Source organism: Variovorax sp. OV700 (assembly GCF_900099805.1).
Taxonomy (GTDB): domain Bacteria; phylum Pseudomonadota; class Gammaproteobacteria; order Burkholderiales; family Burkholderiaceae_C; genus Variovorax.
This window is the reverse complement of record NZ_FNDR01000008.1, coordinates 279,222-331,478: the sequence shown is the minus strand read 5'-3', so window position 1 is coordinate 331,478 and position 52,257 is coordinate 279,222. Positions and strand designations below refer to the sequence as shown.

General features: G+C 65.4%; 50 protein-coding genes and 1 pseudogene (1 of these 51 cut by a window edge). 25 read left to right on the top strand and 26 right to left on the bottom strand.

The window, feature by feature from the left end; genetic code table 11:
• The 5 genes and pseudogenes from BLR24_RS30455 to BLR24_RS20275 form a co-directional block, all read right to left on the bottom strand.
• Window positions 1-94 (bottom strand): annotated as a pseudogene (locus BLR24_RS30455) (branched-chain amino acid ABC transporter permease); the annotation flags it as partial.
• Window positions 95-332: 238 nt separating this feature from the next.
• Entirely contained in the window at window positions 333-1,625 is a 1,293-nt protein-coding gene (locus BLR24_RS20290; protein ID WP_093020158.1) for a replication-associated recombination protein A, read from the bottom strand.
• Window positions 1,626-1,645: 20 nt separating this feature from the next.
• Complete coding sequence (gene lolA, locus BLR24_RS20285; protein WP_093020156.1) at window positions 1,646-2,278, bottom strand: outer membrane lipoprotein periplasmic chaperone LolA; 633 nt, start codon at window positions 2,276-2,278, stop codon at window positions 1,646-1,648.
• A 152-nt stretch (window positions 2,279-2,430) separates the two neighbouring features.
• Window positions 2,431-4,833: a DNA translocase FtsK gene (locus BLR24_RS20280; protein WP_093020154.1), complete on the bottom strand. Its 2,403-nt coding sequence runs from the start codon at window positions 4,831-4,833 to the stop codon at window positions 2,431-2,433.
• Between the two features lie 91 nt (window positions 4,834-4,924).
• A complete protein-coding gene (locus BLR24_RS20275) occupies window positions 4,925-5,599 on the bottom strand; it encodes a Crp/Fnr family transcriptional regulator (protein WP_093020152.1) in 675 nt (224 codons plus the stop codon).
• 185 nt (window positions 5,600-5,784) lie between these two features.
• Between BLR24_RS20275 and trxB the strand changes: the two genes are divergently transcribed.
• The 3 genes from trxB (at window position 5,785) to rpmG (ending at window position 7,333) form a co-directional block, all read left to right on the top strand.
• Window positions 5,785-6,744 (top strand): thioredoxin-disulfide reductase, encoded by a 960-nt coding sequence (gene trxB, locus BLR24_RS20270; RefSeq protein WP_093020150.1) that lies wholly within the window; start codon window positions 5,785-5,787, stop codon window positions 6,742-6,744.
• Window positions 6,745-6,914: 170 nt separating this feature from the next.
• Window positions 6,915-7,148: a 50S ribosomal protein L28 gene (gene rpmB / locus BLR24_RS20265; protein WP_007830293.1), complete on the top strand. Its 234-nt coding sequence runs from the start codon at window positions 6,915-6,917 to the stop codon at window positions 7,146-7,148.
• 11 nt (window positions 7,149-7,159) lie between these two features.
• Complete coding sequence (gene rpmG, locus BLR24_RS20260) at window positions 7,160-7,333, top strand: 50S ribosomal protein L33 (protein WP_007830291.1); 174 nt, start codon at window positions 7,160-7,162, stop codon at window positions 7,331-7,333.
• Between the two features lie 215 nt (window positions 7,334-7,548).
• On the opposite strand, the gene BLR24_RS20255 is transcribed toward rpmG, so the two are convergent.
• From BLR24_RS20255 to BLR24_RS20245, 3 genes are all read right to left on the bottom strand, one after another.
• Window positions 7,549-8,763, bottom strand: coding sequence for a DesA family fatty acid desaturase (locus tag BLR24_RS20255; protein ID WP_093020148.1), 1,215 nt, complete (start codon window positions 8,761-8,763; stop codon window positions 7,549-7,551).
• A gap of 133 nt (window positions 8,764-8,896) precedes the next feature.
• On the bottom strand, window positions 8,897-10,168 hold the full coding sequence (locus BLR24_RS20250) for an RsmB/NOP family class I SAM-dependent RNA methyltransferase (protein ID WP_093020146.1): 1,272 nt from the start codon (window positions 10,166-10,168) through the stop codon (window positions 8,897-8,899).
• Between the two features lie 28 nt (window positions 10,169-10,196).
• A complete protein-coding gene (locus tag BLR24_RS20245; protein ID WP_093020144.1) occupies window positions 10,197-12,050 on the bottom strand; it encodes a M48 family metalloprotease in 1,854 nt (617 codons plus the stop codon).
• Between the two features lie 46 nt (window positions 12,051-12,096).
• Between BLR24_RS20245 and BLR24_RS20240 the strand changes: the two genes are divergently transcribed.
• Window positions 12,097-12,342, top strand: coding sequence for a DUF1653 domain-containing protein (locus BLR24_RS20240; RefSeq protein WP_093020142.1), 246 nt, complete (start codon window positions 12,097-12,099; stop codon window positions 12,340-12,342).
• Between the two features lie 2 nt (window positions 12,343-12,344).
• Here the strand turns inward: BLR24_RS20240 and BLR24_RS20235 are convergent, their stop codons facing one another.
• Both BLR24_RS20235 and purN read right to left on the bottom strand, forming a co-directional pair.
• Entirely contained in the window at window positions 12,345-12,671 is a 327-nt protein-coding gene (locus BLR24_RS20235; RefSeq protein ID WP_093020140.1) for an I78 family peptidase inhibitor, read from the bottom strand.
• A 35-nt stretch (window positions 12,672-12,706) separates the two neighbouring features.
• Window positions 12,707-13,303, bottom strand: a complete 597-nt coding sequence (gene purN / locus BLR24_RS20230) for a phosphoribosylglycinamide formyltransferase (protein ID WP_093020138.1) — start codon at window positions 13,301-13,303, stop codon at window positions 12,707-12,709.
• A 170-nt stretch (window positions 13,304-13,473) separates the two neighbouring features.
• Here purN and BLR24_RS20225 point away from each other — a divergent pair, with 170 nt between their 5' ends.
• The 4 genes from BLR24_RS20225 (at window position 13,474) to BLR24_RS20210 (ending at window position 18,019) form a co-directional block, all read left to right on the top strand.
• Entirely contained in the window at window positions 13,474-14,655 is a 1,182-nt protein-coding gene (locus BLR24_RS20225) for an acyl-CoA dehydrogenase family protein (RefSeq protein WP_093020196.1), read from the top strand.
• A gap of 12 nt (window positions 14,656-14,667) precedes the next feature.
• Window positions 14,668-15,783 (top strand): acyl-CoA dehydrogenase family protein, encoded by a 1,116-nt coding sequence (locus BLR24_RS20220; RefSeq protein ID WP_093020136.1) that lies wholly within the window; start codon window positions 14,668-14,670, stop codon window positions 15,781-15,783.
• An 83-nt stretch (window positions 15,784-15,866) separates the two neighbouring features.
• Window positions 15,867-17,219, top strand: coding sequence for an alpha/beta fold hydrolase (locus tag BLR24_RS20215; RefSeq protein ID WP_093020134.1), 1,353 nt, complete (start codon window positions 15,867-15,869; stop codon window positions 17,217-17,219).
• 11 nt (window positions 17,220-17,230) lie between these two features.
• A complete protein-coding gene (locus tag BLR24_RS20210; protein ID WP_093020132.1) occupies window positions 17,231-18,019 on the top strand; it encodes an enoyl-CoA hydratase in 789 nt (262 codons plus the stop codon).
• A gap of 9 nt (window positions 18,020-18,028) precedes the next feature.
• Here BLR24_RS20210 and BLR24_RS20205 read toward each other — a convergent pair whose 3' ends face one another.
• Complete coding sequence (locus BLR24_RS20205) at window positions 18,029-18,589, bottom strand: HNH endonuclease (RefSeq protein WP_055804374.1); 561 nt, start codon at window positions 18,587-18,589, stop codon at window positions 18,029-18,031.
• Between the two features lie 166 nt (window positions 18,590-18,755).
• On the opposite strand from BLR24_RS20205, the gene BLR24_RS20200 reads away from it, so the two are divergent.
• The 10 genes from BLR24_RS20200 to BLR24_RS20155 all read left to right on the top strand — a co-directional run bounded on the left by BLR24_RS20200 (window position 18,756) and on the right by BLR24_RS20155 (window position 31,182).
• Window positions 18,756-19,793 carry a bifunctional riboflavin kinase/FAD synthetase gene (locus tag BLR24_RS20200; protein WP_093020130.1) on the top strand — a complete coding sequence of 346 codons (1,038 nt, stop codon included), beginning with the start codon at window positions 18,756-18,758 and terminating at the stop codon, window positions 19,791-19,793.
• Between the two features lie 121 nt (window positions 19,794-19,914).
• Window positions 19,915-22,854: an isoleucine--tRNA ligase gene (gene ileS, locus BLR24_RS20195; protein WP_093020128.1), complete on the top strand. Its 2,940-nt coding sequence runs from the start codon at window positions 19,915-19,917 to the stop codon at window positions 22,852-22,854.
• Window positions 22,854-23,366 (top strand): signal peptidase II, encoded by a 513-nt coding sequence (gene lspA, locus BLR24_RS20190; protein WP_093020126.1) that lies wholly within the window; start codon window positions 22,854-22,856, stop codon window positions 23,364-23,366. The genes ileS and lspA overlap by 1 nt, the downstream gene beginning before the upstream one ends.
• Before the next feature lie 173 nt (window positions 23,367-23,539).
• Entirely contained in the window at window positions 23,540-24,538 is a 999-nt protein-coding gene (locus BLR24_RS20185) for a LacI family DNA-binding transcriptional regulator (protein ID WP_093020124.1), read from the top strand.
• An 86-nt stretch (window positions 24,539-24,624) separates the two neighbouring features.
• A complete protein-coding gene (locus BLR24_RS20180; RefSeq protein WP_254787464.1) occupies window positions 24,625-25,617 on the top strand; it encodes an ABC transporter substrate-binding protein in 993 nt (330 codons plus the stop codon).
• Between the two features lie 294 nt (window positions 25,618-25,911).
• Entirely contained in the window at window positions 25,912-26,733 is an 822-nt protein-coding gene (locus tag BLR24_RS20175) for an ABC transporter permease (RefSeq protein ID WP_093020120.1), read from the top strand.
• Window positions 26,734-26,749: 16 nt separating this feature from the next.
• Entirely contained in the window at window positions 26,750-27,550 is an 801-nt protein-coding gene (locus BLR24_RS20170) for an ABC transporter permease (RefSeq protein WP_093020118.1), read from the top strand.
• On the top strand, window positions 27,540-28,601 hold the full coding sequence (locus tag BLR24_RS20165; protein ID WP_093020117.1) for an ABC transporter ATP-binding protein: 1,062 nt from the start codon (window positions 27,540-27,542) through the stop codon (window positions 28,599-28,601). Before BLR24_RS20170 ends, BLR24_RS20165 begins: the two co-directional genes overlap by 11 nt.
• On the top strand, window positions 28,598-29,455 hold the full coding sequence (locus BLR24_RS20160) for a phosphodiesterase (protein ID WP_093020115.1): 858 nt from the start codon (window positions 28,598-28,600) through the stop codon (window positions 29,453-29,455). Before BLR24_RS20165 ends, BLR24_RS20160 begins: the two co-directional genes overlap by 4 nt.
• Before the next feature lie 65 nt (window positions 29,456-29,520).
• Window positions 29,521-31,182 (top strand): Na/Pi cotransporter family protein, encoded by a 1,662-nt coding sequence (locus BLR24_RS20155; protein WP_093020113.1) that lies wholly within the window; start codon window positions 29,521-29,523, stop codon window positions 31,180-31,182.
• Window positions 31,183-31,224: 42 nt separating this feature from the next.
• On the opposite strand, the gene BLR24_RS20150 is transcribed toward BLR24_RS20155, so the two are convergent.
• On the bottom strand, window positions 31,225-31,632 hold the full coding sequence (locus BLR24_RS20150; RefSeq protein ID WP_093020111.1) for a response regulator: 408 nt from the start codon (window positions 31,630-31,632) through the stop codon (window positions 31,225-31,227).
• A 124-nt stretch (window positions 31,633-31,756) separates the two neighbouring features.
• Window positions 31,757-32,740, bottom strand: a complete 984-nt coding sequence (locus BLR24_RS20145) for a quinone oxidoreductase family protein (protein WP_093020194.1) — start codon at window positions 32,738-32,740, stop codon at window positions 31,757-31,759.
• 102 nt (window positions 32,741-32,842) lie between these two features.
• Between BLR24_RS20145 and BLR24_RS20140 the strand changes: the two genes are divergently transcribed.
• Complete coding sequence (locus BLR24_RS20140) at window positions 32,843-33,754, top strand: DMT family transporter (protein WP_093020109.1); 912 nt, start codon at window positions 32,843-32,845, stop codon at window positions 33,752-33,754.
• Between the two features lie 25 nt (window positions 33,755-33,779).
• Here BLR24_RS20140 and BLR24_RS20135 read toward each other — a convergent pair whose 3' ends face one another.
• Genes BLR24_RS20135 through BLR24_RS20120 form a run of 4 tightly spaced genes read right to left on the bottom strand, consistent with a single transcriptional unit; the run spans window position 33,780 to window position 38,173 of the window.
• Window positions 33,780-34,574 (bottom strand): SDR family oxidoreductase, encoded by a 795-nt coding sequence (locus BLR24_RS20135; RefSeq protein WP_093020107.1) that lies wholly within the window; start codon window positions 34,572-34,574, stop codon window positions 33,780-33,782.
• A 26-nt stretch (window positions 34,575-34,600) separates the two neighbouring features.
• Window positions 34,601-35,551, bottom strand: a complete 951-nt coding sequence (locus tag BLR24_RS20130) for a DMT family transporter (RefSeq protein WP_093020105.1) — start codon at window positions 35,549-35,551, stop codon at window positions 34,601-34,603.
• 21 nt (window positions 35,552-35,572) lie between these two features.
• The gene (locus tag BLR24_RS20125; RefSeq protein WP_093020103.1) at window positions 35,573-37,186 is read right to left on the bottom strand and encodes a gamma-glutamyltransferase family protein; all 1,614 of its coding nucleotides are present in this window, start codon (window positions 37,184-37,186) and stop codon (window positions 35,573-35,575) included.
• Window positions 37,187-37,198: 12 nt separating this feature from the next.
• Complete coding sequence (locus BLR24_RS20120; protein WP_093020101.1) at window positions 37,199-38,173, bottom strand: Bug family tripartite tricarboxylate transporter substrate binding protein; 975 nt, start codon at window positions 38,171-38,173, stop codon at window positions 37,199-37,201.
• A gap of 95 nt (window positions 38,174-38,268) precedes the next feature.
• On the opposite strand from BLR24_RS20120, the gene BLR24_RS20115 reads away from it, so the two are divergent.
• Complete coding sequence (locus BLR24_RS20115; protein ID WP_093020099.1) at window positions 38,269-39,195, top strand: LysR family transcriptional regulator; 927 nt, start codon at window positions 38,269-38,271, stop codon at window positions 39,193-39,195.
• A gap of 51 nt (window positions 39,196-39,246) precedes the next feature.
• Here BLR24_RS20115 and BLR24_RS20110 read toward each other — a convergent pair whose 3' ends face one another.
• From BLR24_RS20110 to BLR24_RS20080, 7 genes are all read right to left on the bottom strand, one after another.
• Window positions 39,247-40,761 (bottom strand): tripartite tricarboxylate transporter permease, encoded by a 1,515-nt coding sequence (locus BLR24_RS20110; protein WP_093020097.1) that lies wholly within the window; start codon window positions 40,759-40,761, stop codon window positions 39,247-39,249.
• A gap of 12 nt (window positions 40,762-40,773) precedes the next feature.
• Window positions 40,774-41,262: a tripartite tricarboxylate transporter TctB family protein gene (locus BLR24_RS20105; RefSeq protein ID WP_093020095.1), complete on the bottom strand. Its 489-nt coding sequence runs from the start codon at window positions 41,260-41,262 to the stop codon at window positions 40,774-40,776.
• 119 nt (window positions 41,263-41,381) lie between these two features.
• Window positions 41,382-43,178, bottom strand: coding sequence for a type IV pilus assembly ATPase TfpB (locus tag BLR24_RS20100; RefSeq protein ID WP_093020093.1), 1,797 nt, complete (start codon window positions 43,176-43,178; stop codon window positions 41,382-41,384).
• Entirely contained in the window at window positions 43,175-43,957 is a 783-nt protein-coding gene (locus tag BLR24_RS20095; RefSeq protein ID WP_093020091.1) for a class I SAM-dependent methyltransferase, read from the bottom strand. Before BLR24_RS20095 ends, BLR24_RS20100 begins: the two co-directional genes overlap by 4 nt.
• Window positions 43,957-44,484, bottom strand: coding sequence for a DNA-deoxyinosine glycosylase (locus BLR24_RS20090; RefSeq protein ID WP_093020089.1), 528 nt, complete (start codon window positions 44,482-44,484; stop codon window positions 43,957-43,959). Before BLR24_RS20090 ends, BLR24_RS20095 begins: the two co-directional genes overlap by 1 nt.
• Window positions 44,485-44,563: 79 nt before the next feature.
• Entirely contained in the window at window positions 44,564-44,956 is a 393-nt protein-coding gene (locus BLR24_RS20085) for a hypothetical protein (RefSeq protein ID WP_093020087.1), read from the bottom strand.
• Window positions 44,957-45,086: 130 nt separating this feature from the next.
• Window positions 45,087-45,947 carry a TatD family hydrolase gene (locus tag BLR24_RS20080; protein ID WP_093020085.1) on the bottom strand — a complete coding sequence of 287 codons (861 nt, stop codon included), beginning with the start codon at window positions 45,945-45,947 and terminating at the stop codon, window positions 45,087-45,089.
• A 91-nt stretch (window positions 45,948-46,038) separates the two neighbouring features.
• Between BLR24_RS20080 and BLR24_RS20075 the strand changes: the two genes are divergently transcribed.
• The 4 genes from BLR24_RS20075 to BLR24_RS20060 are packed head-to-tail and all read left to right on the top strand — an operon-like array spanning window position 46,039 to window position 50,115.
• A complete protein-coding gene (locus BLR24_RS20075; RefSeq protein ID WP_093020083.1) occupies window positions 46,039-47,055 on the top strand; it encodes a S1C family serine protease in 1,017 nt (338 codons plus the stop codon).
• Between the two features lie 42 nt (window positions 47,056-47,097).
• Entirely contained in the window at window positions 47,098-48,111 is a 1,014-nt protein-coding gene (locus tag BLR24_RS20070) for an AAA family ATPase (protein WP_093020081.1), read from the top strand.
• The gene (locus BLR24_RS20065) at window positions 48,092-49,081 is read left to right on the top strand and encodes a DUF58 domain-containing protein (RefSeq protein ID WP_093020079.1); all 990 of its coding nucleotides are present in this window, start codon (window positions 48,092-48,094) and stop codon (window positions 49,079-49,081) included. Before BLR24_RS20070 ends, BLR24_RS20065 begins: the two co-directional genes overlap by 20 nt.
• A complete protein-coding gene (locus BLR24_RS20060; RefSeq protein ID WP_093020077.1) occupies window positions 49,078-50,115 on the top strand; it encodes a VWA domain-containing protein in 1,038 nt (345 codons plus the stop codon). Before BLR24_RS20065 ends, BLR24_RS20060 begins: the two co-directional genes overlap by 4 nt.
• Here the strand turns inward: BLR24_RS20060 and BLR24_RS20055 are convergent.
• Both BLR24_RS20055 and BLR24_RS20050 read right to left on the bottom strand, forming a co-directional pair.
• Window positions 50,099-50,758: a TetR/AcrR family transcriptional regulator gene (locus BLR24_RS20055; protein WP_093020075.1), complete on the bottom strand. Its 660-nt coding sequence runs from the start codon at window positions 50,756-50,758 to the stop codon at window positions 50,099-50,101. The genes BLR24_RS20060 and BLR24_RS20055 overlap by 17 nt on opposite strands.
• A gap of 65 nt (window positions 50,759-50,823) precedes the next feature.
• Entirely contained in the window at window positions 50,824-51,426 is a 603-nt protein-coding gene (locus tag BLR24_RS20050) for a phenylacetic acid degradation protein PaaY (protein ID WP_093020073.1), read from the bottom strand.
• Window positions 51,427-51,575: 149 nt separating this feature from the next.
• Here BLR24_RS20050 and BLR24_RS20045 point away from each other — a divergent pair, with 149 nt between their 5' ends.
• A protein-coding gene (locus BLR24_RS20045) for an enoyl-CoA hydratase-related protein (protein WP_093020071.1) crosses the window boundary here: on the top strand, window positions 51,576-52,257 show its 5' portion. It continues 122 nt past the right edge of the window; only the first 682 of its 804 coding nucleotides appear in the window; it begins with the start codon at window positions 51,576-51,578; its stop codon lies off the right edge, out of view.

The following is a 52,257-nucleotide window of genomic DNA, read 5'->3' as shown; positions in this document are numbered from 1 at the left end:
TGATGCCGTACACCATGGTGTAGCCCAAGGCTATCAAGGCATACATGCTGCCGAGAACCAGACCGTTGATGATCTGCTGCAGCAAAATTTCCATAACGCGTTCCTATTTGTTGCACCGTTGCGGGGTGCCATTCACCCACCGTGGCACCGGTTTGGCACCTTGGCTTGATAAGCAAAAAACCAGCCAACATGTGTCGCTGGCTGATTTGTGGGCGGGATTGTAAGCACCCACCAGCGCCGATTTGGTGCGCCTTCACCGGGGTTTACCCGCTCACGCCATGCTGTATGCGAGTGAAGTCATGCAGGGCGTGCCCGCAGTGTGAAAAGACGTATCACCCTTCGCGTTGGGTGTTGAGGCGGCGGAGCTCGCGCAGCTTTTCTGCGATACGGATTTCAAGTCCGCGTTCGACGGGCTGATAGAAGACCTGTCCCTCCAGACCTTCGGGCAAGTAGCGCTCGCCGGCGGCAAAGCCGCCCTCCTCGTCGTGCGCATAGCGGTAGCCCTTGCCGTAGTCGAGGTCCTTCATGAGCTTGGTCGGCGCGTTGCGCAGGTGCATCGGCACGGGGCGCGTGCTGTCCTTCTTGATGAGGGCACGCACTGCGTTGTAGGCGGTGTAGACGGCGTTCGACTTGGGAGCGATGGCCAGGTAGACGACGCACTCGGCCAGCGCGAGTTCGCCCTCCGGCGTGCCGAGCCGTTCATAGACCTCGGCCGCATCGAGCGCCAGACGCAGCGCACGTGGATCGGCCAAGCCGATGTCTTCGCTCGCCATGCGCACCAGCCGGCGCGCCATGTAGCGTGGGTCAGCGCCGCCATCGAGCATGCGCACGAACCAGTAGAGCGCGGCATCGGGGTCGCTGCCGCGCACGGATTTGTGCAAGGCGCTGATCGTGTCGTAGAACTGCTCGCCGCCTTTGTCGTAGCGCCGCATGCGCTCGCCGAGCACGCGCAGCAGCCATTCGTCGGCGATGTTGTCGAACTTCTCGGCACGGGCCGCGACGGCCAGTGTTTCGAGCGTGTTGAGCAGGCGCCGCGCGTCGCCGTCGGCGTAGGCGACGAGCCGGTCGATGGCCGCGTCTTCGATGGCGGGAACCGCCTGGATGGCCTGTGCCTTGGCGACGATCTGCTTCAGATCGCCTTCCGTGAGCGGCTGCAGCACGTACACCGCCGCGCGCGAAAGCAAGGCCGAGTTGACCTCGAACGAAGGGTTCTCGGTAGTGGCACCGATGAAGGTGAACAGCCCCGATTCGACGTGCGGCAGGAACGCGTCCTGCTGGCTCTTGTTGAACCGGTGCACCTCGTCGACGAAGACGATGGTGCGCTGCTGCTCCAGGCCGTCCCGTGCGGCCGTGGCGCGCTCGACCGCTTCGCGGATGTCCTTCACGCCACCGAGGACGGCGCTGATGCTGAGAAACTGCGCATCGAAGGCATCGGCCATCAGCCGTGCGATGGTCGTCTTGCCCGTGCCGGGCGGCCCCCAGAGAATGCACGAATGCGGCTGGCCTGACTCGAACGCGATGCGCAGCGGCATGCCCGGCCCCAGCAAGTGCTGCTGGCCAATGACCTCGCCGAGCGTCTTCGGACGCAAGCGTTCGGCAAGGGGTTGATGCGAACTGTTGGCCAAGCCTGCCTGTCGGGTTGCTGCTATTGCTTGATGACGTCGGCCCCGGCGGGCGCCTTGAATTCGAACACGTTGGCGGGGAGCGCCGGGTTCACTTCGACCTTGCTGAACTTGAGCACCGAGCGCTGGCCAAAGCTGTCGAGAATCTCGAGCGCGGCCAGCGCGTCGCCCTGGAAGCCGACCTGCACATTCTGCAATTGGCCGTCCTTGTTCTTGGGCGTGGCCTTGACCCACTGGAGCCCGTCACGTTCGGGCGCGGCCTCGAGCGTGAAGTCGGCCTGCAGCGCGCGCAGATCAGGGGCCGCGGCAATCAGTGCCGCAGGCGTCGAGCCCAGTGCCTGAGACTGGGCACGCTGCGTGACCTGGTTCAGGTCGGCGTCGTACAGCCAGAGCGTCTTGCCGTCGGCCACGATGCTCTGGGCAAACGGCTTCTGGTAGTCGAACTTGAATTTGCCCGGGCGCTGGAATTCGAAGGTGCCGTTCGATGTCTTGGTGCGACCCGGCTGCCCTTCACGCGGCGGCGCGGTCACGGTCTGGGTGAATTCCGCGCGGCCGGACTTGACCGTCTTCACGAAGGTCTCGAGGCTTTCGAGGCCGCCGGCCCAGGCGTTGGCGGAACAGAGAAGGCCGATCAACAGCCAATGGCGCATTTTCATTTTGGATTCCTCAGCAAGCGATGCCGTTGACCTAACCATACCCCGCGGCGCGTTGCGCCATGTGCGGGGCTTGATGAAGTTTTGCAACGCTAGCGCAGCTTTTGCAACGTGCTTGTCAGCGCGTAACGTCTGGAGCGGCGCGGTTTCGCCGCTTATTCGGCACGCGCCGGCACCAGGATCTCGCGCTGGCCGCTGCCGCTCATGGCACTGACGAGGCCGGCCTTCTCCATGTCTTCGACCAGCCGCGCTGCGCGGTTGTAGCCGATCTTCAGGTGCCGCTGCACGAGCGAAATACTGGCCTTGCGGTTCTTGAGCACCACTTCGACCGCCTGGTCGTACATCGGGTCTTTCTCGGCGTCGCCGCCCTCGCCCAGCATGTCGCCCTCGCCGTCGACCGTGCCGCCTTCGAGCACGCCCTCGATGTAGTCGGGCTCTCCCTGACTCTTGAGATACGCCACCACGCGGTGCACTTCCTCGTCGCTCACGAACGCGCCGTGCACGCGAATCGGCAAGCCGGTGCCGCTCGGCATGTAGAGCATGTCGCCCATGCCAAGCAGCGCTTCGGCGCCCATCTGGTCAAGGATGGTGCGACTGTCGATCTTGCTCGACACCTGAAACGCAATGCGCGTGGGAATGTTGGCCTTGATGAGGCCGGTGATCACGTCGACGCTGGGCCGCTGCGTCGCAAGGATCAGGTGAATGCCGGCGGCGCGCGCCTTCTGCGCGAGACGGGCAATGAGTTCTTCGATCTTCTTGCCGACCACCATCATCAGGTCGGCCAGTTCGTCGATCACCACCACGATGTGCGGCTCGCGCTTGAGCGGCTCGGGATCGTCGGGCGTGAGGCTGAAGGGGTTGTAGATGAACTCCTCGCGCGCCTTGGCTTCGTCGATCTTGGTGTTGTAGCCCGCCAGGTTGCGCACGCCCAGCTTGCTCATGAGCTTGTAGCGGCGCTCCATCTCGGCCACGCACCAGTTGAGGCCGTGCGCGGCCTGGCGCATGTCGGTCACCACGGGCGCGAGCAGATGCGGAATGCCTTCGTAGACCGACATTTCGAGCATCTTCGGATCGATCATGAGCAGGCGAACGTCGCGTGCCTCGGCCTTGTAGAGCAGCGAAAGAATCATGGCGTTGATACCGACCGACTTGCCCGAACCGGTGGTACCGGCCACCAGCACGTGCGGCATCTTCGCGAGGTCGGCCACCACGGGGTTGCCGATGATGTCCTTGCCGAGACCCATCGTGAGGAACGACTTGCCCTCGTTGTAGACCTGCGAACCGAGAATTTCGCTGAGCTTGATCGATTGGCGCTTGGCGTTCGGCAACTCGAGCGCCATGTAGTTCTTGCCCGGAATGGTTTCCACCACGCGGATCGACACCAGCGAGAGCGAACGCGCAAGATCCTTTGCCAGACCGACGATCTGCGAGCCCTTGACGCCGGTCGCCGGCTCGATTTCGTAGCGCGTGATCACCGGGCCCGGTGAGGCAAGCACCACGCGCACCTCGACGCCGAAGTCCTTGAGCTTTTTCTCGATCATGCGCGAGGTCATCTCGAGCGTGTCGGCCGACACTGTTTCCTGCCGCACCTGCGCGGCGTCGAGCAGGTCGACTTGCGGCAGCTTGCTGTCCGGCAGTTCCTTGAAGAGCGGCTTCTGGCGCTCCTTGACGACGCGATCGCTCTTGGGCACCTCGGTCATCGCGGGCTCGATCTGCACCGGTGGTGACGGCGCCCGGCGCCTGGGACGCGGCTCGATTCGCAATTCTTCATCGCCTTCGAGGCCCATCGGCTCGATGTCGCCGGCGGCACCATGCGAGAACGCCGGCTCCTCTGCTTCAGCGCGCTCGCGTGCGGCTTGCTTGCCCAATGCGATGTCGGCGGCCATCTCGCGCTTTTCGCGGCGCGACTCGAACAGCGAATACGCCCGCGCGCCGATGCGCTCGGCAATCTGGGTCCATGAGAAACGGAACACCAGCGCCGAACCGATCACGCCGGCGGCAATGGCCACCAACGCCGAGCCGGTAAAGCCCATCCAGCGAACGCTTGCGGGACCGACCAGATAGCCGAGCGCGCCGCCGCCCGAGCCCGGCAGATGGGATTCGAGCCGATACAGCCGCGACCACTCGAGAACGGCGCTCGCGCACAGCAACAGCACGAGCCCGAACCAGAACGCCAGGCGGCTGCGGTTGAAGCGGCCACGCACCGGTTGCTCGGCAGGCGCGGGCTCGCCACCGCGCAGCCAGTTAGCGAGCGAGGAGAGCCAAGCGCGCAGGCCCGCCGCGAGGCACCACCACACCGAATAACCGGCCAGGAAGTAGCTGCCGTCGGCCAGCCAGGCGCCGATGCGGCCGCCCCAGTTCTTGATTTCGCCTCCGGTGCCGGAGGTGGACCACGCCGCATCGGAGGGCGTGAAGCTCAGCATGGCCAGCAACCAGAACAGCAGCCCCGCAAATCCCGCGATCAGTGTGATTTCGTGGGCAAAGCGCATGGCGCGCATGCGCACCGGTTGCCCCTCGGCGGCGGAAGAAGATTGAAGCGTATTGAGCGAATAGGTCATGAAAAACACGGCATCCAGCCTTCGAAGTGGCGGCTGGAGGCCTGAACACTACAACAAAAGGCGGCCGCTGGAAGCGCCCGCCCCCGTCGGCTCAAGTCAAAGACAGGAGCCGTTCCTTGACGATCATGGAGCCGTCGTCCTGGGACTGGACGAATCCGCGTTCCTCGAGATCCTTCATCACGCGGCTCACCATCTCGCGCGAAGCACCCACCATTTTCGCAAGATCCTGGCGCGAGATCTTGTCGCGCACCTTGAAATTGCCCGCGCCATCGTCGATGGCGAACTCGAGCAGCGAACGCGCCACGCGCCCATAGACGTCCATCAGCGCCAGCGACTCGATCTTGCGGTCCGCATGGCGCAGGCGCTGCACGAGCCCGCGCATGATGTTGTAGGCCATCGAGGAGTTTTCGGGCAGGCAGCGCGCGAACGCGTCGCGGCCCAGCATGAGGACGTCGCACTGGATTTCGGTGCGCACCGTGGCCGAGTGCGGCTCGTCGTCGATCAGGCTCATCTCGCCGATGTAGTCGCCGGTGTGCAGCGTGGCAAGGATCACTTCGCGGCCGCGGGTGTCGGCGCTCGTGACGCGCGCCCGCCCCGTCAGGATGATGTAAAGGGCATTGGACTTCTTGCCCTGCTCGACAATGACTTCCGCCCGCTTGAAGCGCTTTTTGATGATTGCATCCGCAATGCTTGCAGATTGCGAGGATGTCAGCGAGGCGAACAACGGAACGCGCCGCAACAACTCAAGATTGGAAAGCATCGACATTTATCAATCCCTGATACCGCACGTGCAAGCCCTCCCCACCTTTGGTTTTCGATGGATTACTACAATCGCGCGCATTGAAAACACCGTGCACCCGGCGTTGAACCGGGCGGTGATACTCCATATATATCGGCTACCACCCTGAAAATGTACACGCTGACGCAGCGCAAATACTAGGCTTTCCAATCATGTCCGCTCCCCAACACGCCAAGGTTTTGATCCTCGGTTCCGGCCCTGCCGGCTATACCGCTGCGGTTTATGCAGCACGCGCAAATCTACAACCCTTGCTCATCACCGGCATTGCCCAAGGCGGCCAATTGATGACGACAACAGAAGTTGACAATTGGCCGGCCGATGTTCACGGCGTCCAGGGTCCGGAACTGATGCAGCGCTTTCTCGAACACGCCGAGCGTTTCAAGACACAGATCGTTTTCGACCACATCAACAAGGTCGACCTCGGCAAGCGCCCCTTCACCCTGACCGGCGACAGCGGCACCTACACCTGCGATTCGCTGATCATTGCCACGGGCGCATCCGCCAAGTACCTGGGCCTCGATTCCGAACAGAAGTTCATGGGCCGCGGCGTTTCGGCCTGCGCAACCTGCGATGGCTTCTTCTACCGCGAGCAAGAGGTGTGCGTGATCGGCGGCGGCAACACGGCCGTCGAGGAAGCGCTGTACCTCGCCAACATCGCAAACAAGGTCACGCTGGTCCATCGCCGGGACAAGTTCCGCGCCGAGCCCATCCTGATCGACAAGCTCCACGAAAAGGTCGCCGAAGGCAAGATCGTGCTGAAACTGCACAAAGAACTCGACCAGGTGCTGGGCGACGAAACGGGCGTGACGGGCATCCGCATCAAGAGCACGCAGAACGGCGAAACCGAGCAGATCGACCTCAAGGGCTGCTTCATCGCCATCGGCCACCATCCCAACACCGACATCTTCCAGGGACAGTTGGAGATGAAGGACAACTACATCCTGACCCGCTCCGGCTTGCAGGGCTTCGCCACGATGACCAGCATTCCGGGTGTCTTTGCCGCCGGCGACGTGCAGGACAACGTGTACCGCCAGGCCATCACGAGCGCGGGCACCGGTTGCATGGCCGCGCTGGACGCCCAGCGATTCCTCGAGCAGGATGGCACGCTCTAGACCAGCCTGCGGCCAAAAGGGCTATAATTCAAGGCTTTGCCGAAATAGCGCCACTCGCGTGGGTTCGGCAAGCCGGGGTACCGCCACCCGTTTCTGGCGAGGTCAAGCTGCAAAACACCTGCAATCTTCACGGTTGCGACGGTGCCAGCTGTTCAAGAAAGAGTGTCCTCATGGCACGCGTATGCGACGTAACGGGCAAAGGCCCGATGGTCGGAAACAACGTTTCCCACGCCAACAACAAAACCAAGCGCCGGTTCCTGCCGAACCTGCAATATCGCCGTTTCTGGGTCGAGACTGAAAACCGCTGGGTTCGCCTGCGTGTTTCGAGCGCTGCACTGCGCCTGATCGACAAGAACGGCATCGACGCCGTGCTCGCAGACTTGCGCGCACGCGGCCAAGCTTAAGGAGCTGAATCATGGCAACGAGCAAAGGCGGACGCGAAAAGATCAAGCTGGAATCCACCGCGGGTACCGGCCACTTCTACACGACCAGCAAGAACAAGAAGACGATGCCTGAAAAGATGTCGATCATGAAGTTCGACCCCAAGGCACGCAAGCACGTCGAATACAAGGAAATCAAGCTGAAGTAATTCAGCGCTGGTTTACCCAAACAAAAAACCCCCGCCAGGCTTGCCCGGCGGGGGTTTTTTGTTGCCTGTCGATCCCTCTTTCCAACTCGCGGATTCTTCTATTTCTTTGCCCTCCCCTTCTCGCGCAAGAAAAAGACGGGCGTAAAAAAGCCGGCCTGGAAGCCGGCTTTTCAGGGAGCGCAGGTTACGCGATTCGCGCGATTGTTTAAGGACCCTCAGGCCCGCGCTGCGCGCAGGCGGGTCGAGAATTCGCGCAGGCCGGCAATACCGCTGGCTTCCGCACGGTGGCACCAGGCCGCCAGATCGGCCGCCAATTGCTCGCGCGACTGCGACGTGTTGAGCCACAGCTGGCGCAGTTCTTCGCGCATGGTGACCATCTTGTCGATCACCGGGTGGGCGGCGCGTGCCTGCACGAGATGCGTGCGGGCCGATGCCGGCACCTTGTCGTCGTCGCGATGCAGCCAATTCTTGGCCGCCTTGAGCACCGAGATGTCGCCACCCTTGGTCTTGAGCGCAGCCAGCTCCGCCTTGGTGACGCGGCGCATTTCGCGCGCATAGCCGGCCATGACTTCGTAGCGGTTGGCAATGACGGCCTCGAGCGTCTTCTCGTTGGCGACGGGCTGGATGTCGCCCATCTGCATCTTCGGCGGTACCTTCTTGACCTTGGCCCAGCCGATCTTCTGCATCATCTGGATATAGACCCAGCCGATGTCGAATTCGTACTTCTTGACCGAGAACTTGGCCGAGGTGGGATATGTGTGGTGGTTGTTGTGCAGCTCTTCGCCACCGATGATCAGGCCCCAGGGCGAGACATTGCGGCTGGCGTCCTGCGCCTCGAAGTTGCGATAGCCCCAGTAGTGGCCAATGCCATTGATGATGCCGGCCGCCGTGATGGGGATCCAGAGCATCTGCACGGCCCAGACCGTCAGGCCAAGCCCGCCGAACAGCGCCAGGTTGATGACCAGCATCAGGCCTACGCCTTGCCAGCTGTAGCGCGTGTACAGGTTGCGTTCGAGCCAGTCATCGGGCGTGCCGTGGCCGTAGCGCTCCATCGTTTCCTTGTTCTTCGACTCGGCGCGATACAGCTCGGCGCCGCGCCACAGGACTTCGTCGATGCCCTTGACCTGCGGGCTGTGCGGGTCGTCTTCGGTTTCGCACTTGGCGTGGTGCTTGCGGTGAATGGCCACCCATTCCTTGGTCACCATGCCGGTGCCAAGCCACAACCAGAAACGGAAGAAATGCGAGGGGATTGGCCCCAGATCCATGGCACGGTGCGTCTGCGTGCGGTGCAGGAAGATCGTGACCGCTGCGATCGTGATGTGCGTGGTGACGAGCGTGTACAGCACGACTTGCCACCATGTGAGGTCCCACAAGCCGTGTCCGAGCCAGTCGATGGCCGCGCTCAAAACGGCAGAGTCAGGAATCAACATTGAATTAAGTACTCCATGGCCACACGAAGGTGCAACCTTTCAGTTAACCTGCGATTTTAAGGGGGCAAGGCCAAAATGAGGCCTTTTGTCCTTCCACAAAAGCGCAGATTTACCCTAGTTTGGAGTGCCGCGCCTATTTGCGGTTCCACACCGCCGCAAAGAAGCCGTCCGTCGCGTGGCGATGGGGCCAGAGTCGCAGGAAGCGGCGGCCGTCCGGCCCGCCGGCGCAGAGCTTCTCGAAGCCCTCCACCTTGAGGCCCTGCAGCAGTTCCGCCGCGTCCTGGGGCACGAAATCCGGGTTGGCGGCGCTGAAAGCCTCGGCAATGGCCTCGTTTTCCTCCGGCAGCACGCTGCACGTCGCATAAATCAGACGCCCGCCGGATTTCAGCAGGCGCGCCGCGCTTTGAAGGATGGCGGCTTGTTTGACCGTCAGCTCCTCGACCGATTTGGGCGATTGACGCCATTTCAGGTCCGGATTGCGGCGCAGCGTACCCAGGCCCGAGCAGGGTGCGTCGACCAGCACCCGATCGATCTTGCCGGCGAGGCGCTTGATGCGATCGTCGCGCTCGTGCGCAATGGCGGCCGGATGAACGTTCGAGAGCTTGCTGCGCGCAAGCCGTGGCTTGAGCGCATCGAGCCGATGCGCCGAGGTGTCGAAGGCATAGAGCCGACCGGTGTTGCGCATGGTGGCGCCAATTGCCAGCGTCTTGCCGCCCGCGCCGGCGCAAAAATCGACCACCATTTCGCCACGCTTGGCGTCCAGCAGCAGCGCGAGCAGTTGGGAGCCCTCGTCTTGCACCTCGACGGCGCCGCGCGCAAAAGCATCGAGCTTGGTCAGAGCCGGCTTGCCGTCGATGCGCAAGCCCCAGGGTGAAAACGGGGTTGCTTCAGATTTGATAGCAGCCTTGGCAAGCTCCGCCTTTACTTCTGCCCGCTTGTCGGTCAGGGCATTGACCCGGAGATCGAGCGGAGCGGGCTGCTGCAAACTCTCGACCAACGGCCAGAAACCGTCGCCCAGCTGCGCCTTGAGCGGCGTGACCAGCCATTCGGGCAGGTTGTGGCGGTGGCGCTCCAGCAGGTCTTCTTGCTTGACTGCATCGCAGTTGTCGAGCCAGCGTTTTTCGATGTCGTTGAGGGCGCTCTTCAAAAAGTCGCGCGGGTCGTAAAAGCCCAGGATCGCCATGCGGCGCTCTTTCGAACCGGTGCCCGAGGGCGAAAGATGGTCGAACAGGAGCTTCTTGCGCAAGACGGTGTAGACGGTCTCGGCAAGCGTGGCTCGCTCGCGCGGGCCGAACTCGCGGTGGTCGCGGAAAAACCGCGAAACGACCTGGTCGGCCGGGTGATCGAATTTCAGGACAAGGCCGACCAGATCGGCGGTGGCCTCCAACAGGGCTTTGGGGTGCATGCCCCGATTGTCTCAGCCGGGCGGCTCCCTACGCCGTGCGCGTCCAGATCGTTCCAAAAGCCTGCCGTTCAATGTCTTCCAAAGTCGGCGAATGGCCGGCCCAGAGAACCAGCGCCGCCCCCGGCAGGCTCAGGGTCTGCTCGAGTTGCCGGCAAAGCTGCCAGCGGTCGTCGTCGTCCATGCCGGGCAGGTCGACGAACACGATGTAGGCTCGGCGCCACGGAAACTCGCGCAAGGTCTTGCGCACCAGCCAGGCTCTCGAGATGGGGAGGCAGCGCGACAGGTCGGCCCGCAATTCGCCCAGCTCATGATCGTTCAGGTCGTGCCGGACGATCTGGCTGAAGAAAGGCGTTTCGGTGATTTCTTCCCAGGCGCGCGCCTCGGCTTCTTCGGCCTCCTTGAGACGGCCGCGCCACAGCTTGAGGGCTTCCTCGTCGTGCGCCCCCGCATCGGGATCCTCGAGCGCCGCCACGGCGTTCTTCGCAGCCCACCAGCGGCTGGCGGCGCTGGATCCGTGCAAGCGGTCGAGCACCGCCAGGCGCGCATCGCGGTCTCGCGTGGGCAGCATCTGGGCCACCCCTCGCAAGGCACCGGGATGTTCGGGGGCAAGCCGCAGCACGCGTTCATAGCGCTCGCGCACCGGCGCGGCCGGATCGAGCCGGCGTTCGGAATCGGCCCACTCGACCATTTCGTCAGGCGTGTTGCGCTCGCCCCGAGCGGCAAGAAGTTCGATGCGTTCGCGAATGCGCGCCCGGTGCGCATGGTGCTGCTTCCAGTCGCTGGCGTGGGCACGGCGCCATTGGTTGTCGAAATGCTCGATCCACTTCGCGCTGTCGGCGAGCATGCCCAGCGCCGGTTCGGTGGACCACGGCGGCACCACGGCTTTCTGGCCAAGCGCCTCGAGCCGGTCACGCAAGACAGGGTGCGTGTCGTCGAGGTCGCTGACGCGCCGCATGGCCTCGCGCAGGGCCTGGCGAGCGAATTCACTGCTGGGCGGCGTACCGGCAAGCTCCCGCAGCGCCTTGAAGGGACCGGGCGGCTGGGGCTCGCGTTCGGCGCGTGCCCAGTGCGAAGCCCAGAATTCATTGGCGTACCAGTTGCCCTTGATAGCTATTTCCGTCAGCGCGGCCGCGGCCACGGGCGTGCCCAGCAGCCGTCCGGAAATGCGGTCGGCTTCGTACTCGTCCTGCCGGGCGAGCGCGAAGGTCCGTGCCGCAAAGCGCGGAAAGTACCAGCGGAAAAAGGCCTGTGACACCAGCGCCATCACGCTTTCGTCGCGCTGCAGGCTGGCGTCCAGCTTGAGCCACGACAGACGCGTGCGGTAGATCCAGGCACTGAGCTTGCCGTGGTTGCCGCGCAAATGCCCGTACTCGTGTGCAAGCACCGACAGCAGCCGCCGCCGGTCCAGCATCATCAAGAGCGGCAAGCCGATGGAGAGGGAATTGACGGCCCCGCCGAACAGGCCGAAGCGCGGCACCTGCCGGATGCTGGCGTTGAACTCGTCGTCCAGGTAGACGCGATGGACCGGCGGCCCCTTGATCTTCTTTCGGATACGGTCGAGTGCCTCGAACAGCGCCGGCGCATCCGCGCGCGAAAGCTCGCGCCCAGCGGGTTCGTCGAATCGCACCCACAAGGCGCGCAGCGTGGCCCACAGAAGCCCGAAGGCAAACAGCAGCAGCCAGCCGCGCGAGAAACCGAAGCGCCCGCGCCCGGCGGTCAGCGCCACCCAGGCGATGATGCCGATCGACAGCGCCAGGCAGGCCATCACCCAGGCATAGCCGAGCGCGGCAAACGCCGCGACGTTGCGCCGGTAGCGCGCACTGTCGTCAGCACTGGCATGCTCGCTCAGTCGGACGAGGTGAACAAAATCAGCGCGATCCATCCGTCTTTCCTCCAACCGGACACCACAGTTTGAAAGAAGCAACGCCGTGAACGACAACGACCTGCCACCCCTGATAGAGACGCCTCCCGGCCGCTATCGCCACTACAAGGGCGGCGAATACGAGGTGCTGGGCACCGTGCGCCATAGCGAGACCCTGGAACCGATGACGCTCTACCGCGCGCTTTATGGCGCCCGGGGACTTTGGGTCCGCCCGGCCGCGATGTTCGGCGAAACCGTGGAGATCGAGGGAATTCGCCAATTGCGCTTCGCCCCGGTCCAGATTTCGGCGTAGTCTCAGCCGCAGCGCACGTCCGTCACCCGACCGCGCGCATCCACGTCGAGGTTGAGGCGTCCGCCGTTGAGTTCCATCGTGACCGCTTCGCCGGGCTTCAGTGCCCGCACCGTGCCCGCACCGGCGCGCACGCGGGCGGCGGCTTCGAGTTGCGGCGACAACGGCTGTCCGACAGCGAACCGCGCGCCATCCGCATTGCACTGGTACACCGGCTCGGTCGCCGCAGCGGATGCAGTTGCGGGTGCAGAGGTGGGTGCAGGGGCTGGCGCGGCGCAAGCCGCCAGCAGAACGGCGCTGGCGACCGTGGACAGTAGCGATTGGGTTTTCAATGGATGCTCCCGAAAACCCGCGAATATAAACAAATTTAACGTATGTGACTTGATGTATCGGCGAGCCATTCCGCAATGGCGCGTGGATACAACTGATGCTCTTGCGCGAGCACCCGGCCGGCCAGCGTGGCCGCGGTGTCGTCTGGCAGCACCGGCACCACCGCCTGGGCCAGGATCGGGCCATGGTCGAGCTCGGTGGTCACCTGGTGCACCGTGACGCCGGCCACCTTGCAGCCGGCGTCGATCGCCCGCTGGTGCGTGTTCAGCCCCGGAAAGGCAGGCAGCAGCGAAGGATGGATATTGACCAGGCGGCCGAAATAGCGGCCGACGAAGGCGGGCGTCAGGATGCGCATGAAGCCTGCCAGTACCACCAGCGCGGGCGAATGTGCATCGACGACCTTCGCCAGCGCCTCGTCGAAGGCGTCGCGGCTCGGATAGTCCTTGTGCGGGACCACGGCGGTGTCGATGCCGTGCGACTTGGCGATGGCAAGCCCGCCTGCCTCCGCCTTATTGCTGATGACTGCGGCAATGCGCGCACCGAAGCGCTCGGACCAGCGGTCGCGCTCGGCGGCGCGCACGATGGCCGCCATGTTGGAGCCGCCGCCGGAGATCAGGATCACGATGTTCTTCATGGGAGGCCGGGATTATCCGTGCCCCGCCTCGCGCGCCCGAAAAAGGACCGAGGGTCACTTGTCGCCGCGCGGACACCGTTCCACAGCACGACCGTGCTAAAACTCCGAATTCCGGAGACAAGCCGCTTTTCGCCGCGATGGCGGCGACCGATCAACACAGCGAGGCACGCATGGATTTGAGCTTCACGCCCGAAGAACAGAAGTTCCGCGAAGAAATTCGCGCCTGGGTCAAACAGAACCTTCCCAACGAGATTTCGCACAAGGTGCACAACGCGCTCGAACTGACGCGCGACGATTTGCAGAACTGGGCCAAGATCCTTGGCAAGAAGGGTTGGCTAGGCTACGGCTGGCCCACGGAATTCGGCGGCCCGGGCTGGACCGCCATCCAGCGCCATCTGTTCGAGGAAGAAACCGCCCTTGCCGGCGCGCCGCGCATCATCCCGTTCGGCCCCGTGATGGTCGCACCGGTGATCATGGCCTTCGGCAATGCCGAGCAGCAAAAGCGCTTTCTCCCTGGCATCGCAAGCGGCGAAGTCTGGTGGAGCCAGGGCTACAGCGAGCCGGGTTCGGGCTCCGACCTGGCTTCGGTCAAGACCAAGGCCGAGCGCAAAGGCGACAAGTACATCGTCAACGGCCAGAAGACCTGGACTACGCTGGGGCAGTACGGGGACTGGATGTTCAACCTCGTGCGCACCAGCAACGAGGGCAAGCCCCAGACCGGCATCAGCTTTCTGCTGCTCGACATGAAGTCGCACGGCGTCACGGTGCGGCCCATCAAGCTGCTGGACGGCAGCCATGAAGTGAATGAGGTGTTCTTCGATAACGTCGAAGTGCCTGCCGAAAACCTGATCGGTGAAGAGAACAAGGGCTGGACCTACGCCAAGCACCTGCTCTCGCACGAGCGCACCAACATCGCCGACGTGAACCGCGCCAAGCGCGAACTCGAGCGCCTGAAGCGCATCGCCAAGAGCGAAGGCGTGTACGACGACCAGCGTTTCCGCGACGAGATCGCCAAGCTCGAAGTCGACATCGTCGCGCTCGAAATGATGGTGCTGCGCGTGCTCTCGGCCGCCACCTCGGGCAAGAACTCGCTCGACGTCGCGGGCCTGCTCAAGATCCGCGGCAGCGAAATCCAGCAGCGCTACAGCGAACTGATGATGCTGGCCGGCGGCGCCTATTCCCTGCCCCTCATCCGCGAAGCGATGGAAGCCGGCTGGCAAGGCGACTTCCCCGGCGGCAATCCGGCCCTTGCGCCGCTCGCGTCGACCTTCTTCAACATGCGCAAGACCACCATCTACGGCGGCTCGAACGAAGTGCAGCGAAACATCGTTGCTCAAACCGTTCTCGGCTGAGGAGACAAGAACATGGATTTCAATTTCTCGGACGACCAGGAACAATTGCGCGACGCCGTTCGCAAGTGGGTCGACAAGGGCTATGACTTCGAGCGCCGCCGCGGCATCGAGGCCAATGGCGGCTTCTCGCGCGAGGCTTGGGACGATCTGGCCGAGCTCGGCCTGGGCGGCCTCTACATCGCCGAAGACGATGGCGGCCTGGGCATGGGCCCGGTGGCGGGCATGGTCGTGATGGAAGAACTGGGCCGCGGCATCGTGCTGGAGCCCTTCGCGCAGACGCTGATTGCCGGCGCGGTGCTCAGCGGCTATGTCGGCGAGGACATCAAGGACAACTGGCTGCCGCGCATTGCGGGCGGCCAGGCCATCGTGGTGCTGGCCTACCAGGAGCGCAAGGCGCGCTATCGGCTCGACCGCTGCGAGGCCAAGGCCGTGAAGTCCGGCGACAAGTGGTCGCTGACCGGCGCCAAGAGCGTGGTGCCTGTGGGCGATGAAGCTGATGCCTACATCGTGCCCGCCCAAGCCGACGGCAAGATCGCCCTCTTCCTGATCGAACGCAGCGCCAGCGGTGTCGAAGCCCGCGGCTACGGCACGCAGGACGGCAGCCGCGCGGCCGAGGTCGTTTTCGACAAGGCAGACGCCACGCTGATCACCGCGGACGGACTGACTGCGCTCGAGTACGCGGTCGATGTGGGCATTGCGGCCACCTGCGCCGAGGCGGTTGGCGTGATGGACAAGACCGTGGCCCTCACAGTCGACTACATGAACCAGCGCAAGCAGTTTGGCGTAGTCATCTCCACCTTCCAGGCGCTGCGCCATCGCGTGGCCGACATGAAGATGCAGCTCGAACTCGCGCGCTCGATGAGCTACTACGCTACGCTCAAGCTCAACGCACCGGCCGAGGAGCGACGTCAGGCCCTGTCGCGCGCCAAGTACCAGCTTGGCGTGTCGATGCGCTATGTCGCTGCCAACTCGGTGCAGCTGCACGGCGGCATCGGCGTGACAGACGAATACATCGGCAGCCACTATTTCCGCAAGCTCACGCAGCTTGAGATGACCTTCGGCGACTCGCTGCACCACCTGGGCGAAGTGTCGGCCCGCATGCAGGACACCGCCGGCGTCTTCGCCTGACGATGTTTTACCCATAGCATCCAACGCCCGCCCGCTTTGCGCCGGCGGGCGTTTTTACTTGGAACCCAGCCAGGAACAAAAACATGCCATCACGCCGCACCCTTCTTGCCCTCGGGCTCGCATCGACCGCCATGCTGACCGCTTGCGCCACCGCGCCCTCGCCCTCCTTCACCGAGCGTCCGCCGATTGTTTTCATGCATGGCAACGGCGACTCGGCCGCGCTCTGGCAGACCACGATCTGGCGTTTCGAATCGAACGGCTGGCCGCGCAACCGGCTCTTTGCCGTCGACCAGCCCTACCCGCTGGCGCGCGACGACGACACCGTGGCGCAGCCAGGCCGCAGCTCGACGACCGACTCGGCCGTCTTCCTGAATGCGGAGGTCGACAAGGTGCTGAAGGCCACGGGCGCCAACAAGGTGGTGCTGATCGGCAACTCGCGTGGCGGCAACACCATCCGCAACTACGTGCAGAACGGCGGCGGCGCGGATGCGGTGAGCCACGTGGTGCTGGGCGGCAATCCGGCGCACGGTATCTGGGTGGTGAAGGGCTTTCGCGAGAACAACGAGTTCTCGGGGCTCTCTGGCTTCATGCAGCAGCTCAATGCGCCCAAGGGTCCGAATGGCGAAGAGGTCACGCCGGGCGTGAAGTGGCTCACACTGCGCTCCGACAACAACGATAAATATGCACAGCCCGACGGGCTGTGGATCGGCGTGCCGGGCCAGCCTACGAACATCGGCTTTGACGGGCCGGCGCTGAAGGGGGCGACGAATGTCGTGCTGCCGCGAGTGGACCATCGCGAGACCTCGTTCTCCCCCGCCGCGTTCGCGGCGACATGGCAATTCCTGACGGGCGAGCCGCCCCGCAGCACGGCGATTGCGGCCGACGCGAACGTCGTGCTCGACGGCCGCGCAATCGGTGCGGAAAACCTGTCGCTGAATGGCGGCCAGGTCACCGTCTATGCCATCGACCACGCCACGGGTGCGCGGCGCGGCAACGCCGTGCACAGCAAGAACGTCGGCGCGGACGGCCGATGGGGCCCTTTCAGCGCGCGCGGGGACACGGCCTACGAGTTCGTTCTCAACGCGCCGGGCTATGGCATCACCCACATCTACCGCAGCGCATTTCCACGCAGCAGCGGTTCGGTGAACCTGCGCCCCGAGCGCATCACGCCCGCCGATGCCACTGCCCAGGCGGTCGTCGTCTTCACGCGCCCTCGCGGCTATTTCGACGCGCAGCGCGACAGCATGCGTCTCGACGGCCAGAGCCCCCCGGCCGGCGTGCCGCCCAAGGGTTCCGGCGTGTCGAGTTCCAGGTTGCGCCTTGCCGCCGCGGAGCCCCAGCGCGCGGTGACCGGTGAATTCAACAGCGAACGCATCACCGGCCTGACCTGGCCCGCCGCGCAGCAGCACGTGACGGTGCTCGAGCTGACCTACTGAGGGCAACGGACATGAACGATGCGGCCTCCCCCTTCGTGCTGAAGGCGCGCGATGCGCGCGGCGTGGTCACGCTCACGCTGAACCGCTCAGCCTCGTTCAACGCGCTATCGGAGGGCATGCTTGACGCGCTCGAGCAAGCCATCGGAGACATCGCGGCGGACGAGAGCGTGCGCGCGGTCGTCATCGCGGCAGCGGGCAAGGCTTTCTGCGCGGGCCACGACCTGAAGGAAATGCGCACGGAGCCCTCGCTCGGCTACTACCAGCGGCTCTTCGAACGCTGCGGCGCGATGATGCTGTCGATCCAGCGCCTTGCCGTGCCGGTGATTGCGCGCGTGCACGGCATCGCGACGGCCGCGGGCTGCCAGCTGGTCGCGGTGTGCGACCTGGCGGTGGCCTCGAGCGAGGCGCGCTTCGCGGTCAGCGGCGTGAACGTGGGCCTTTTCTGTTCCACGCCGAGCGTCACGCTCTCGCGCAACCTCGGGCGCAAGCAGGCTTTCGAGATGCTGGTGACGGGCGAGTTCATCAGTGCAGAGGAGGCCCGCGAAAAGGGCCTGATTAACCGGGTGGCCTCGCCCGCCGAGCTCGACGCCGAGGTCGAGGCGCTGGTCGCCAGCATCGTTGCCAAGCCGCGCCAGGCGCTGGCGCTCGGCAAGGCTCTCTTCTACCGCCAGCTCGAAACCGGCATCGAAGCCGCGCTGGCCGATGCGAGCCAGACCATGGCCTGCAACATGATGGACGAGAGCGCGCTCGAAGGCATCCAGGCCTTCATCGAGAAGCGCTCGCCGGACTGGAAGCGCTGAGCGAGCAAGTTAGCTGTCGTGCAGCCGCGAGCTCTGCGGCAGATGCGCCATCAAGAATTCCATCTGGTCCGCCAGGATGCGGCGGTTTCGCAAAATGAAATCTTCCCAGAGGCTGGGCACATAGGGCGCATACAGGAGCGGCATGTTCGCCTGCTCGGGCGTGCGGCTGCTCTTGCGGTGGTTGCATGGCTTGCAGGCCGTGACCACGTTCATCCAGGTGTCGATGCCCTTTTGCGCGAACGGAATGATGTGCTCGCGCGTGAGCTCGTCTTCGTGGAAATGCCCGCCGCAATAGGCGCACACATTGCGGTCGCGCGCAAAGAGCTTGCTGTTGGTGAGGCCCGGGCGTTGCGTGAAAGGGTTGATGCGCGGCACGCCCTTGGTGCCGATGATGCTGTTGATCGCAATCTGCGATTGCTCGCCCGTGATGGCGTTGTGGCCGCCACGGAACACAGCCACCTGCGCGCCCACCTCCCAGCGGACCTCGTCCGCTGCATAGTGGATGACCGCCTGTTCGAGCGATATCCATGACTGGGGCAGCCCTTGGGCCGACAGCTTCAAGACCTTCACCACACGCCTCCTCAAAAAGGGAAGAATCACGGAAAGACCAGGGACACGGAGCGCGCCGGAGACCACTTCAAGCAACGCACTGAGTCACAATATACCGGCTTTGTGACAAAACGGCCTGATTCGCCCATTCGACGGGCGCGAGGCGCTATCAAAAAGATATTCACCCATGCAGGTTTTCCGCGGCTTCCGGCACCCGGGCGTGGCTCCCGCCTGCGCCCTCACCATTGGCAATTTCGACGGCGTTCACCGTGGCCACCAGGCCATGCTGGCGCTGCTGCAGACCGAAGCGCGCCACCGCGGGCTGCCCAGCTGCGTGCTCACCTTCGAGCCCCACCCGCGCGACTATTTCGCCGCGGCCACCAAGAAACCCGACGTGGCGCCGGCCCGCATTGGCACGCTGCGCGACAAGCTGACCGAACTCGCGGCCTGCGGCGTGGCCCAGACCATCGTGCTGCCCTTCGACGGCCGGCTGGCGTCCCAGTCGCCTGAACAATTTATCCAGAACGTGCTGATCGAGGGGCTGGGCGCGCGCTATGTGCTGGTGGGCGACGACTTCCGCTTCGGCGCCAAGCGGGCCGGCGACTACGCCATGCTCGACGAGGCCGGCGATGCGCACGGTTTCGACGTGGCCCGCATGAACAGCTACGAGGTGCATGGCTTGCGCGTTTCCAGCTCGGCCGTGCGCGATGCCCTGGCCGAGGGCCGCATGGCCGACGCCCAGCATCTGCTCGGCCGGCCCTACACGATCTCGGGCCACGTGGTCCATGGCCGCAAGCTCGGCCGCGCGCTGGGCGCCTCGGCCCCCGGCAAGGACGACGGGTTTCGCACCCTCAACATGCGCTTCAAGCACTGGAAGCCGGCGGCCAGCGGCATCTTCGCGGTACTGGTGCACGGCCTGGCCGACCAGCCGCTGCCCGGCGTGGCCAACCTCGGCGTGCGCCCCTCGCTGGACGCCAACGACGTCAACGCGGGTCGGGTATTGCTGGAGACGCATTGCCTGGAGTGGCCCTCGCATCTGGGAGCCGAAGGGGCCTACGGTAAAATCGCCCGCGTGGAACTCCTGCACAAACTGCACGACGAATTGCGCTACACCAGCCTCGAGGCCCTTACTGCGGGCATCGCGAAGGATGGGCGCGACGCGCGCGCGTTCTTTGCATCGACCCACGCCGAAACCCATCGCCAGACGACGCGCGACCGAATTTAGCCCTGCACGCACCGTGCTGCCGCCCTTCGACAAGCTCAGGGCGAACGGCTTTTCTTCCGCACCGACCGCTCAATGCAGTTCGGGCTGAGCCTGTCGAAGCCCCTCTGTTTCGCACCCCAACATGTCTGACGCCGCTTCCCCCACCGACTACCGTTCCACGCTGAACCTGCCCGACACCCCCTTCCCGATGCGCGGCGACCTGCCCAAGCGCGAACCGGGCTGGGTGAAGGAATGGAACGACGAAGGCCGCTACCACCGCCTTCGCGACGCCCGCCACGGCGCGCCCAAGTTCATCCTTCACGACGGCCCGCCGTACGCCAATGGGCAGATCCACATGGGTCACGCGGTGAACAAGATCCTGAAGGACATGATCACCAAGGCGCGCCAGCTCGAGGGCTACGACGCGCTTTACGTGCCGGGCTGGGACTGCCACGGCCTGCCGATCGAGAACGCCATCGAAAAGCAATACGGCCGCAACCTGAGCCGCGACGAGATGCAGGCCAAGAGCCGCGCCTACGCCACGGAGCAGATCGCGCAGCAGTTGCTCGACTTCCAGCGCCTGGGCGTGCTCGGCGAATGGGACCATCCGTACAAGACGATGGATTTTGCGAACGAAGCCGGCGAGCTGCGGGCCTTCAAGCGCGTGATCGAGCGCGGCTTTGTGTACCGCGGCCTGAAGCCGGTGTACTGGTGCTTCGACTGCGGCTCGTCGCTGGCCGAGTTCGAAATCGAATACGCCGACAAGAAGAGCCAGACCCTCGACGTGGCCTTCAAGGCGCACGAGCGCGATAAGGTGCTCAAGGCCTTCGAGACCGACCACACGATCCTCGGCGACATCTTTGCCGTGATCTGGACCACCACCGCGTGGACCATCCCGGCCAACCAGGCGATCAACCTGAACCCGGAGATCGAATACTCGCTGGTCGACACCGAGCGCGGCCTCTTGATCCTCGCCAACTCGCTGGTCGAAATGTGCATGACGCGCTATGCGCTCGACGGCAAGGTGCTGGCCACGGTCAAGGGCGAGAAGCTCGGCGGCCTGGAGTTCGAGCATCCGCTGTACGACGTTGACGCTGGCTTCAAGCGCCTGTCGCCGGTGTACCTGGCCGACTACGCCACTGCCACCGACGGCACGGGCCTGGTCCACTCCTCGCCCGCCTACGGCGTGGACGACTTCAACTCCTGCATCGCGCATGGCGTGTCCTACGACGACATCCTGAACCCCGTGCAGGGCAACGGCAGCTACGCGCCCGACTTTCCGCTCTTCGGCGGGCAGAACATCTGGAAGGCGGTGCCGGTCATCATCTCGGCACTGCGCGATGCCAACCGTCTGCTCACCACCGAGACCATCACGCACAGCTACCCACACTGCTGGCGCCACAAGACGCCGGTGATCTACCGCGCCGCGGCGCAGTGGTTCGTCCGCATGGACGAAGGCGAAGGCGTGTTCACCAAGGACAAGGCGCCCAAGTCGCTGCGCCAGACCGCGCTCGAAGCCATCGAGCAGACGAGCTTCTATCCGGAGAACGGCAAGGCGCGGCTGCACGACATGATTGCCAACCGGCCCGACTGGTGCATCAGCCGCCAGCGCAGCTGGGGCGTGCCGATCCCGTTCTTCCTGCACAAGGACTCGGGCGAGCTGCATCCGCGCACGATGGAAATCCTCGACCAGGCCGCGGACATCGTCGAGAAGGGCGGCATCGAGGCCTGGAGCCGCGTCACGACCGAAGAAATCCTGGGCACCGAAGACGCGCCGCACTACACCAAGAGCACCGACATCCTCGAGGTGTGGTTCGACTCGGGTTCGACGTTCCATCACGTGCTGCGCGGCACACACCCCAACGTGCATCACGAGACGGGGCCTGAAGCCGACCTGTATCTGGAGGGCCATGACCAGCATCGCGGCTGGTTCCACTCGTCGCTTTTGATCGCCTGTGCGCTGGAAGACCGCGCGCCGTACCGGGGCCTGCTCACGCACGGCTTCACGGTGGATGCCAAGGGCATCAAGATGAGCAAGTCGCTCAAGAACGGCATCGACCCGCAGGAAATCAGCAGCAAGCTGGGCGCTGAGATCATCCGCCTCTGGGTGGCCGCAAGCGACTACTCGGGCGACATCGCGGGCGACGACAAGATCCTGGCGCGTGTGGTCGACTCGTATCGCCGCATCCGCAACACGCTGCGCTTCCTGCTGGCCAACACCAGCGACTTCGACATCGCGAAGGACGCGGTGCCACTCGACCAGCTGCTCGAGATCGACCGCTATGCGCTTGCGCGCGCCGCGCAGTTCCAGGCCGAGATCCTGGCGCACTACAAGGTGTACGAGTTCCATCCGGTGGTGGCCAAGCTGCAGATCTACTGCTCGGAAGACCTGGGCGGCTTCTACCTCGACATCCTGAAGGACCGGCTCTACACCACGGCGCCGGGCTCGCTCGCCCGCCGCAGCGCGCAGACGGCGCTCTGGCACATCTCGCAAGCCATGCTGCGCTGGATGGCGCCGTTCCTGAGCTTCACGGCCGAAGAGGCATGGAAGTTCGTGAGCACGGCCAAACCGGGCGAGTCGATCTTCGCGCAGACGTACAGCGAGTTCGCGGCGCCTGACGAAGCGCTGCTCGCGAAATGGGAGCGCATCCGCTCCTTGCGCGACGAGGTCAACAAGAAGCTCGAACTGCTCCGCCAGGATGGAGGCCTGGGCTCATCGTTGCAAGCTGAAGTCGTGGTCTATGCGGACAGCCAATACCTCGACGACCTGACATCCCTCGGCACCGATCTCAAGTTCGTGCTGATCACGTCGTCGGCCCAGGCCGTCGACGCGAACGGCGCACAAGCCAGCGGCGAGATCGCCAAACTGGGCCTGGTCAAGATCGAGAAGACAAAGGTGGGCGAGGCGCCGGACCATCCTCCAGGCCAGCTGTTTGTGCAGGCAACGAAAAGCGCGCAAGAGAAGTGCGATCGCTGCTGGCACTACCGCGACGACGTGGGCCACGACCCCGCGCATCCGACGATCTGCGGCCGTTGCACGAGCAACCTGTTCGGCGCCGGCGAATCGCGGAGCTTTGCCTGATGGCGGCCGCACGCACCATGTCGGCATCGCGTTCCCGCAGCGGCAGCATCTGGCCCTGGCTTGGGCTGGCGGCGATCATCCTGATCATCGACCAGTTCACCAAGACGCTGATCCTGGGCTACTACAAGCTCGGGGACGCAACCTACGTGACGAGCTTCTTCAACGTGGTTCGCGCCCACAACACGGGCGCCGCGTTCTCGTTCCTGGCCGACCACTCGGGATGGCAGCGCTGGTTTTTCACGGCCATTGGCGTGGCGGCTGCGGTGTTCATCGTGTGGATGCTGAAGTCGCACGCGGGGCAGAAGCTGTTCTCGTTCTCGATGGCCTGCATCCTGGGCGGTGCCATCGGCAACGTGATCGACCGGATGATGCACGGCTACGTCGTGGATTTCCTGAGCTTCCACGCTGGCAACTGGTACTTCCCGGCGTTCAATGCGGCGGACAGTGCGATCACGCTGGGCGCAATCTGCCTGATCCTGGACGAGATCCGGCGGGTTCGGCGGGGGAAGTAGCGCGCCCGGTGCGGGCTGGTTGAGGCGTTAAGGCCGTCGGCCCTCACCCCCGCCCTCTCCCAGAGGGAGAGGGAGTAAGACAAAGACGCCAGGGTTTTTCCCGGCTTTCATGGCCTGTCATAGCGGGGTCATACTGCCGCGGTGCAATGTAATCGTTTACATAGCACCGCACGATGAGCATTCAATCCGTCGCAGCCAAGGCCGGGGTTTCCGTGGCCACCGTGTCGCGGGCGTTCAACTTCCCCGACAAGGTCACGCCAGCCACACGTGAGTTGGTGGAACGCGCAGCGCGCGAGCTCCACTATGTGCCCAACGCCAGCGCGCGCACCTTGCGCACACAGCGCAGCCGCGCATTGGGCGTGGTGCTTCCGACGCTGCTGAACCCAACCTTCGCAGAGTGCCTGCAGGGCATTGCGGGCGCAGCCATTGCCGGCGGCTACGCGATCATTCCCATCACTACAGGCTACCAACTCGACGAAGAAGAACGCGCGGTCCACCTGCTGCTCGCCGGCAATGTCGACGGGTTGATCCTCGTGGTGTCCAACCCCTCCACTTCGGCCGCGCTCGCTCGGCTGCGCAATACCGGCACGCCCTATGTGCTGGCCTACAACCGGCATGCCGATCATCCGTGCGTGACCGTCGATGGCGAGGCGGCCGTGGCAGATGCCGTGGCGCGGCTGGTGCTGCTCGGCCATCGGCGCATCGCGATGGTCAGCGGCACGCTCGCGGCATCCGACCGCGCGCAGCAACGCTATCGCGGCTATCAGAAAGGCATGGCCGACGCAGGGCTCGATGCGCCGGCGCTCATCGAAGTGCCGTTTGTCGAAAGCGCAGTCGATATGCTCGCGCAGCTGCTGCAAGCCAAGGCCCGGCCGACCGCGCTGGTCTGCTCGAACGACCTGCTCGCCATTCGCAGCATCCGGGCCGCGCACCTGAGCCGCCTCGACGTACCGGGCGATCTCAGCGTGGTCGGCTTCGACGGCATTGCGCTCGGCGAAGACCTGACGCCGGCGCTCACCACTATCGCACAACCCAACAGCGAAATCGGCCGCCGCAGCGTCGAGCTGCTGGTTCAGGCGATGGCCGGCGGTGCCGCGCTGCAGGCCGAAGCAAGCCTGTTGCTGCCCTGTTTCTTTCGTGATGGCGAGTCGTGCGCGACCGCCGCAATTTGATCTCTTTCGTTCTCCGCCACATCCAACCAAGGAGCTCTTCCATGATGTTGTCCTTCCGGTCCTTCCGGTCCTTCCGCTTTTCCCGCATGGCCCGCCTCGCGCTGCTCGCCACCACACTCGCCGCCGGCGGCACCGCCATGGCCCAGACCGCCATCTGCTACAACTGCCCCACCGAGTGGGCCGACTGGGGCACGCAGCTCAAGGCCATCAAGGCCAAGACCGGCATCACCGTGCCGGCCGACAACAAGAACTCGGGCCAGTCGCTCGCGCAACTCGTGGCCGAAAAAGGCAGCCCCGTGGCCGACGTCACCTATCTGGGCGTGACCTTCGCGGTGCAGGCGCAGAAAGAAGGCGTGGTCGAGCCCTACAAGCCGGCCGCGTGGAAAGACATTCCCGACGGCCTGAAGGACCCGGCCGGCAACTGGTTCACCATCCACTCCGGCACGCTCGGCTTCATGGTCAACGTCGATGCGCTCAAGGGCAAGCCGGTCCCGAAGTCGTGGGCCGACCTCCTCAAGCCCGAGTACAAGGGCCTCATCGGCTATCTCGATCCAGCCTCGGCCTTTGTCGGCTACGTGGGTGCGGTGGCGGTGAACGAAGCGCGCGGCGGCACGCTCGACAACTTCGGCCCGGCCATCGACTACTTCAAGGTGCTGCAGAAGAACGAGCCGATCGTGCCCAAGCAGACCTCCTACGCGCGCGTGCTGTCGGGCGAAATCGCGATCCTGCTCGACTACGACTTCAACGCCTACCGCGCCAAATACAAGGACAAGGCCAACGTCGCCTTCGTTATTCCGAGCGAAGGCACGCTGGCCGTGCCCTACGTGATGAGCCTCGTCGCCAAGGCGCCGCATGCGGCCGAAGGCAAGAAGGTGCTCGACTTCGTGCTGTCCGACGAAGGCCAGGCGATCTGGGCCAAGGCTTACCTGCGACCGGTGCGCGCTCGTGCGATGCCGAAGGATATCGAGGCGCAGTTCCTGCCGGCCAGCGAATACGCGCGTGCCAAGAGCGTCGACTACGCGCGCATGGCCGAGGCGCAACGGGCGTTCTCTGATCGGTATCTCAAGGAAGTGCGCTGAGGTGTCTTGTTCAGGGCGCGCTCCCGCCGACGGGGTACCTTTCTCCGCGAATGTCCCCCGGCCTGCGGCCTCCTCCTTTATTTCGCTGCGCAAGGCACCCCGCCAGCGGGTGCGTTGCAAAGAGCGGTGGTTGATCAGCGATACACCACGAGCGTGCCCCAGTGCACAGGGCATCGGGTACTCCCCGCAGCGAAATAAAGGAGGAGCCGAAGGCGGGGGACATTCGCGGAGGGGAGTGCCCGGTGCCCTTTGCACCCGCCCTGAACAACAGCGCCTCAAACACAAGCAGCTGAAATGAAACCCGCCAACGCCTGGAACCCACGCTGGCGCCTGCTAGCCTGCGCAGCACCTGCGGCCGTGTTCTTCGCGGCCTTCTGGCTGCTGCCAGTGGTGCGCCTCGTCACGCTGCCGGCAACCAAAGGCTGGAGCACGTACTTCGCAGTGCTCACCGACTCGCGCTACCTGCAGAGCATGGCCAACACCGTGGCCCTTTCAGTGGCCGTGACACTCGCTACGCTGGTGCTCGGCGCGGCCGTTGGTATCTATCTCGCGCGCCATGCCTTCACCGGCAAGCGCATGCTGCTGTCGCTCCTCACGCTGCCTCTGTCCTTTCCTGGCGTGATCATCGGCTTCTTCGTAATCCTGCTCGGCGGCAGGCAAGGGCTGGTGGCCGACATCGGCGACAACCTGTTCGGCGAGCGCATCACCTTTGCCTATGGCATGCTCGGACTGTTCCTGGCCTATTTGTACTTCTCGCTGCCGCGCGCCATCGCCACCTACGCCGCAGCGGCCGAGGCCATGAACGTGCAGCTCGAAGAAGCCGCGCGCTCGCTCGGCGCCTCGCGCCTGCGCGTGGCGCGCGACGTGTGGATGCCAGAACTCGCGCCCACCACGCTCGCCTGCGGCGCGATCCTGTTCGCCACCTCGATGGGCGCCTTCGGCACTGCCTTCACGCTCGCCAGCAAGTTCGAGGTGATTCCGATCACCATCTACAACGAGTTCACCAACTACGCCAACTTCGCGCTCGCTGCGTCGCTGTCGATTGCGCTCGGCCTCGTGACCTGGCTGGTGCTGTTCGCGGCTCGGCGCTTCGGCGCCAATCCGGTCACGCGCTGAGGGAAAGAAACGCTTCATGCGAAAGAACATGCAACCCAAGGCGCCCTTCCTCCTGGCCGTGACCGTGCTGGTGAGCCTCTTCATGATCGCGCCGATGCTGCTGTCGGTGATGGCGGGCCTCGTCAACAATTACAGCGCGGGCCTGAAGAGCGGACTCACGCTGCGCTGGCTCGGCGAGGTGTGGGAGAACTACGGCGGCACCGTCGGCTGGTCGCTTGCACTCGCGCTGGCCTGCGTGGTCGGCACCGTGCTGCTGGGCGTGCCCTGCGCCTACGCGCTGGCGCGCAGCCGTTCACGCGCTGCGCACATCTTCGAAGAGCTGCTGACACTGCCCGTCGCGGTGCCGGGCCTCGCGACCGCACTGGCGCTGATCCTCGCCTACGGCCAACTCACCGCCTTCCGCCAGAGCTTCGCCTTCATTCTCGTGGGGCACATGGTGTTCACGCTGCCGTTCATGGTGCGCACGGTGAGTTCGGCTTTCCAGCGCGACGACCTACTCGCGCTCGAGGAAGCGGCCCGCTCGCTGGGCGCGAACTTCCGCCAGCGCTTCATGGGCATCCTGGTGCCCGCCGTGTTCCCGGCCATCGTGGCCGGCAGCCTGATGGTGTTCACGCTGTCGGTGGGCGAGTTCAACCTCACCTGGATGCTGCACACGCCGCTCACGCGCACCCTGCCCGTGGGGCTGGCCGACAGCTATGCGTCGATGCGCATCGAGATCGGATCGGCCTACACGCTGATCTTTTTCGCCGTGATCCTCCCGGTACTGTGGGGACTGCAGTACCTTGCCAACCTGATGCAAAGACGCCATGGAACTTGAACGCATTCCAATCGACATCTCGCGCTGCGCCAAGACCTATGCGGATGGCACGCGCGGCCTGCTGCCGACCGATTTGCACGTGGAGGCCGGAGAAGTGCTCGCGCTGCTCGGACCGTCGGGCTGCGGCAAGACCACGCTGCTGCGGCTGATCGCGGGGCTCGAAGCACCCGACGAAGGCAGCCGCATCGTGTTCGGCGGCCAGGACGTCACCGACCGGCCGGTGGAGCACCGCGGCGTGGGCATGGTGTTCCAGAGCTACGCGCTTTTTCCGCAGATGACGGTGGCGGCCAACATCGGCTATGGCCTGCGTATCCGCGGCGTGGCGCCGGAAGAAGAAAAGCGAGCGGTCGGCGAACTGGTCGACCTGACGCGGCTCGGCGGCCTGGAGAACAAGCGCCCCGCCGAGCTCTCGGGCGGCCAGCGGCAACGCGTGGCGCTGGCGCGCGCCGTCGCCGTGCGCCCGCGCGTGCTGCTGCTGGACGAGCCGTTGGCCGCGCTCGACGCCAAGCTCAAGGAGTCGCTGCGCGACGAGCTCGCCGAACTGCTGCGCCGGCTGCACATCACGGCCATCCATGTCACGCACGACCAGCAGGAGGCACTGGCCATTGCCGACCGGCTGGCAGTGATGAGCGCCGGGCGCATCGTGCAGATCGGCCGCGGCGAGGAGCTGTACCGTGCGCCTGCGCACCCCTTCGTGGCGGAGTTCCTAGGCCGGGTCAACCGGCTGGAACGCGAGGCCGACGCCATCGCGCAAGGCATTGTCCGACTCGGCGGAAGCACCCTGCCTTGCCCACCCGCCTGGCAGAGCCATGCGATGCTTCTGGTCCGACCTGAAGACGTCGAAGTGAGCGCGCCGCGGCCTGACTGGGGTGCGGCCACGGTCGAACGCCGCATCTTCCTCGGCGACCGCGTTCAGCTGCAGCTGCGCCTGCGGGACCAGCCCTTGCTGGTGGCCGATGTGGGACGCGACACGCCGTTCGGGCCGGGCGACCCGGTGGGACTTCGCATCCAGCCCGACCGCCTGATGACGTCGCAGGAGACCAGCGTATGACGACAACGACAGAAGACAGCACTTTCCTGGTCCAGCTCACCGACCTGCACATCCGCGAGCCGGGCCGCCTGGCCTATGGCCGCATCGACACCGCGCCCTACCTGGAGCGCGCGGTCCAGTCGGTGCTGCGGCTGCCGCAGCGACCCGACGCCGTCGTGATCACCGGCGACCTGAGTGACTTCGGCCGCGCCGCCGAATACGAGCACTTGGCGCGCCTCTTGGCTCCGCTGCCGATGCCCATCTATCTGATGCCCGGCAACCATGACGATCGCGACCAGCTGCGCCGCAGCTTTCCGGGCCACGCCTACCTGGCGCCGGGCGTGGGCACGGCCGGCTTCGTCCAGTATTCAGTTCGCGTGGGCGCGCTGCGACTGCTCACGCTGGACACCTGCGTGCCGGGTGCGAGCCACGGCACCCTGTGCGAAGAGCGCCTGGGCTGGCTAGAACAACAGCTCGACGCCAGCCGCGGCGAGCCCGTCGTCATCGCCATGCACCACCCGCCTTTCCGGACGCTGATCGGCCACATGGACGAGATCGGCCTGCTGCAGGGCGCCGAGGCACTGGAAGCGCTGGTCGCGCGGCACGGAAACGTCGAGCGCGTGATCTGCGGCCACCTGCACCGTGCCATCGACGTGCGCTTTGGCGGCACCATCGCATCGACCTCGCCCGCGCCTGCGCATCAGGTATGCCTGGACCTGTCGCCCGACGCGCCCTCGGCCTGGACGCTGGAGCCGCCTGGCTTCAGGGTCCACGCCTGGTCCGCACAAAACCGAAGACTTGTGACCCATTTAGCGGCTTCCGGCACATTCGAAGGCCCTTTTCCCTTCCATGACAACGGCGCACTGATCGACTGAGCCCATAGATGTGGAAAATGGGGCTGAAAAACGAACCGAAACGAAAAGGATAGAAACCACCCCCCATGAAGCATCTCCTGAACCTGCTGGCCGCCGTTGCATTGCTGGTGTGGGGCACGCACCTCGTGCGCACGGGCGTGCTGCGCGTGTTCGGCGCCAACTTGCGCAAGATCCTGGTGCAGAGCATGCGCAACCGGTTCACGGCCGCGCTTTCGGGCATCGGCGTCACGGCCCTGGTGCAGTCGAGCACCGCCACCTCGCTGATGACCTCGTCCTTCGTGGGGCAGGGGCTGGTCACCCTGCCCGCGGCATTGGCGGTGATGCGGGGCGCCGATGTGGGCACGGCCCTCATTGCGGTTCTGTTCTCGGCCGACCTGTCCTGGCTTTCGCCCATGTTCATCTTCGTGGGCGTGGTGCTGTTCATTTCCCGCTCGGCCAGCATGGCGGGCCGGGTGGGTCGGGTGCTCATCGGGCTGGGCCTGATGCTGTTGGCGCTGCAGCTGGTGGTGGAAGCCACCGAACCCCTGTTCTCCGCGCCGGCCATGCGTACCTTGCTGGCCTCGCTCACCAGCGACGTGCTGCTCGAAATCACCATCGGCGCCGCGCTGGCCATCATGGCGTATTCCAGCTTGGCCGTGGTGCTGCTGGTAGCGGCCATGGCCAGTTCCAACGTGGTGCCTCTGGACGTCGCGCTCGGGCTGGTGCTGGGCGCCAACCTCGGGAGCGGCCTGCTGGCGGTGCTGACCACGGCCAAGTCGGCCGTGTCGGTGCGGCAGGTCACGGTGGGCAACCTGCTTTTCAAGGCGTTGGGGGTTGCGATCGTCACGCCATTCGTCGGGCTCTGGTTGCGCTATGTGCAGCCGCACGTGCCGAATGCAACCCACGGCGTGGTGCTGTTCCACCTGGCGTTCAACGTGGTCATCAGCGTGGGTTTCATCGGCCTCACGCAATGGGTGGCCAAGCTGGTCACGAGGATGCTGCCGGTGTCGCAGCAGCCGGCCACGTCCACGCGGCCGCACCACCTCGATCCGTCGGCGCTCTCGACGCCTTCGCTCGCCATTTCGAATGCCGCGCGCGAGGCGCTGCATCAGGCCGACGTGGTGGAGACCATGCTCATCGGCACGCTCGACGTGATCCGCCACAACGACCTGCGCCTGTCGCAGGAGCTGCGGCAGCTCGACGACACGGTGGACGAGCTCTACTCGGCCATCAAGTACTACATGACTCGCATCTCGCGCGAGGCGCTGGGCGAGGAAGAAAGCCGGCGCTGGACCGACATCATCAGCTTCACCATCAACATGGAGCAGATCGGCGACATCATCGAGCGCGTGATCATCGACATCGAGGACAAGAAGATCAAGCCGCAGCGCAACTTCTCCGAAGCGGGCATGGCGGAAATCGTCGAGCTGCATGGGCGGCTGGTCGCCAACCTGCGGCTGAGCATGAGCGTCTTTCTCAACGGCAACGTGCGCGATGCGCAGAAGCTGCTGCAGGAAAAAGCCCGCTTTCGCGACCTCGAGCGGGCCTATGCCACCACCCACCTGGACCGGCTCTCCGATCGCACCACGCTGAGCATCGAAACCAGCTCGCTGCACATCGACCTGATCAGCGACCTGAAGCGGATCAATTCGCACATCTGCTCCATCGCCTACCCTATCCTGGAGACGGCGGGCGCGCTGGCACCAAGCCGGCTGCGCGAATCGCGGCTGGGGAAAATAGAAGGCTGATTCTTCCAATGGCGTGCGAGGGGCCCGCGCCGCGCTCTGCCCTCAGAGCGGCGAAGGCGACGAGGCCACGAACTGCTCCTGCCGGCGGCGCAGGCAGAAGTCGATCAGGTCATCGATCTCGGTGGCCTTGTCGAACACTGCATCGGCGCCAAGTTGCATGCACTTGTGGCGCGTCTCGGGCGTCAGGTGGTTACTGAGCACCACCATTTTCTGCGTGGGCTCGCGATTGCGGCAGGCCTCGAGCACGCTGAAGCCCGTGCCGTCCTTCAGGAACAGGTCGACGACGGCCAAGTCCCACTGCGACAGATTGCTGGTGAGCCAGCGTATGCCTTCGAGTTCCGATTCCGCCTGGCCCACGGGATCGACCCGGGCCACGTCGCGCAACGTGCCGGCCAGCGCCTCGCGGATGCTGGGGTTGTCCTCGACGATGAAGGTTCTGACAGTGTCCATGGCGCCGGCCTTCCCGAACTTTGTTGAAGGCTACAAAGTGCGCTTTGTGCAAGACGAAGGCATGACACCCCAGCAAGGGTAGGACAAGGCTGGCCCGCTGCCGGGCATGCCAGCCTTGCACGGCTCAGAGCGTGAGGATGGTGCAGCCGGTGGTCTTGCGCGCTTCCAGGTCGCGGTGCGCCTGTTGAACGTCGGCCAGTGCATAGCGCTGGTCGATCGGTATCTTCACCGCGCCGCTCTGCACCACGGCAAACAGGTCATCTGCCATGGCCTGGGTGCTTTCGCGGGTAGCGATGTGCGTGAACAGCGTGGGCCGCGTCACGTAGAGGGAGCCCTTGGAGGCCAACGTGCCGAGGCTGATCGGCGGCACGGGGCCCGAGCCGTTGCCGAACACAGCCAGAAGGCCGAACGGGCGCAGGCACTCGATGGAGCCTTCCCAGGTGTCCTTGCCCACCGAGTCGTAGGCCACCTTGACGCCCTTGCCGCCGGTGATCTCCTTCACGCGGGCCGCGAAGTTCTCGGTGCTGTAGTTGATGGCATGCGCCGCGCCGTGGTCGAGCGCGAGCTTGCACTTGGCATCGCTGCCCGCGGTGCCGATCAGCTGCAGGCCCAGCGCCTTGGCCCACTGGCACGCGATCAGGCCGACTCCGCCGGCCGCCGCGTGAAACAGGATGAAGTCGCCGGGCTGCAGGCCTTCCACCGGCAGCGTCTTCTTCAGCAGGTATTGCGTGGTCAGGCCCTTGAGCATCATGGCCGCACCGATCTCGAAGGAGATGGCGTCGGGCAGCTTGCACACGGTCTTGGCCGGCATCACGCGCAGCTCGCTGTAGGCGCCGGGCGGCTGGCTCGCATAGGCGGCGCGGTCGCCGGCCTTGAGGTGCGCCACGCCCTCGCCCACGGCCTCGACCACGCCCGAGGCTTCCATGCCCAGCTGCAGCGGCATCTGGAACGGGTAGAGGCCGCTGCGCTGGTAGGTGTCGATGAAATTCAGGCCCACGGCCTTGTGGCGGATGCGGATTTCGCCCGGGCCGGGCTCGCCGACTTCCACGTCGACGATCTTCAGTTCTTCGGGACCACCATGGCGGTCGATACGGACGGCTTTGCTCATCATTTTGCAGTCTCCAGGCACGCGGAAAAAAGAAGAAGCGCATCCTGCCACGTTTGCCCTTGCCGCGGCGGCAGAGGGCAATGCCCGGTAGAGTCGGCGGCCATGCAGACCCAGCAGCAGCATCGCCTCACGCCTTCCACCGTCCTCCTGCTCACCGTGCCGCCGCTGCTGTGGGCCGGGAATGCCGTGGTCGGCCGGCTGGTGCGCGACCTGGTGTCTCCGCTCACGCTGAACTTCGTGCGCTGGGTCATCGCCTTTGCGCTGCTGATGCCGCTCGCATGGCCGGTGCTGCGGCCAACCAGCCCCTTGTGGGCGCACTGGAAGCGCTACGCCGTTCTCGGGCTGCTCGGCATCGGCTGCTACAACGCGTTTCAATACCTGGCGCTGCAGACCTCCACGCCGATCAACGTCACGCTGGTGGGCTCCAGCGTGCCGCTGTGGATGCTCGCAACAGGCGCCATCTTCTTCGGTGCCCGCGTCAGCGTGCGCGAGATCTGGGGCTCCCTGCTCTCGATGCTCGGCGTGCTGCTGGTGCTGGGCCGCGGCGATTGGGGGCAGCTGCTCGCGCTGCGGCTGGTGCCGGGCGACCTTTACATGATCCTGGGCACCATCGCCTGGGCCTTCTACAGCTGGATGCTGGCGCGCACGCGCGAGCCACAAGGCGTGCGACAAGACTGGGCCGCGTTCCTGATGGCGCAGCTGGTGTTCGGCCTCGCGTGGTCCGGCGTGTTCGCGGCCGGGGAATGGACGCTGACCGACGCCCGCATCGTGCCCGGCTGGCCGCTGTTCGCGGCGCTGGCCTTCATCGGCATCGGCCCCGCGGTCCTGGCCTACCGCTGCTGGGGCAGCGGCGTGCAGCATGCCGGGCCGCAGGCGGCGAGCTTCTTCATGAACCTCACGCCACTGTTCGCCGCGCTGCTGTCCGCGGCCTTTCTGGGCGAGCCGCCGCACTGGTACCACGGCGCGGCATTCGCGCTCATCGTCGGCGGGATCGTGGTCTCTTCACGGCGCTGATTCACTAGCTCCCCTGCGGGCGAGCTCAGTAAGTGCCGGGGTAGGCGCCACCGTCGGCCAGTATGTTCTGCCCGGTCATGTAGCCCGCCTGCATGCTGCATAGAAACGCGCAAATGGCGCCGAACTCGGACGGCGTACCGAAGCGCCTGGCGGGAATGTTCTTCTTGCGGGCTTCCCACACAGTGTCGAAATCCTGGCCGGTCTTCTGGGCCGCGCCGGCCATGGTGCCCTTGAGGCGGTCGGTGTCGAAGGAGCCGGGCAGCAGGTTGTTGATGGTCACGCCCTGCGCCGCGATGGGCGTGCGCGCAACGCCTGCCACGAAGCCGGTGAGGCCGCTGCGCGCGCCGTTGGAAAGGCCCAGGATGTCGATCGGCGACTTCACCGAGCTTGAAGTGATGTTGACGATGCGCCCGAAGCCGCGCTTGGCCATGCCGTCGACCGTGGCCTTGATCAGCTCGATGGGCGTGAGCATGTTGGCATCGACCGCCTTGATCCAGGCTTCACGGTCCCAGTTGCGAAAATCGCCGGGTGGCGGACCGCCGGCGTTGGTGACGACGATGTCGAAGTCATGGCCCAGTGCGAACACCGCGGCGCGGCCGGCCTCGGTGGTGATGTCCGCGGCCACGTGCTTGACGAAGGGCGTTGGCGAACCGGCGGCCGCGACGGCCAGCTTCTTCGCTGCCGCTCCCAGCGCCTCGGCGCCGCGCGCCACGATGACCACGTTCACGCCTTCGCGCACCAGCGCGTCGGCGCAGCCGTAGCCCAGTCCCTTGCTTGCGCCGCACACCAGCGCGGTCTTGCCTGCAATGCCCAGATCCATGTTGTTGCTCCTGATCTGCAGGGGCGCTAACGCCCCGTGCGTGTGAAAACAAAGATGCCCGCAATCACGAGCACCGTGCCGGCCGCGATCCACGCGGTAAACGGCTCGCCGAGTATGACGACGCCCATGAGAATGGTCGACAGCGGCCCGATCATGCCGGTTTGTGCGGCCATGGCGGGGCCGATGCGCTCGATGGCCATCATGACCATCAGGACAGGCACCGCTGTGCACAGCGTGGCATTGAGCACCGACAGCCAGATGACTTCGGGCGCCACCTGCATGGCAGCGCTCATCGGCCGCGTCAGCACGAACTGCAGGATGCACAGCACGCACGCCACGGTAGTGGCCAGACCCACGAGCCGGAGCGACCCCAGGCGCTTGACGAACTCGCCGCTGTAGACGAGGTAGCCCGCATAGCTCACGGCGCTAAGGAACACCAGAAACGCACCCCAGGCCGCCACCCCACCGCCCTTGCCGCCGCTGCCGAGCCAGAGCTCGTGCCCGAACACCAGCAGCACGCCGGCATAGCTCACGATCATGCCCAGCACCTGCGGCCGCGTGGCGCGCCGCCGGTACAGCAGCCAGCCGAACAGCAGCACCAATGTCGGGTTGAGATAGAGGATCAGCCGCTCGAAGCTGGCCGAGATGTAGGCGAGCCCCGCAAAGTCGAGAAAGCTTGCAAGGTAGTAGCCCGAGAAGCCGAGCCCGATCACGCCAAGCCAGTCGCGGAAGGTGAGCGCAGGCTTGCCGCGTCCGGCCCACCACGCCATGAGCGCGAACAGCGGCAGCGCGAACAGCATGCGCAGCATGATCAGCGTGATGGCGTCCACGCCGTAGCGATAGGCCAGCTTGACGATGATCGCTTTGCCGCTGAACGCGATCGCTCCGAGCGAGGCGAGGACGAGGCCGGCCCCAATGCTCTTTTTTGCGCCGCTTGCTGAAGAGGGAAAGCCGGTCTGTACGGCGGACTTGGTCATCCCTCGATCATCGTGTGTCCGTCAAAAGCCTGCGGCCACGCCATCGCGGCGCGGATCGCTGGCAGCGACGTAGCCCTCCACCGACGGATCGCCCGCGCGCCAGATGAACTGGCCGGCGCCGAAGTCCTGGTAGGAGTCGTCGATCACATCGAGGTGATGGCCGAGCTCGCGCAGGCCTTGCACGGTGTTCGGGTTCATCGCGGCCTCGACGTTGATCTCGAGTCCCGCGTTGAAGCGCCAGCGCGGGGCGTCGCAGGCGGCCTGCGGGTTCTGCTTGTAGTCGAGCATGCGCACCAGCGTCTGCATGTGGCCTTGCGGCTGCATGTTGCCGCCCATCACGCCGAAGCTCATCACCGGCTGTCCATCCTTGGTGAGGAAGGCCGGAATGATGGTGTGGAACGGACGCTTGCCCGGCGCCACCACGTTCGGGCTCTCGGCCTTGAGGCTGAAGCCGTGGCCGCGGTTCTGCAGGCTGATGCCGAATTCGGGTTCCACGCAGCCCGAGCCGAAACCCATGTAGTTGCTCTGTATGAAGCTCACCATCATGCCGCTCTCGTCCGCGGCCGTGAGGTAGATGGTGCCGCCCTTCACGGGGTTGCCGGCCTTGAAGTCCTGCGCCTTTTTCACGTCGATGAGTTTCGCACGCGATGCGAGGTAGGAGTCATCGAGCATTTGCGCCGGGGTCACCGTCATCGACGATGGCTCCGAGACGTATCGGTACACGTCGGCAAAGGCGAGCTTCATCGCCTCGATCTGCAGGTGCTGCGAAGCGACCGAGTCGACCGGCAGCGAGGCGATGTCGAATTTCTCGAGAATGCCGAGCGCGATCAGCGCCGCAATGCCCTGCCCGTTGGGCGGAATCTCGTGCAGCGTGTGGCCGCGGTAGTCGCGCGAGATCGGCTTGACCCATTCGGGCTGATAGGCAGCGAGGTCGGCCACCGTGAGCGCGCCGCCCTGCTCTGTCGAGAACCTGGCGAGCGCTTCGGCGATCTCGCCGTTGTAATAAGCCTCGCCCTTGGTGCGCGCAATCGCCTTGAGCGCACGCGCCGCGGCCGTGAAGCGGAACAATTCGCCCACCTCGGGCGCGCGGCCCCAGGGCATGAACGTCTGCGCGAAGCCCGCCACGGATTCGAGCACCGGCGTCGCCGCCGCCCATTTCTGCTGCACCACCGGCGGCACCAGGTAGCCGCGCTCGGCGATGTCGATGGCAGGCGCCAGCAGGTCGGCGAAAGGCAGCTTGCCGAAGCGATCGCTCAACGCCACCCAGCCGCGCACCGCACCCGGCACGGTCACCGAGTCGATGCCGCGCATCGGCGGCGTGGTGCCATCGGCGCCGTACTTGGCCTTGAAGTATTCGGGCGTCCACGCCTTGGGCGCAGGACCCGAGGCGTTGAGGCCGTGCAGTTCCTTGCCATCCCACAAGATGCAGAAGGCGTCGCTGCCGAGGCCGTTGCTCACGGGCTCGACCAGCGTCATGACGGCGGCGGTGGCAATGGCTGCATCGACGGCGTTGCCGCCCTGCTGAAGCATGCGCAAGCCTGCCTGCGAGGCGAGCGGGTGCGAGGTCGACACCACGTTGCGCGCAAAGATCGGAATGCGGGTGGAGAGGTAGGGGTTGCTGAAATCGAAGTTCATGGGGACGTCTCTTTATTCGTTGCTGATCTTGCGTTCGACGATGATTTTTTTCCACTTGGCCGCGTCGGCAGCCACCATCTTCGCAAACTGCTCGGGGGTGCCGGGAGCGGCAGGTTCGATGCCCAGGCGCGAGAGCTTTTCTTTCACTTCGGGATCGGCCAGCGCCTCGTTGGCGGCCTTATTGACGCGCGCCACGATGTCGGCCGGCAAACCCTTCGGGCCGTAGAAGCCGAACCAGGTGTTCGACTCGAAACCGGGCAGCGTGTCGGCGATCGGAGGCAGTTCGGGCGCAAGCGGGCTGCGCTTCAGCGTGGTGACGCCGAGCGCGCGCAGCCGGCCGTCGCGCACGTGCGGCATGCCCGTGGGCAGCGAGTCGAACAGCACGTCGACCTTGCCGCTGATCAGGTCGGGAATGGCAAGCGCCGTGCCCTTGTAGGGAATGTGCGTCACGAACACGCCAGCCTGCGCCTTGAAGAGCTCCGCGGTCAGCTGCACGATGGTGCCGTTGCCGCTCGACGCGTAGTTGAGCTTGCCGGGGTTCTTCTGTGCATAGGCGATCCATTCGCGCACCGTCTTGGCGGGCGAGTCGACCGGCACCAGCATGATGCTCGGCGCATCGCCCACGTGCGCGATGGGCGAGAAATCGCGCACCGTGTCGTAGGGCAGCTTGCTGGTGATGGCGGGGCCGATCGAATGCGTGCTGGTGGTGGCCAGCAGCAGCGTGTAGCCGTCGGGCGGCGCCTTGGCGGCCATGTCGGACCCGATGGCACCACCGGCGCCCGGCTTGTTATCGACGATCAGCGTGGCGCCCAGTTTTTCGCTCATCTTCTGGCCGAGGGTGCGCGCAAAAAGATCCGTGGCGCCGCCCGCCGGAAACGGAACGATGAGCCGCACCGGCTTGTTCGGGTAGCCCTGGGCCAGGCTGGCGGTCGATGCGCCCATGCAGAGCGCAACGGCAACCCCTTGAAGGAACTGGATTCGTTTCATGGTCTGAATTCTGGCCCGGTGGAAAAGCCTGCATGCTATGCAGCCGCCGCACATCAAGCCAGATAATTCCGCTTATTCAACTATGAGCGCTGTTTATGACAAGAAACGCCACGGAAGAAATCTCTCTGCAACAGCTGCGGGCGCTCGCGGCCGTTGCTGAATCGGGCAGCTTCACGCTCGCGGCGGAAACCCTGCAGCTGACCCAGCCCGCCATCAGCCACCTGGTAAAGCGCATGGAAGAAGAGCTCGGGCAGCCGCTGGTGGTGCGGGGCCGCCGCATTCGCTTGACGAGCGCGGGCCAGGTGATGGTCGAGACGGCCGTGCGTGCGCTGCGGCTCATCGATGAATCCGTGGATGCCTGCCGCTCGCAATCGCAGCTGCGCGAAGGGCGGGTGGTGCTGGCGGTGGGCCACCTCACGGCGGGCGCCCTGCTGCCGCCGATGCTCGGTCGCTTTTCGCGCAAGCACCCCACGCTCGCCACCACGCTGCTCGACAGCACGGCGGAGCAGATGATCTCGCGCATCCTCTCGCAGGAGGCCGACCTGGGCTTTGGCTCCGACATCGGCCAGAAGCACTCCGAACTGGCGACCGAACCTCTTTTCTCCGAACGCATGGCCCTGTTCGTGCGCGACGACCATCCGCTCGCGCAGCGCGTGGTGGTCGATGCCAGGCACCTGGAGGCGTTGCCCTTCATCCACGTCAATCCCGATGCCAATGTGTGGCGCTCCGTCAGCCGCCAGCTCTCGAGCGTGGCCAACGTCTATCCGCGCGTGGTGCATCACGTGTCGATGCTGTCGACGGCGTTCGGACTCATCCAGGCGGGTGCGGGCGTGGCACTGCTGCCGCGCTACGTCGAGGTGTTGATGCCCGGCAACCTGCGCGCCGTGGCCGTGACACGCCCGGTGCTCGAGTACCCGGTGGTCGCCATCCGCCTGGCCAAGCATCCCCTCAGCCCGGCGGCGATGGCTTTCCTCGCGATGGCACGGCAGCACATGAGCCCGCCACGCGCTGCAAAGCCCTGAAAAACAAACGGCGCCCGAAGGCGCCGTTTGTTAGCTAGGGTTCGCGAGGGCTCAGTCAACTTCGACGAAGGCTTCTTCACGCTTCGATTTGACGGCCGGCAGCAGCACGATCACCAGCAGCAGCGCCGCGGCGGCCAGCAGGCTGGCGGAGATCGGACGCGTGACGAACACGCTCCAGTCGCCACGCGACAGCAGCAACGAACGCCGCAGGTTCTCTTCCATCATCGGCCCGAGGATGAAGCCCAGCAGCAGCGGCGCAGGCTCGCATCCCAGCTTGAAGAAGGAATAGCCCACCAGGCCGAAGATGCCCACCATCCAGATGTCGAAGGTGTTGTTGTTGGTCGAGTAGACGCCAATGGCACAGAACAGCACGATGGCCGGGAACAGGTACTTGTAGGGCACCGAAAGGAGCTTGATCCACATGCCGATGAGCGGCAGGTTCAGGATGATCAGCATCGCATTGCCCAGCCACATCGAGGCAATCAGGCCCCAGAACAGCTCGGGGTTGCTGGTCATCACCTGCGGGCCCGGCTGGATGTTGTGGATGGTCATTGCGCCCACCATCAGCGCCATCACGGCGTTGGGCGGAATGCCCAGCGTCAGCAGCGGAATGAAGGAGGTCTGCGCGCCGGCGTTGTTGGCCGACTCGGGAGCCGCCACGCCGCGGATGTTGCCCTTGCCGAAGGGCACTTCGCCCGGCTGAAGCTTGGTCTTCTTCTCGATGGTGTAGGCCGCGAAAGCCGCCAGCAGCGCGCCGCCGCCGGGCAGGATGCCCAGGGCAGAGCCCAGTGCCGTGCCGCGCAGCACCGCGGGGATCATGCGCTTGAAGTCGTCCTTGGTCGGGAACAGGCCCGAGACCTTGGCAGTGAACACTTCGCGCTCGTCATCGGGGCGCGAGAGGTTGGCAATGATTTCGCCGTAGCCGAACACACCCATGGCAATGGCCACGAAGCCGATGCCGTCGGTCAGCTCAGGAATGTCGAAACTGTAGCGCGCCACGCCGGAGTTCACGTCGGTGCCGACCAGGCCCATCAGGAGGCCCAGCACGATCATGCCGATGGCCTTGAGCAGCGAGCCCGAAGCCAGCACCACGGCGCCGATCAGGCCCAGGATCATCAGCGAGAAATACTCGGCCGGGCCGAACTTGAAGGCCAGCTCGGTGAGCGGCGGTGCAAAGGCCGCCAGGATCAGCGTACCCACGCAGCCCGCGAAGAACGAGCCCAGGCCGGCTGCGGCGAGCGCCGGGCCTGCGCGGCCCTTGCGCGCCATCTGGTAGCCGTCAATCACGGTCACCACCGAGGACGATTCGCCCGGCAGGTTCACCAGGATCGCGGTGGTGGAGCCGCCGTACTGCGCGCCGTAGTAGATGCCGGCCAGCATGATCAGCGCCGACACGGGCGGCAGCGCATACGTGGCGGGCAGCAGCATTGCGATGGTCGCAACCGGACCGATGCCCGGCAGCACGCCGATCAGCGTGCCCAAAATACAGCCGACCAGGCAGTACAGCAGGTTGGTGAAGGTAAAGGCAACGCCAAAACCCATCGAGAGGTGTTCAAACAATTCCATTTGCGCGCTTTCTCAACCGGTGATGAAGGTCGGCCAGACCTGGATCTGCAGCTTGAGCGCCCAGATGAAGGCCACATAGCTGCCGGCCGCCAGCACGGTGGCCAGGACCAGCACGCTTGGCAGCTTGAACTCGTGGCCCGCGAGGCTCGAGATGATCACGAGCGCGTAGATCGCGATGATCATTCCCATGGCTGGCACTCCGATGCTTGGCAGGCCTCCCAGCAAGATGCCGAATGCGAGGTTGGCGCCCAGGATGAACACCACCTGCTTCCAGGCCCACTTGCCGATCTTTTCGCCGTCGGCGGTTTCAACGGTCAGGCCGCTGAACATGATTCCCAGGCCGATGACGGCCATCAGGATGCCCAGCATCAACGGGAAATAACCCGGCCCCATGCGGGCGCCGCTGCCTACGCTGTAGGTGGTGGCGCCCCATGCGAACGCCGTTCCTACGACCGTAAACATCAGTCCCGAGAAAAAGTCTTTCTGACTCTTGATTTTCACGAACAGTCTCCTCGAACAAATTTCGATGCGAGATTGTCGAGTCAGCTGGTGGTCAGCTCGATGTGGATTCCACTAACCGAAAGGCTAGGGATAACCCCCAGGGCTCGGGCCATGAGCCCTCACTCGAGCGGGGGTGTCGCGCTCAACACTTCCTCGATGGTGGTGACGCCTTCGGCCACGCGCAACGCGCCGGCCAGGCGCAGGGGCCGCATGCCGTCGATCACCGCTTGCCGGCGCAGCCCTGCGAGGTTCGGTTCCTTGGTGACCTGGGCCTTGAAATCTTCGGTGATGCTGAGCAGCTCGTACAGGCCCATGCGGCCCATGTACCCGGTCATGCGGCAATCGACGCAGCCCACGGGCTTGTAGGCGCGCACCGAGCCGGTGATCTGCCATGGCTTGACGATGGTCTCGAGCTTCTCGCGCGTGACCGTGTCGTCGGGCTGCTTGCAGTTGGGGCACAGCGTGCGCACCAGCCGCTGGGCCAGCACGCCGAGCATCACGGCATTGATGAGGTACGAAGGCACGCCGAGTTCCATCAGCCGCGTGATGGCGCTCGGCGCGTCGTTGGTGTGCAGCGTGCTGAACACCAGGTGCCCGGTGAGCGCGGCCTGCACCGCCATCTCGGCCGTGGCAAGGTCGCGGATTTCGCCCACCATGATGATGTCGGGGTCCTGCCGCATCAGCGCGCGCAGGCCTTCGGTAAAGCCAAAGTCGAGCTGCGGCTGCACCTGCGTCTGGTTGAACGAGGGCTCGATCATTTCGATCGGGTCTTCCACCGTGCTCACGTTGACTTCTTCGGTCGCCACGCGCTTGAGCGTGGAATACAGCGTGGTGGTCTTGCCCGAACCCGTGGGCCCGGTCACCAGGATGATGCCGTTGGGCCGCGTGACGAGCTGCTCCCAGCGATGCGCATCGTGCTGCGCGAAACCGAGCGCGTCCAGGTCCTTCACGGCCGTGTCGGGATCGAAGATCCGCATCACCATCTTCTCGCCGAACGCGGTCGGCAAGGTGGACAGGCGCATCTCGACCTCATCGCCGCGCATGTTGCGGGTCTTGATGCGGCCGTCGAGCGGACGCCGCTTCTCGACCACGTCCATGCGGCCCAGCAGCTTGATGCGCGACACCATCGCGTTCATCACGCCCATGGGCATCTGGTAGGCGGGGTGCAGGATGCCGTCGATGCGGAAGCGGATCACGCCCTGCTCGCGGCGCGGCTCCAGGTGGATGTCGCTCGCGCGCTGGTCGAACGCGTATTGCCAGAGCCAGTCGACCACCTGCACCACGCTCTGGTCGTTGGCGTCGAGCTGCTTGGTGCTCTTGCCCAGTTCGACCAGCTGTTCGAAGCTCGCACCGCCGGTGTTGCCGCCGGCCTTCTGCGCGGCGCGCACCGACTTCGCAAGCGCAAAGAACTCGGCCGTGTAGCGCTGGATGTCGGTCGGGTTGGCGACCACGCGGCGCACCGTGCGGCGCGACTGGCGCTCCACTTCGGCGATCCAGTCGGTGAGAAATGGCTCGGCGGTGGCCACCACCACTTCATTGGGCAGCACCTGCACCGGCAGCACCTTGTGGCGCTCGGCATAGGCTGCGCTCATGGTGTCGGCCACCTTGCCCACATCGACCTTGAGCGGATCGATGCGCAGGTAGGTGAGCCCCGCACGCACGGCAAGCCACTGCGTGAGCATTTCGAGATCGAGCGGCTTGCCATCGCTTTCGCGGGTCATCGCCACGTTGGCGAGCCGCACCAGCGGCGCCTGCCGGCTCTGGGCCTGGGCGCAGCGCGCAATGGTGCGCTTGGCTTCCACCGGGGAGATCACGCCATCGGTGGCGAGCCATTCGATCAGGCGGCGCAGGTCGAGCGGGCCTTCATGGCGCGGGGCCAGCGGGGCGGGGGCGGAAACGGCGGGAACAGCGCTCATGGGCCGGAGGGTCGGGTGAGAGTGGGATTCAGCGGTTTGAAGACACGCAGCCATTTAGGCGCGGGCAGGCCCCATCGAGTCTGGATCGTTTGGGCGCGCTCGGCAAGGGCTTCACGCTTCGGCCGGCTCGGCGTGCGCTGTGCCAGCACCACCGTGTTGCCTTCGCGCGTCGGCTTGAAGGCCCAGACCGCATCGGGCCCGAACGCGCCGGCGATTTTGTCCAGGCTGCGCTCGTAGCTCGACGAGCGGCCGAAGAGGTTGACCGTCATGCAGCCGTCTTCGGTGAGCAACGCGCGGCAATCGGCGTAGAAACCTTCGCTGTCGAGCACCGGCGCGGCGGCTTCATGGTCGTACAGGTCGACCTGCAGTGCGTCGACCGTGCCATGCCATTCGGGCTTGCGGATCTCGAGCGCCGCATCGGCAATGACCACGCGCAGCTTCGGGTCGTCGGCCGGCAGCTTGAACCAGCCGCGGCAGGCCGACACCACCTGCGGATTCAGTTCCACCGCGGTGGTGCGCATGCGCAGGGTCTTGCGGCAGAACTTGGTGAGCGTGGCCGCGCCAAGGCCTAGCTGCATCGCATGGCGGTTTGCCACGCTCTTGGGGTCGGCGAACAGCAGCCAGGCCATCATGCGCTGCACGTATTCGAGCTCGATCTCGAAAGGCGCATCGAGCTTCATGGAACCCTGGACCCATTCGGTGCCGAGATGCAGGTAGCGGATGTCGCCCCAGTCGGAAAAATTGACTTCGGGAAGAACGGGAGTTTTGCTCGTGGCCATCAAAGAAGGTGGTGGGCGACAAAGACCTCACGCCAGGCTGCGAGCTTGCGCTCGAAGCTCCACGACGCGTTGGCGGGGCTGGTGGAAGGCAGCTGGTAGACCGGCACGCCCAGGGTGCGCGTGTGGCGCGCATGCTTGAAGCTTTCGCCGCCGTTGTGCGCAATGGCCGCCAGCCGCGGCAGGTGCAGCCCCGCGATGTCGTTGGCCACGGGTGCGCGAATGGCGGAGTCGAGGCTGCCCTCGCGCTCGCAGGCGCCATACACGTCCCACACGCCCAGGCCGCGGTCGAGCAGCCACTTTTTCTTTTGGGGATAGCTGTCTGCGCCCATCGGGAGCGGGTGGTGGGGCCAAGCGGCTTGCAAGATTTTCCAGAACTGATTTTGCGGATGCGCATAGTACTGCTGCAGCTCGAGCGAGCGGACGCCCGGGAAGCTGCCGAGGATCAATACGACGGTCGCGGGCGAGACGACGGGGGCAAGGCCCGTCAGCACTGCGTTGCCGGTTTCGGATGCGGCTGGTGGTTTCATGAATACGCGCTATCTTGGCACTGTCGATCACCCATGAAAAAACCCGCCGAAGCGGGTTTGTGCTGAAGGCGAAAGCCGATTATTTCTTGGCGGCTTCATTTTCGGCGGTGCCGGGCACCTTTTCGCCGATGGCCTTGCCGGTGCTGCGCATGCCGTCGGCGGTCTTGTGGCCGGCCGTTTCAACAGCGTCGCCGGTCTTGACGGCCACGTTCTTGGTAGCGTGGGTGGCCTTCTTGGTGGTGCGCTTGGTCGCGTCCCAGGCCTTCTTGGTGCCGCGTTCCGTGGCGGCCACGGCCTTCTTGGTCGTGGTCTTGGTCGCATCGACCGCGTCCTTGCCGGCTTCCTTCACCTTTTCAGTGGTGGTGGGTTCCGCAGTTGCGGGCGCCGCGGTTTGCGCCACGGCAGTAACGCCGATGGAGGCCAGCGCGAGGGCGAGGACAACGGGCACGGTGCGAATGAAAGATCTGCTCATGTGAAGACTCCTTTTGGATGAAGTGTTGGAGTGACGGAGTTGCCACTGATCAAGCAACGCCACTTCGAACACCAAGGATGACAGTAAAAAAGCACGCCCCGCTTGCGCAACCGCAAGACGAGACATCGGCCTACGCGCGGTGCGGCCTGGCTTCCGACAAGGGGAGAAGACTTTGGAGCGCCGGCAGCGCTTCAAGCGCATTCGCGGTGGTGGCCAGGGCCAACTCGTCGACTCCGATGCCGCGCAAATTCGCCACCACTTCGGCGATGCGCGGCAGTTCGCCGGGTTCGTTGCGGCCCTGCGGCTGGCCGGCCGCGCGCTGTGCCTGCGTGCGGTAGATCCAGTGCGGCTGGATGTCCGGCGCATCGGTTTCCATCACCATGGATTCGAGCGGCAGCCTGGCGGCCAGCCGCCGCAGCTGCAACGCGCGCTCGAAGGTCACGGCGCCGCCGAAGCCCAGCTTCAGGCCGATGTCGATGCAGGCCTGGGCCTGCTGTTCGCTGCCGTTGAATGCATGGGCAATGCCCCGCCAGGGCCGGCCAGCCGCGGTCTGCCGCAAATGCTTGAGCACCTTGTCGACCGAACGGCGCACGTGGATGAGCACCGGCAGATCGTATTTGCGCGCGAGTTGCAACTGAGTGTGAAAAAAGTGCTCTTGCTTGTCGCTGTCGAGCCCCGGCACGAAGTAGTCGAGCCCGATCTCGCCGACCGCGACCAGCCGGGGATCGTCGCGGCGCGCGGCGAGTTCGGCGTCCAGCGTTTCCAGATCCGACTCTTGCGCGTCGCTGGTGCACAGCGGGTGGATGCCGAGGGCGTACGCATCGCCTTGCATCCGCGCCAGTTCGCGCACCGTGGCAAAGTTGAAGACGGCCACGGCAGGAATGACACACAGTGCCACGCCCCGCTCGGCAGCCCGTGCACGGATGACCGGCATCTCTGCACCGAATTCGGGCGCATCGAGGTGGCAGTGGGTATCGACGAATGCAGCCATGGCGAGATGATGCCCGAAGGGATGCAAGGCAGAAGAAAGCGTGCTACTGTGACTCCCTGATCACCCGTCATCCCTTGCCGGAGGTGTCCCGATGCGCAGGCCCGCTTTGTACAGCCGTTCGCCCGGCACGCAGCCGCAAGCGGCTGACTCCACGGCCGACCCGGCTGCCGTGCCAACGCCCGAGGGCGCAGGCAACGGCGCGCCGCCCGCCTCTCCAGACTCCCCCGTTTCCGCAAAACCCGCCAAGGCCGGCTGGCAGCCGGGACGGCGCAGTTTTGCGTTCACGGTGGCGCTCAGCGCCGCACTCGCTGCCGGCGGCGCCACGTGGTGGCCCCGGCACAACGCGAAGGCGCTCACGCAGAAGGACATCGACGCGGCCGTGCTGCGCACGCTGCAGACCCACACGCTGCCCTCACCGGCCGCAAAGGCCGCCGAAATCGTGCGGCCCTCCGTCGTACGCGTGGTCGGCTATGGCCCCGAGAAAGCCACGCCCGAAGCCAAGATCCAGAAGCGCGGGCGCAACCTGGCCAAGGGCAAGCCGCCCGAAGCCGACGCACCGCCGGGCGAAGTCGAGCGCGGCGTGGGCACCGGGGTGGTCATCGTCGACAAGGGCGTGATCCTCACCAACCTGCATGTCGTGGCCGGTGCCGAGACCATCAAGGTGACGTTCGCCGACGGACTCGAAGCCGTCGCCACCATCACCGGCGTGCAGCCCGAGAACGACCTCGCGGTGCTGCAGGCCCAGAAGATTCCCGACGACCTCATTCCCGCGGTGATGCGCTCGACCGCCGACCTGCAGCCCGGCGACCAGGTGGCCGCCGTCGGCTTTCCGTTCGGCATCGGGCCCTCGGTATCGGCCGGGGTGGTGTCGGGCCTCAAGCGCTCATTCCGCTCGCCCGAGGGCAAGCAGGAGCTCGGCAACCTGATCCAGTTCGACGCGGCGGCCAACCCCGGCAATTCGGGCGGCCCGCTGATCAATATGGACGGCGAGGTGCTCGGCATCGTCACCGCCATCCTGAACCCGACGCAGCAGCGTACCTTCATTGGCATCGGATTTGCAGTGCCGATTGAAAACGCGGCCTCGGCCGCCGGTTCGCCGCCGTTCTAGAACCGCCCCGCCCTTCGATCGTTTATCCAGAAAGACCATCGCATGAGCACCGAGACCCCTTTTTCCACGTCTTCCGCCACGGCCGAGCTGATGGAGCAGATCCTCTACGAGGTCAAGCGGGTGGTGGTGGGCCAGGACCGCTTCCTGGAGCGCGTGATGGTCGCCATGCTCGCGGGCGGGCATCTGCTGGTCGAAGGCGTGCCGGGCCTCGCGAAAACGCTCACCGTCAAGACGCTGGCCGACACCGTTCGCGGCCAGTTCAAGCGCATCCAGTTCACGCCAGACCTGGTGCCGGCCGACCTGGTCGGTACGCGCATCTACAACCAGAAGACCGGCGAGTTCAGCACTTCGCTTGGGCCGGTGTTCGCCAACCTGCTGCTAGCGGACGAAATCAACCGCGCGCCGGCCAAGGTGCAGAGCGCGCTGCTCGAGGTGATGCAGGAGCGCCAGGTCACCATTGCCGGCGAAACGCACAGGGTGCCGCGGCCTTTCCTGGTCATGGCCACGCAGAACCCCATCGAGACCGAGGGTACCTATCCCCTGCCCGAGGCACAGGTCGACCGCTTCATGATGAAGGTGCTGGTCGACTACCCGAGCGACGAGGAAGAGTTCGTCATCGTCCAGCGCGTGATCGGACCGCCAGTCGGCGCCAGCCCGGTCGCGACCACCGAACAGCTCGCAGAGTTGCAGGCCGAGGCACGGCGCGTGTACGTCGATCCCTCGCTCATCCAGTACGCCGTGAAGCTGGTCTCCGCCACGCGCACGCCTGACAAGCACGGTCTGAAGGACATGCGCCGCTTCATCACTTTCGGCGCCAGCCCGCGCGCGAGCATCAGCCTCACCGAGGGCGCGCGCGCCCTCGCGCTGCTGCGCGGCCGAAGCTACGCCCTGCCCGAAGACATGACGGCGCTGGTGCCCGACGTGCTGCGCCATCGCGTGACGCTTTCCTACGAAGGCTTGTCCGAGGGGCTCACACCCGACAGCCTGATCGAGAAGATCATGAAAGCCGTCCCCGCTCCCCCAAAACCGCTCGAACATGAAAAGCTGGTGGCGTAAGGCCCCCGCGGCCGCCAATGACGAACGGCTCAATGCTGAAGCCGGCGGTGCTGAACGCGCGCTGCGCCGGCTCGAATGGACGGTGATCCGCCGCCTGGACGGCCTGCTGCAAGGCGACTACCGCACGCTGATGCGCGGCACCGGGCTCGACCTGGCCGACCTGCGCGAATACCAGCACCACGACGACGTGCGCCACATCGACTGGAACGTGACCGCGCGGCTGCAGACGCCTCACGTGCGCGTCTTCACCGAGGACCGCGAGATGTCCGCATGGTTCGTGCTCGACCTGAGCCGCTCGGTCGATTTCGGTTCCGGCAAGAAGGCCAAGCGCGAGATCTCGGCCGGCTTCGTCGGCGTGCTTGCGCGCCTGCTCACGCGCCATGGCAACCGGGTCGGCGCGCTCGTCTACGGCACCGACCTTGAAGCGGTGATTCCGCCGCGCAGCGGCCGCCGGCACGTGCTGCACCTGCTGCACGCCATGGAGCGCCGCGCCGACAAGTTCGAGGCCGCGCCCACGCAAAAAGGCATGACGCGGCTGGCTGACCTGCTGAAGTCCGCTGGCACGCTCATGCCGCGCCGCTCCACCGTCTTCGTGGTGTCCGACTTCCTGAGCGAGCCCGGCTGGGAACGCCCGCTCGGCCAACTGGTGCAGCGGCATGAAGTCATTGCTGTGCGCCTGTTCGATCCGCTTGAACTCGACCTGCCCGATCTCGGCCTGGTGCCGCTGCGCGACGCCGAAACCGGCGAGCAGCTCTGGGTCGACACCCACGATGCGGGCTTTCGCAAACGCTTTGCACGCCTGGCGGCCGAGCGTGAAGCAACGCTGCGCGCTTCACTCGCAAGGGCGGGGGTCGACGCGCTCGAGCTTTCGACCAGTGACGACCTGGTGGAAGCCATCGTTCGTTTTGCCGACATGCGCAAGCGCCGCACGCGCATCGGCATCAGCGGAGTGAAGGCGGTGGCAGCATGACTTTTCTCTGGCCTCAATTCCTTTGGTTGCTGGCGGCACTGCCGCTCCTGGTGTTGCTCTACATCTGGCTGATCCGCCGCAAGAAGAAGCTGGCAGTGCGCTATGCGAGCCTCTCGATCGTGCGCGAGGCCATGGGCGCCGGCCAGAGCATCCGGCGGCATGTCCCGCCCTTCCTGTTCCTCCTGGCCATGGCCGCCATGCTGGTGGCGGCCGCGCGGCCGATGGCCGTGGTGATGCTGCCTTCGAATCAGCAGACCATCATCCTCGCGATGGACGTTTCCGGAAGCATGCGCGCGGCCGACGTGCTGCCCAACCGCCTGGTCGCAGCCCAGGAAGCGGCCAAGACCTTCATCAAGGACCTGCCGCGGCACGTGAAAGTGGGCATCGTCGCCTTCGCGGGCAGCGCGCAGGTGGCGCAGTTGCCCACCACCAACCACGACGACCTGATCACCGCCATCGACAGCTTCCAGCTGCAGCGCGCCACGGCCACGGGCAACGCGATCGTGGTGTCGCTCGCCACCCTGTTCCCCGACGCGGGCATCGACGTCTCGCAGTTCAGCGCACCGAGCCGCCAGCGCGGCACGCCCATCGACCAGACGGAGAAGCAGGCCAAGGAGTTCACGCCGGTGGCGCCGGGCTCCTACACCTCGGCCGCCATCATCATGCTGACCGACGGCCAGCGCACCACGGGCGTTGATCCGCTCGATGCCGCCAAGGCCGCGGCGGACCGCGGCGTGCGCATCTACACGGTGGGCGTGGGCACGGTCGATGGCGAGACCATCGGCTTCGAAGGCTGGTCGATGCGCGTGCGGCTCGACGAGGAAACGCTCAAGGCCGTGGCCAACAAGACGCAGGCCGAATACTTCTACGCCGGCACCGCCGCCGACCTGAAGAAGGTGTACGAAACGCTGAGCTCGCGGCTCACGGTGGAGAAAAAGGAAACCGAGGTCTCGGCGCTCTTCGCGCTCGGCGCGGCCATTCTCACGCTGCTGTCGGCGGGGCTGTCGCTGCTCTGGTTCAACCGGATCCTTTGACCGCGTCCGGCTGGTTTGCCGGCGGCGCCGAATCGGCGCGGGGCGCAGGTGCCTTCACCGCGCCGATACCGCCCAGGAACAGGTCGGCCACGATCGGCGCAATCGACGCATGGTCGAGCCGGCCGCCGGGCTTCATCCAGGTGAACATCCAGTTGATCATGCCGAACAGCAGCATGGTCAGCGGCTTGGCGAGGTCGTCGCTCGGCGCGCCCGGGCGCAGGGCGGACACGGCGCGCGCAAAGCCCGCCACCACTTGGCGCTCCTGGTCGAGCACGCGCTCGCGGTCTGCTTCTTCCAGAAAACGCACGTCGTCGGTGAGCACGCGGTGCGCGTCCTGCGCACCCGCATATTCCTCGACGATGCGGTAGATGAAGCGGCGCAGCCGCTCTTCGTCGGTGTGGGTCGAGGCCTCTTCCTCGGCCACCAGCGCGGCCAGCCGAGACACGTGCGTCTCGGCGATGCTGATGAGGAGGCTGCTCTTGTCCCGGTAGTAGTGATAGAGCGTGGCCTTCGAGAGGTTGCAGGCCTCGGCCACCTGGTTCATCGAGGTGGCTGGATAGCCGCGGCGCGCGAACAGCTGGGCGGCCTGCGCGAGGATCAGTTCACGCTGGTCGTCGTAGGTGGCGGATCTTCCACGCGGCATCGGGTCTTCTTTCTTCCTTGACAGGCAGTTGCGGGCAACCCTCGATCTTGCATGAAGCGCGCCGGCTAGCCGCGCCGCGTCGCAATCAGCGAGCGCACATCGGTCGCGGGCAGGCGAGGACGCCCCGGTTCCAGCTGCTCCAGCGGCGCTACCTCGCGCAGGCTCGCGAGGCTGCGCTCGGTCAGCGCCTGGTAGGTCTGGGTGCCTTCGAGTTTCCAGGCAATTTCCTCGTCGCTCAGCATCTTCTTCACCTTGGCGGGAATGCCCGCCACCAGCGAGCGCGCCGGCACCTTCATGCCGGCCGGGACGAAGGCGCAGGCCGCGACGATCGCCTGCTCGCCAATCTCGGCCTCGTCCATCACCACCGCATTCATGCCCACCAGCGCATCGCGCCGCACGACGCAGCTGTGCAGGATCGCGCCATGGCCGATGTGGCCGTTGACCTCGACCACCGTGTCCTGGTCGGGAAAGCCGTGAATGCAGCAGTGGTCCTGCACGTTGGAGCCTTCCTCCAGCACGATGCGGCCGAAGTCACCGCGGAGGCTCGCGCAGGGGCCCACGTAGCAGCCGGGGCCGACGATCACGTCGCCGATCAAGACGGCGCTGGGATGCACGTAGGCCGTCGGGTCGACGACGGGAATCACCCCATCGATGGAGTAGCTGGGCATTCGGTCGGTCTCCTTGAATGCGGGCTCAGGGTTTGCCCCGACTTAACCCGCTTGTGCCGTCATGGAAGACGATCTTAAAATCTACCGGACGGTCGGTCAATAGTGTTTGAGGGCCGATTCACCCCATTTCAAGGATGAGAGACAAGCCCATGCCAGAACCTTTAGTTCTCGCCAGCGATGCCGGCGCCGTGCGCACGTTGAGCCTTAACCGCCCCGCGGCGCTCAACAGCTTCACGACGGAATTGCATGCCGAGCTGATGGCCGCGCTCGACCTTGCCGCGCGTGACGAGAAGGTGCGCTGCGTCGTGCTTACAGGTGCTGGTCGCGGCTTCTGCGCCGGGCAGGACCTCGCCGACCCTGCGGTCGCACCCGACTCCACACCCGGTGCCGCGCCCAAGGACCTGGGCCATGTCATCTCCACTTACTACGCCCCGCTGGTGGCGCGCCTGCGCTCGATGCCGATGCCCGTGATCGCAGCCGTCAACGGCGTTGCTGCCGGAGCCGGCGCCAACATCGCGCTGTGTTGCGACCTTGTCGTAGCCGCGCATTCGGCCAGCTTCATCCAGGCATTCACCAAGATCGGCCTCGTGCCCGACACAGGCGGCACGTGGCTGCTGCCGCGGCTCGTGGGCTCGGCGCGCGCGCTGGGCATCGCGATGCTGGGCGACAAGCTGCCGGCCGAAGAAGCCGCGCGCATCGGCCTGATCTGGCAATGCGTGGAAGACGCGGCACTGGCCGAGACGGTCGCCGCACTCGCATCGAAACTGGCTGGCATGCCGACCCGCGCCCTCGTTGCCACGCGCCAAGCGATGGCCGCGTCGCAGGACATGA

Coding starts and splice junctions, on each gene's coding strand:
- BLR24_RS20155 (WP_093020113.1), top strand. CDS start 29,521: ATGAAGCATCTCCTGAACCTGCTGGCCGCCGTTGCATTGCTGGTGTGG.
- BLR24_RS20255 (WP_093020148.1), bottom strand. CDS start 8,763: ATGTTGATTCCTGACTCTGCCGTTTTGAGCGCGGCCATCGACTGGCTC.
- purN (WP_093020138.1), bottom strand. CDS start 13,303: ATGAAGAACATCGTGATCCTGATCTCCGGCGGCGGCTCCAACATGGCG.
- BLR24_RS20140 (WP_093020109.1), top strand. CDS start 32,843: ATGCAGACCCAGCAGCAGCATCGCCTCACGCCTTCCACCGTCCTCCTG.
- rpmB (WP_007830293.1), top strand. CDS start 6,915: ATGGCACGCGTATGCGACGTAACGGGCAAAGGCCCGATGGTCGGAAAC.
- BLR24_RS20100 (WP_093020093.1), bottom strand. CDS start 43,178: ATGAGCGCTGTTCCCGCCGTTTCCGCCCCCGCCCCGCTGGCCCCGCGC.
- BLR24_RS20135 (WP_093020107.1), bottom strand. CDS start 34,574: ATGGATCTGGGCATTGCAGGCAAGACCGCGCTGGTGTGCGGCGCAAGC.
- lolA (WP_093020156.1), bottom strand. CDS start 2,278: ATGAAAATGCGCCATTGGCTGTTGATCGGCCTTCTCTGTTCCGCCAAC.
- BLR24_RS20280 (WP_093020154.1), bottom strand. CDS start 4,833: ATGACCTATTCGCTCAATACGCTTCAATCTTCTTCCGCCGCCGAGGGG.
- BLR24_RS20095 (WP_093020091.1), bottom strand. CDS start 43,957: ATGGCCACGAGCAAAACTCCCGTTCTTCCCGAAGTCAATTTTTCCGAC.
- BLR24_RS20200 (WP_093020130.1), top strand. CDS start 18,756: ATGCAGGTTTTCCGCGGCTTCCGGCACCCGGGCGTGGCTCCCGCCTGC.
- BLR24_RS20245 (WP_093020144.1), bottom strand. CDS start 12,050: ATGGATCGCGCTGATTTTGTTCACCTCGTCCGACTGAGCGAGCATGCC.
- BLR24_RS20215 (WP_093020134.1), top strand. CDS start 15,867: ATGCCATCACGCCGCACCCTTCTTGCCCTCGGGCTCGCATCGACCGCC.
- BLR24_RS20225 (WP_093020196.1), top strand. CDS start 13,474: ATGGATTTGAGCTTCACGCCCGAAGAACAGAAGTTCCGCGAAGAAATT.
- BLR24_RS20125 (WP_093020103.1), bottom strand. CDS start 37,186: ATGAACTTCGATTTCAGCAACCCCTACCTCTCCACCCGCATTCCGATC.
- BLR24_RS20085 (WP_093020087.1), bottom strand. CDS start 44,956: ATGAGCAGATCTTTCATTCGCACCGTGCCCGTTGTCCTCGCCCTCGCG.
- BLR24_RS20165 (WP_093020117.1), top strand. CDS start 27,540: ATGGAACTTGAACGCATTCCAATCGACATCTCGCGCTGCGCCAAGACC.
- BLR24_RS20170 (WP_093020118.1), top strand. CDS start 26,750: ATGCGAAAGAACATGCAACCCAAGGCGCCCTTCCTCCTGGCCGTGACC.
- BLR24_RS20075 (WP_093020083.1), top strand. CDS start 46,039: ATGCGCAGGCCCGCTTTGTACAGCCGTTCGCCCGGCACGCAGCCGCAA.
- BLR24_RS20060 (WP_093020077.1), top strand. CDS start 49,078: ATGACTTTTCTCTGGCCTCAATTCCTTTGGTTGCTGGCGGCACTGCCG.
- BLR24_RS20065 (WP_093020079.1), top strand. CDS start 48,092: ATGAAAAGCTGGTGGCGTAAGGCCCCCGCGGCCGCCAATGACGAACGG.
- BLR24_RS20080 (WP_093020085.1), bottom strand. CDS start 45,947: ATGGCTGCATTCGTCGATACCCACTGCCACCTCGATGCGCCCGAATTC.
- BLR24_RS20175 (WP_093020120.1), top strand. CDS start 25,912: ATGAAACCCGCCAACGCCTGGAACCCACGCTGGCGCCTGCTAGCCTGC.
- BLR24_RS20160 (WP_093020115.1), top strand. CDS start 28,598: ATGACGACAACGACAGAAGACAGCACTTTCCTGGTCCAGCTCACCGAC.
- BLR24_RS20250 (WP_093020146.1), bottom strand. CDS start 10,168: ATGCACCCCAAAGCCCTGTTGGAGGCCACCGCCGATCTGGTCGGCCTT.
- BLR24_RS20055 (WP_093020075.1), bottom strand. CDS start 50,758: ATGCCGCGTGGAAGATCCGCCACCTACGACGACCAGCGTGAACTGATC.
- BLR24_RS20090 (WP_093020089.1), bottom strand. CDS start 44,484: ATGAAACCACCAGCCGCATCCGAAACCGGCAACGCAGTGCTGACGGGC.
- lspA (WP_093020126.1), top strand. CDS start 22,854: ATGGCGGCCGCACGCACCATGTCGGCATCGCGTTCCCGCAGCGGCAGC.
- BLR24_RS20210 (WP_093020132.1), top strand. CDS start 17,231: ATGAACGATGCGGCCTCCCCCTTCGTGCTGAAGGCGCGCGATGCGCGC.
- ileS (WP_093020128.1), top strand. CDS start 19,915: ATGTCTGACGCCGCTTCCCCCACCGACTACCGTTCCACGCTGAACCTG.
- BLR24_RS20145 (WP_093020194.1), bottom strand. CDS start 32,740: ATGAGCAAAGCCGTCCGTATCGACCGCCATGGTGGTCCCGAAGAACTG.
- BLR24_RS20180 (WP_254787464.1), top strand. CDS start 24,625: ATGGCCCGCCTCGCGCTGCTCGCCACCACACTCGCCGCCGGCGGCACC.
- BLR24_RS20220 (WP_093020136.1), top strand. CDS start 14,668: ATGGATTTCAATTTCTCGGACGACCAGGAACAATTGCGCGACGCCGTT.
- rpmG (WP_007830291.1), top strand. CDS start 7,160: ATGGCAACGAGCAAAGGCGGACGCGAAAAGATCAAGCTGGAATCCACC.
- BLR24_RS20130 (WP_093020105.1), bottom strand. CDS start 35,551: ATGACCAAGTCCGCCGTACAGACCGGCTTTCCCTCTTCAGCAAGCGGC.
- BLR24_RS20050 (WP_093020073.1), bottom strand. CDS start 51,426: ATGCCCAGCTACTCCATCGATGGGGTGATTCCCGTCGTCGACCCGACG.
- trxB (WP_093020150.1), top strand. CDS start 5,785: ATGTCCGCTCCCCAACACGCCAAGGTTTTGATCCTCGGTTCCGGCCCT.
- BLR24_RS20120 (WP_093020101.1), bottom strand. CDS start 38,173: ATGAAACGAATCCAGTTCCTTCAAGGGGTTGCCGTTGCGCTCTGCATG.
- BLR24_RS20150 (WP_093020111.1), bottom strand. CDS start 31,632: ATGGACACTGTCAGAACCTTCATCGTCGAGGACAACCCCAGCATCCGC.
- BLR24_RS20115 (WP_093020099.1), top strand. CDS start 38,269: ATGACAAGAAACGCCACGGAAGAAATCTCTCTGCAACAGCTGCGGGCG.
- BLR24_RS20110 (WP_093020097.1), bottom strand. CDS start 40,761: ATGGAATTGTTTGAACACCTCTCGATGGGTTTTGGCGTTGCCTTTACC.
- BLR24_RS20070 (WP_093020081.1), top strand. CDS start 47,098: ATGAGCACCGAGACCCCTTTTTCCACGTCTTCCGCCACGGCCGAGCTG.
- BLR24_RS20275 (WP_093020152.1), bottom strand. CDS start 5,599: ATGTCGATGCTTTCCAATCTTGAGTTGTTGCGGCGCGTTCCGTTGTTC.
- BLR24_RS20185 (WP_093020124.1), top strand. CDS start 23,540: ATGAGCATTCAATCCGTCGCAGCCAAGGCCGGGGTTTCCGTGGCCACC.